Raw genomic sequence first — 57,042 nt, forward strand, 5'->3', positions numbered from 1 at the left:
GTTGCGGCATTTGCGATCTTGGTTAACCAGCACGAAGATATCAATTCACTGCTGTCTCAGTTCGATTCCGACTTGGCTTTCCATTCCGGTGGAAAAGCGCTCGAATTCTGTCCGACGATCTATGCGCGACAGGCTCCTAGAGGCCCTGCTCTGCGGGGCCGACCGGGACCTGGGCCGGCTTGAACACCAGCACGCAGCTGGCGTGCCAGAGCCCGTTGTGCCAGCGCTCGCAGCACTGGCGGCAGGCCAAGTTGCGGCGGCGGCGCTGGTAGCGGGCCTGCAGGCCGCAGTGGGGACAGTGGGCGATCCAGCGGGTCGCGGTGGTGGGGACCGGGAAGCTGTGGCGCAGGCTCACCACGAAGTCGTGCTGGCGGGCGTTGATCGTGGCCATGCGGGCGCGGAAGTGGGGGCCGTGCACCTCGCGCAGGTCGAGGATCCGGTCCACCCAGGCGTGGATCATCTCGTGGCAGAGCGTGCCCAAGGTGGCCTGGCGCGGCAGGGGTTCCAGCAGCGGGCGCGACAGCACGATCTCGCAGAGGTCGCTGCCATCGGCGCGGCGGCCGCGGCGGTAGAGGCCGGCGGTGCGCGACAGGCGGCCATCGCTCCAGCGCAGCGTCACCAGCGGCTGCCCGCCGGGCGCCAGGCTGCCGTCGAAATGCTCCCGGTCGAGGCGGTGGAACAGGGGCAGCAGGGGCTCCAGGGTCATGGGGGTGGTGGTCCCGCTTCGACAGTCTGACCGGCCCGTCCGTCAGACTCCGGTGCTCTCTACTGCAGCCGCGCGCACATGGACTGGGGATTGGCCCGCATGATCGGTAGCAAGGTCCTGCTGGCCGGAGCCGGCGCCCTGCTTCTGTACTGGACCATCAGCGCCGTGCGGCTGGTGATCAGCGCCAGGGGGATCAACCCGCTGATCAAGCAGTTCTTCACCCAGGTGGCCAGCGGCCAGGTGGATGGGGCCTATCTGCTCACCACCAAGAACTACCGCTCCCACGTGAACCGCCAGCAGTTCATCCGCTTCCTGGCAGGCCTGCAGCTCAACAAGTACCGCAACCTCAAGAGCGGCCGCCCCCGCATTCAGGACGGCCAGGTCATCCTCACGGTGAAGCTCAAATCGGAAGGCAACGACGAACTGCCGCTCGATTTCACCTTCGCGAAGGTGGATGAGGCCTGGCGGGTGGACCGCATCCAGCGGCTGGCCGCGGCCTGATCCGTGTCCGCCGCCACTGACTCCCCTCAGACCTGCCCGACCCCGCCTCCGCACCAGCGGGCCGAGGAGCTGCGGCGGCTGTTGCAGCGCGCCGCGCACGCCTATTACGTGCTCGACGCCCCCGAGATGGAGGACCCGGTCTATGACCGCCTCTATCGGGACCTGCTCGATCTCGAGGCAGCGGACCCACAGCTGATCACGCCGGACAGCCCGACCCAGCGCGTCGGTGGGGCCCCGGCCGAGGGGTTCGTGAGCGTGGCCCACCGCATCGGCCTGCTCAGCCTCGATAACGCCTTCTCGCTCGAGGAGCTGGAGGCCTGGTACGGGCGGCTGCTCAAGGTGCTCGACCGTCAGCCCCAGCCCGGCGCTCCCCTGCCGGCCCTGGCGATGGTGGGCGAGCTCAAGATCGATGGCAACGCCCTGGCCCTCAGCTACGAGCACGGCCTGCTGGTGCGGGCCGCCACCCGCGGCGACGGCGAGCGGGGCGAGGAGATCACCACCAACGTGCGCACGATCCAGAGCGTGCCGCTGCGGCTGCAGCTCGAGCAGCCCCCCGCCTGGCTGGAGGTGCGGGGGGAGGCCTTCATCCCGGAGGCCACCTTCGCCGCCATCAATGCCGAGCGGCAGGCCAGCGGCGAGGCCCTGTTCGCCAATCCCCGCAACGCCTGCGCCGGCACCCTGCGCCAGCTGGATCCGCGGGTGGTGGCGGCCCGCCGGCTCGATTTCTTCGCTTACACCCTGCATCTGCCGGACGACTGGCAGCCCGCCGCCGCCGATCCCCAGCGCCCCACCGGCCAGTGGGAGGCGCTGCAGTGGCTGCAGCGGGCCGGGTTCCGGGTGAATCCCAACGCGGCGCTGCTCCACGATCTGGCGGCGGTGGAGGCCTTCTTCGCCCAGTGGGAGGAGGGGCGCAGGCAGCTGCCGTATGCCACCGACGGCGTGGTGGTGAAGCTCAACGCTCTGCGCCTGCAGGCCGATGCCGGTTTCACGCAGAAGGCACCCCGCTGGGCGATCGCGCTCAAATACGCCGCCGAGGAGGCCCCCAGCCAGCTGCTGCGGCTGACCTGCCAGGTGGGCCGCACCGGGGTGGTGACGCCGGTGGCCGAGTTCGAGCCGGTGCCCCTGGCCGGCACCACTGTGGGCCGCGCCACCCTCCACAACGCCGACCGCCTGGCGGAGCTGGATCTCCATGCCGGCGACACGATCGTGGTGCGCAAGGCCGGCGAGATCATCCCGGAGGTGGTGCGGGTGCTGCCGGAACTGCGGCCAGCGGCGGCTCAGCGGCTGACCTTGCCCCAGACCTGCCCGGAATGTGGCTCGGAGCTGGTGCGGGAGGAGGGCGAGGCGGCCACCCGCTGCGTCAACAGCAGTTGTCCGGCGATCCTGCGGGGTGCCCTGCGCCACTGGGTCAGCAAGGGGGCCCTCGATGTGGACGGCCTCGGCGGCAAGCTGATCGAGCAGCTGGTGGATCGGGGCCTGGTGGCCTCGATCGCAGATCTCTATCGCCTCGATGCGGCCCTGCTGGCCAGCCTGGAGCGGATGGGGGAGAAGAGTGCCGCCAATCTGGTGGCGGCCCTGGCGGCCTCCAGAAGCCAGCCCTGGCCGCGGCAGCTGTACGGCCTCGGCATCCATCACGTGGGGGAGGTGAATGCCAAGGCCCTGGCCCGGGCCTTCCCCAGTGCAACTGATCTGGCCGCCGCCGCGGCCGACAGCCCCGAGCGGATCATCGCCGTGTACGGCATCGGCGGGGAGATTGCCCAGAGCCTGCAGCAGTGGTTCGGTACCCCGGCCAACCAGGCCCTGCTGGCGGACCTGGAGCAGCTCGGCTTCTCCCTGGCCTTCAGCGCGGCCGAGCAGGAGGCCCTTGCCGGTCCCAGCGAGGGGGCCGCGGGCCCAGAGGCGCCCCTGGCCGGCTCCACCTTCGTGCTCACCGGCACCCTGCCCAGCCTCAGCCGCCGCCAGGCCCAGGAGCGGATCGAGGCCGCCGGCGGCAAGGTGACCGGCTCGGTGAGCAAGAAGACCAGCTACGTGGTGGCCGGCGACGAGGCTGGCAGCAAGCTGGCCAAAGCGGAAAGCCTCGGGGTGGCGGTGCTGGATGAAGCGGGATTGCTGGATCTGCTCAATGCTCCACCCTCCCCCTGATCCCTAGAGAGTGGCGCGTGCCGGAATCGCAGATGCAATGGGATCGGTTGTCATCGGCTTCGCCCTTTCGTCGCCGTGTGCCGTGCGTACGGCAAGGGACCTGAAGGTGTTGCAGTATCCCAGGGTGAAGCTGCTTCCGAAGGCCATTCCTGATTTGTGCTGTATGCAAGGCGACAGGTGAATGTGGGCCCCTGAGCCGAGGGATGTCATGGCTGAGGGTCAGCCTTGGGGCCAAGCTTTGGCCCTTCTCCGTGACCATTTCCGCTTCCTCCTCCTCGGACCTCGGCGGAGCCGAGATCACGGCGTACGCCCCGGCTCACCAGGTGTCCCTGGTCATCACCGGTGGCAACCAGCTTGAGGTGGTGGATCTGCGGGATCCCACCAATCCCGTGCCTCTACCGGGTCAGACACAGACACTCCCCGGCAGTGCCCAGAGCGTGGATGTTGCCGGGAATCTGGCGGCGGTGGCGGTGGCGGGGGGTGGGCTGGACCCGCGTATCGAGCCCGGGCAGGTGGTGTTCTTCACCCTGGCAGGCAGCGGTGGCTCCGTGACCCTCACTGAGGCCGGCAGCGTGGGGGTGGGCTATCTCCCTGATTCCCTCGCCTTCAACACCGATGGCAGCAAGCTTGTGGTGGCCAATGAGGGGGAGCCAAGTATTTTCTATGGCACGGCTGAGGGTATCGATCCTCCCGGCAGCATCTCAGTGATCGATGTCAATGCCACCAGCCCTGCGGCATCCAGCGTCACCGAACTGGGCTTTGACGCCCAGCAGACCGCCTACCTCAGGGCCCGTGGGGTGCGGATCAGTGGAGTGCCGGACACAACGGCCGCCACCGGGATTGAACCGGAATACGTGAGTGTGAGTGGCAACACCGCCTACGTCACCCTGCAGGAGAACAACGCGGTGGCAGTGGTGGATCTCAGCACCAACACCATTCGAGACATTCGTAGCCTCGGCATCAAGGACTGGAGCCGTGGCATCCCCTCTGCCACAGATGTGCCGTTCGAGATTCCCTATCAGGCCAGTGGTGATCTGCCAATGGCAGACCCTAATTTTCCTGACCAGCAGGTCGTGGCGGGTGGTCTGTCAGGCCTCTTCTTTGATCCGACCGAAAATCTCTACTACACAATCACCGATCGCGGTCCCCAAGCGAACGATATTCCATCCAGCTATCCGATTGCTGCCTTCCAGGGAGAGAAGATCTTTCAGGATCCATCTTTCACACCCACCATCTATGCCCTTGCCGGTGATGTGAATGGCATCAGCCTGATAGATGTGCTACCTCTTCAGGTTCCCTACCTCGATGCTCAGGGTCAGCTGCAGTTCCGCAATGCCACCGGCATTGGTGAACTGTTCACGGTTGATGCCACCCCCGGTGTCGAGGCGGTCAGCGGGATCGATGATGCTGCCTTCATGCCGGATGGAAGCGGTTCTTATGTTCCGGTGTCTGCCGATGCCTTTGGATTGGATACCGAATCGGTGGTGCGTTTCAGCCGCCCCGATCTGAACGGCGGCAATCCGGTATTCGCTGTTTCGGACGAGTACCGGCCTCAGATTGCCCTCTTCGATGCTGCTACGGGCCAGTTGATTCAGCGCTTTGTTCCTGAAGGAACTGACTTCAGCGCCATCACCTATGAGCCGGGCCGTGGAGATGTCCCTGGCTACACGGCTGATACCTTGCCGACTGTTTATGCCAATCGCCAGTCCAACCGTGGTTTCGAAGGCATGGCCTACAGCAGCACGGATGGATTGCTCTATGCCTTTATTCAGAGTCCCCTGCAGCCGGATGGTTTCAACTCCAGCTCCACCCTTCGCCGGATCCTGGCAGTCGATCCGAACACTGGTTCTCCGCAAGCAGAGTATCTCTACATTCAGTTTGGTGCTGCTAATCAGGACAAAATTGGCGATGCGGTGTATGACGCTGAACGTGATGTCTTTTATGTGATTGACCGTGACAGCGGCACGGCACGCAATTCCAATAAGGCAGTTCTGGAGTTTGACCTGGCCGCCGCTTCCAATGTGCTTGGTTACGACTGGCTAGGTGCGCTTGGCGTGGCTCAACCCGAGCAGCTGGATGCCGTCACCCTTTCAAACGCTTTGGTGTCAGCCGGTGTGGCCCAGGTTCACCAGAATGAGCTGTTCAACCTTCCCTCGATCGGTGCCAATCCGGCCTTTGACAAGGCCGAGGGCCTGGCCCTGCTGCCCGATGGCAGCCTGGTGGTGGGTTACGACAATGATTTCCTGGCCCAGGCCGGCCGGCCGGATAACCAGCTCAGCTTTGTGACCTTCACACCCCAGCCGATCGACACGTCTGATCGGGATGGTGGCTTCAATCCTGCTGTGCGGGATTTTTACGGCCTCCGCATGGCGGATGCCATCGCCACCTTCACCTATGAAGGCGAAGTCTTTACGATCACGGCCAATGAGGGTGATGGCCGGGTTCGGCCCGACACCCTCAATTTCGAGGCCACCCTGCCCGATGGCAGCACCTACTGGTACGGCACCGTGGACCCAGGCGCCGGCGTTGAGATCCTCGCCTCACTCCCAGACCCTTCCGATCCGACTGGGGCCACCACTCTGTTTGTGACGGCGGCAGAACAGCCGGGATTCCAGATGTTCCAGGCTGATCTGGGGGATGAGTTCTTCCTGAGTTCCACTCAGGGTGCTGTGGCAGATGATGATTTCTTCAACGATGAGTTGCGGAAATCTCGCCTCAAGACGGTGTCAGATTTCAACACTCCTACACAGGACTATGGCTATGGCGGCCGCTCCTTCACGATTTTTGATTCCAAGGGAAATGTCGCTTTCGATTCGGGAAATCAGCTTGAGGCCATCGCCGTATCCCTTGGGGTCTACGACGATGGCCGTTCCGATGACAAGGGAACTGAGCCCGAAGGAGTGACGACGGCTGTGATCGAAGGCCGCACCTATGCCTTCGTGGGGCTGGAGCGAGCCACGAGCTCAACGGTTCTGGTGTATGACATCACGAATCCCTACCAGCCTGTCTATTCCAATGCCCTGGTGAATGAGGGCTCCCTCTCCCCTGAGGGTCTGGAGTACGTGCCCACCCAGCCGGATGGATCTGGGTTCCTGCAGGTGGCGAATGAGGTATCCGGAACCCTCGATACCTACAGCATTGGCAATGGCGATATCTTCACCCTTGAGCTGTTCCATCTCTCTGATCAGGAGGCACAGGCTGCCGCGATTGGCGATGCACCCCGTCTCTCCGCTGTGTACCGGGCACTTGCAGATCAGGATCTTGGCAACGATGGCTTCAGCGATAACAGCCTCTTTCTATCTTCGGGCGATCAGTACATTCCGGGAGTGTTTGCTGATGCCTCCAGGCAGCTGTTTGGCGCCCCTGGGGTGGCTGACATCCTGATCCAGAACGAACTCGGCATTCAGGCCAGCGCCTTCGGGAACCACGAGTTTGACTTCGGCACCGCCTTGGTGAAGGGTCTGATTGATGGCTCCGCTGCCAACTACGCCGCTGGTCTCGATCCGTTGATCCCTGCCTTCCGTGGCACGGACTTCCCCTACCTGTCCGGCAACCTGGATTTTTCCACCGATCCCAATCTTGCTCCTCTCGTGGTGGCGGATGCTTCCGCGCCCCAGGGCAATGTGATCTCCGGCTCCACCCAGTTCCTGGTGGGTGGGGAGTGGATTGGCGTTGTGGCTGCCACCACGCCGACCCTGCAGACGATTTCCTCCCCCGGAGGCGTGGGCGCCTCCCCCTCTCCCTTCTCCGGCACACCCACTCCCGAGCAGCTGGATGCTCTGGCAGCAGTGATCCAGGCTGATGTGGATGCGCTGTTGGCAGCCAATCCCGGGATGAACAAGGTGATTCTGCTGTCGCATATGCAGCAGCTTTCTATCGAAGAGCAGCTGGCCTCTCGGCTCACAGGCGTTGACATCATTGTGGCCGGTGGATCCAATACCCGCCTCTTCGATGAGAATGATGCCATCCGGGCGGGAGATAGTCAGCAGGGTGATTATCCTGTTGGCCGCGAAGGTGTTGCCGATACTTCCCTCCTCGCCGCCGCCGATGGAAGCCCTGTGGCATTGGTGAATACCGATGGTAGTTATAAATATCTTGGTCGACTGGTTCTTGACTTTGATGGCAATGGCCTTCTCCTGCCGGAAAGCTACGACCCTGCTGTGAGCGGTGCCTTCGCCACCGATGAAGCTGGGGTGGAAGCTGTTGGGGGCTCGGGTCTGGAGGATCCGGAGATCGTGGCCATCGTGGCGGAGATCGAGAAGGCGATCGTTGCCAAGGAGTCGAATGTGTATGGCATCAGCAGTGTCTTTCTCAACGGAGAACGTGCCGGCGCCGAGCCCGACGGGGTCCGGACCCAGGAGACCAACCTCGGAAATCTCAGTGCTGATGCCAATCTGGTCCTCGCCAATCAGATCGCTCAGGAGCTGGGGGAAACCAGTCCCGTGGTCTTCTCGATCAAGAATGGTGGAGGTATTCGCGCTTCCATCGGTCAGGTGATCGTTCCTCCGGGGGGTACCGCTGCGGAGCGGCTGCCGAATGAAGAGATTCCCGGAGTGAAGCCGGCTGGGGGCATCAGCGAAGCCGACATCACCAAGGCTTTGGCCTTCAACAATAATCTTGCTTTGCTCACTCTCACCCGTAGTGAGATTGTTGCCCTGCTTGAGCATGGTGTTTCGGCGTTACCGAATGCAGCCGGGCAGTTTCTTCAGATCAGTGGAGCCCGCTTCAGCTTTGATTCTTCCCGTCCGGCAGGGGATCGGCTCGTTAATGCCGGGCTCTTCGGAGAGAACAATGAACTCTTGGCAGAGCTGGTTCGGGATGGAGAGATCGTGGGCAGCAGTAATGAGCTGTTCCGGATCGTCACACTCGATTTTCTGGCACGCGGCGGGGATGGCTATCCGTTCCCGGATATCAATCTCGATCGGGTCGATTATGTGAATCTTGGCACTGTCGAAAGTGGCGGCGTTGATACCGGTGATGGGGAGGCCACGTTTGCTGAAGACGGTACTGAACAGGATGCCTTGGCGGAATACCTGCTGGATCGTCATGCCCCAGATTCCGGTACGCCCTTCGCGGCGATCGATACTGACAGGAGTGGTGATCTTCGAATTCAGAACCTTGAGTTCGCTGTTGATTCCGTGCTTCCTGCTGCCACGACGCCCACGCCGGCACCTGCTCCAAGCCCCAGCCCAAGCCCATCAAGGCCTCCCGCGGATTCTCCCCTCGCCGACTTCGCCTCTGTGGAGTTCCTCGGCAATGGCGACGATCAGGTGCAGGGGACCGGCGGCAATGACTTCGTGTCCGCCGGCGGTGGCAACGACGCTGTGAACGGTGGCGCCGGTGACGACGACCTGCGCGGCAACGGCGGCGACGATCGGCTCGAGGGTGGTGAGGGCAACGACTTCCAGCGCGGTGGCCAGGGGCGGGACAGCGTGAACGGCGGCTTTGGCAATGACCAGCTCCTCGGTGATCGTGGATCCGACTCTGTGACCGGGGGCGAGGGGAACGACATTCTCAACGGCAATGGCGGGGACGACATCCTCTTCGGGGGTGCTGGGGCCGATCAGTTCCGCCTCTCCCCGGGGAACGATGTGATCGCCGACTTCTCCTTCGCCGAGGGGGACACCCTGGCGATGATCGCGGGACAGTCCTTCTCCCTGGGGCAGGACGCCGGAGGCAACACCCTCGTCGTGCGCGACGGCTTCGGGACCACCACCCTGCTGGGAATCTCCCTGCTGGACTTCCAGGCGCTCAGCCCCAGCCCCCTGGTGTTCCTTTGAGGGCCGCCGGGCTGGCGAGCCCGGCTGGAAGGCATCAGGATCCCTATCAGTGCTCCAGCCCTTGATGGTGATGCCTTCCTCCCCAGGCTCCGGCCCGGCTCCCCCTCCCCCGGCCGTCTTCCGCTGGATCAAGACCGAGTGCGGCCGGGCCAGCTACCTGGAGCTCGCGTCTCGCCCCGGTCTGGTGGCGACGCTGCGGCGGGCCTGGTTCGTGCTGATCGCGGCGATCCGCGACTGGCCCCTGCCGGATCCGGACGCGCAGACCGGGCCCTGATCCCGCGCCTGGATCTTGGCGCAAGGGCCCCTCAGCGTTCATCCCCCTGCTCCAGCGCCCGCTGGGCCGCTCGTCCCACCAGCCACACAGACGCCACGGTGGCGAGCACTCCGATCGCCCGCAGGGCCCACGTGCTGGCGTCGGCCTCGCCGTGCAGCACCTCCCCGAAGCGGGCCACGTCCCCGGCCAGGGCGCCGAGGGCGCAGAACAGCACCGTGCCCGGCAGGATGCCGATCAGGCCGATCGAGTAATCACGCAGGCTCACCTCGCTGAGCCCGTAGGCCAGGTTCAGCAGGCTGAAGGGAAAGGCCGGCGAGAGGCGGGTGAGCAGCACCAGGCGCAGCCCCTCGCGGCTCACCGCCAGTTCGATCGCCTGCAGTTTCGGCACCGCCGCCAACCGCCGCCGGGCCCAGTCCCGCAGCCAGTGGCGGCCGAGCAGGAAGGCGGCCACCGCCCCGAGGCTGGCGCCCACGAACACCACCACGCTGCCCCACCAGGTGCCGTAGAGGGCGCCCGCCAGCATCGAGGCCCACACCCCGGGCAGCAGCAGCGTGACCCAGAGGGCATACAGCGGCACGAAGGCCACCGCGCCGGCGGGGGAGCGCAGGGCGGGAAGGATCTGCTCGAGCAGGCCGGAGGCATCCATGGCACGATCCTGAACTGGCAGCATTCTGGAGAGAGAGCCTCCCTCCCTAGGCTGGTTGCTCATCCGCTGGTCCTGTCATGGCAGCACCGATGTCGGCGGCTCCGTTGGTGTCGGATCCGGTGGTGTCGGCCCAGGATCTGATCACGGGTCTCCCCCTCGATGGCCGGGGCGGCTGGCGGGAGTGGACCAGCCCGATCACGCCGCGCCAGCAGTGGAACGCCAACTTCGGCTACTGCGGCGAGACCAGTCTGATCAGCGCTGGCCTGGCCTACGGGCAGTACACCTCCCAGTGGACGGCGCGGGCGTTGGCGTCGCCCGGGGTGCCCCAGTGGCGGGAGAGCAGCCAGCTGCTGCTGGGGGAGAACGATGGCGCCGCCGCCCGGCGCATGAAGCTGCAGGCCGAACCCTTCGACACCCAGCAGCAGCGCACCACACCGGAGTTCCTGGCCTGGTGCAAGCAGTGGGTGCAGCGGGGCGCCGTGGTGATTCTGGGGGTGTTCAACAACGTGCGTCGCCTCGGCGAGCCCCTGGCTGGCGACTCCGTCTACGACCACATCGTGCCGGTCGTGGCTGTGGGGTCAGGCTCCGATCGGCCCTATGCGCCCGACGACACGATCACGATCAGCGACAACGGCCTCTACACCGAGGGCGCCGAGGTTCCCTTCCTGTTCACAGAGTCTTTCGCGGCGTTCCAGGGGAATCGCCGTCAGGCGAACGCCCCCCGCGGCAGCCTCTATACGCTGCGCGATACGCCGCCCAACTACGGCCTCGCGGTGAGCGGCGTGCGGGATCCCAGCGGGGTGACCGTGCCGGTGCGGCTGAGCGCCAGCCTCGATGGGGAGGGGCTTCAGAACCAGGCCGAGCTGCGGCAGCCCCCCGAGCCCCTGCCGCTCAGCCTCACCGCCCGGGTGACGATCCCGGATCCCTCCCAGGCCTATGTGCTCTATCGCTACGACGACTTCGCCAGCGTGCCGGTGAGCGGTTTCAACGCCGCTGCGGATCAGGCGGTGCAGCGCTGGCTGATTCCGCCCTTCTCCGGCCTGAGCGCCGAGGTGAGCGTGACGGGGTGGTCGGATCAGACGGTGGTGTTCCGGGCGGTGCCGGCCACGGCGGCCTGATCAGGAGCCTGGCAACCCTTGCCACGGTTGCTGTTGCGGGGGTCAGAGCCCCGCAAACCACTCGTAGCCCTGGTCTTCCCAGGTGCCGCGGCGCTCGCCCAGGCTGGAGGCCACCCGCAGGCCCGTGACCCACTTGCTGAGCTTGTAGCCCAGTTTGATCGGGGTGGCGATCCGCACCGGTGCCCCGTTCGCCGCCGGCAGGGGCGCCCCGTTCATGCCCGTGGCCAGCAGGGTCTGGGGGTGGAGGGCCGAGGCCCGATCCCAGCTGGAGAAATACTGATCGGCCGAGCTGATCTCCACGTAGCCCCCCAGGGGTGAGATCCCCGCCAGGCTGAGCACATCGCCCAGGCGCACGCCCGACCAGGCCACGATCGCCGACCAGCCCTCCACACAGACGTGGCGCATGATCAAGGTGTGCTGGGGCAGGGCCGCCAGGGCGGCCAGATCCAGGCTCTGGGGGCGGCTCACCAGGCCATCGACCCGCAGCCGGTAGCTGTTGGGATCAAGCTTCGGCACGCCATTGAAGCTGTTGACCAGCAGGGCTGCCGGATCCACCTGATCGGGCCGGAACAGCGGCACCGGCCCGCGACCCTGCAGCAGGGCTTCGAGGCGTTCGTTGATCGGTTGGGTGGCTTCGCCCACCGACGCGCTGAGGTCATTCAACGCACAACCGCCCAGCAGCAGCGAGGAGCCACCGGAGACGCCAAGGCCCAGCAGCTGGCGGCGGTTGAGCAGGGGCGGGCGGGGCATGGCAGGGATCAGGCGAGCATTGAGATTCAGGCGGGCATCCACTCAAGCGAGCATGGAGCGCAGCAGCCGCATCCCGCCGATCCGCCACGACATCAGCACGTGGGCGATCAGCAACAGAGCGATGGAAGGAATCGTGGCGAAATGACAGACCCGCAGGGTCTGCCAGGCGGTGACACCGAAGGCCTCCCCGAAGGCAAACAAGCCCGAAAGCCACCAGAACTGAGCCGGCTTATACATCGCCAGGCCGGTGATCAGGCTGAAGCCCAGCAGGATCAGCATCAGGCTGTACACCAGCCGGTGGCTGGCCAGCTGGCGCTTGCCAGCGTTGCCGCTGCCCTTGAGGGTGCTCAGATCACCGGCCTGGGCCAGTCGCCGACGCCGCTGGACCAGCAGCAGGCCGATCCAGACGCCGAGGTTGAGGGCGTAGAGCCCCATGAAGCCGAAGTGCCAGTCGCGGCCGCCGGCCAGCCAGCCCCCCAGCGTGAACAGCTCCGGCATGGTGACCCCGTCCCGGCCGCCGAACACGGGATTGGCGTTGTAGATCTGCAGGCCACTGGCCGCCATCACCAGCAGCACCAGCAGGTTGAAGCCATGGAAGGCCCGGGTCCACCAGGGCGCGTGCCGGATGCGGGCGGGCTGGACCGGAACCTCGGGCATGGGTGATGGGGATCCTGAAGGGGATACCGGTGAGCCTGGCCGATGGATTGCTGGAGGCATGTCTCGGGTCGCCCATCACCGGTTCGCACACTCCGCTTCGCACGCGCCGATTCGTACCTCGCTGACCTGCACGTGCACACCGCTCAGATGGGTGCAATCGGTCTACAGGCCATCGCCGTCGATGGCGTCCTGATGGCTCAGTTCCCCTGACCAGTAGGTTATCTCGACTCCACCAGATGGTCCGCTGATGGCCCCGCGCCGCTCCAGTTTCCTTGGCGATTTCAAGGCCTTCATCAACAAGGGCAATGTGGTTGACCTTGCGGTGGCGGTGGTGATCGGCGGCGCCTTCGCCAAGGTGGTGGATGCAGTGGTGAGCCTGGTGATGACCAGCCTGCTGGAGCCCGCGCTCAAGGCTGCCCAGGTGGACTCGATCAACGCCTGGCCGGCAGGCGCCGTGATCGTGGCGTTGATCAACTTCCTCGTGATCGCCTTCGTGGTGTTCCTGATCGTCAAGGCGATCGAGGCCACCAAGCGGAAGGAGGAGGCGGTGGCACCCCCTGATACCCAGGCTCAGCTGGCTTCGGCGGTGACCCGGCTGGCCGAGGCACTGGACCGGAAGGGGCTGTAGGGGCGGCCGCAAGAGCCAACCCGCTCGATCTCCCTTCGAGATCACTGCGTGTGTAGGCGAGCTCAGCCGGGCTGGCCGCACCTCGGACACGCCTACGGTTACTGGGCTGAATCCGGGAGTCGAGCACCATCGCCCGCCGCGAGCGATCCACCGCCTCAGGAGCCAACCGAGGCTTTGCGTCCGGTCCACGAACCGTGAGCGCGCCACCGGGCGGACCGGAGGAGCAGCTGGTGGAAAAGCTGCGGCGGATCGAGGCTCTGTTCTCCAGGCCTGGCACAGACGGCGAGCGGGTGGCGGCCGAGCGGGCCCGCGAGCGCATCCAGGGCCGTCTGAAGGAGCTGGCGGCCGAGGAGCCCCCGGTGGAGTTCCGCTTTTCCCTCGCCGACCAGTGGTCGCGGCACCTGTTCGTGGCCCTGTTGCGGCGCTACGGCATCCAGCCCTACCGGTATCGCGGTCAGCGGCGCACCACGGTGATGGCGCGGTTGAGTCGCGCCTTCGTGAATGAAACGCTCTGGCCGGAATTCCAGGAGCTGCAGCAGACCCTCTCGGCCTACTTCGATGCCCTCACCGACCGGGTGATCGAGCAGGCCCTGGAGGTGAAGGCGGGCGAAGCGGAGGAGCGGGCCGAGCCAGCGCAATTGGAGCCGACGGACCATCAGGGGTCGTTGCTGTAGCAGAGCGCCCGAAACCGCCCCAGGGCTCAGCTTCAGGCCGCCCAGTTCTCCATCCACAGGCCTGGCCTTGCAGAACAGGTCGATGTGATCAAAGGTTCACGCGCCATGGCGTCAATCTGGGCAAGGCTGTCAACGGGAAACTTTCCCTGCAGTCTGCCGATCGATTCCTTGATGAAGTTCTGATGCCGCGTGTCTCGGCGTCCAGCGGTCTTCGCGGTGAGCGCCAGCATCGTGGCGCCGTTGGTTTTGATCATTAGCTGCCAACTCCAGGCTCCTGTTCGCTGAACGGTCCGAGGATTGGCCTGCCATCGCCTTCGCATCAGCCAGAGACGTCGGGCTCAGACCAGATCGGCCAGCCGCCCCCGCGCCAGCATCGCCTGGGCTTCGGCTTCGGCCAGGTTGGCGCGGCATTCCGCTACCACCTCCGCGGGCGCCTTGCCGGCGAAGTTGGGGTTGGCGAGGCGGCCAGCCAGGCCCTTGATCTCCTTCTCGGCTTTGGCGATGTCTTTCTCGAGGCGGCCGCGCAGGGCGTCGAGATCCACCAGGCCCTCGATCGGTAGCAGTACCTGCAGTTCGCCGCTCACCGCGGCGAGGCAGCGTTCGCTCCCCATCGCCGCCGTCGAGGCAGCCGGATCGTTCGCCGCAGCCTGGGTTGAGGCAGCTGGATCACGCACCTCCACGGAGGCGGCGCGGGTGAGGGCGGTGATGTCGCCGCTGGCTGCGTTCAGCACCGCCGCCAGCTCCGGTCGGCCGGTGACGAACACCACCGGTGCCGGTTGGGAGGGCTTGAGGCCCGCCACGGCCCGCAGGTTGCGCACTACTCGGATCGCTTCGATCAGTTCGGCGAACTGGGCTTCCAGGGGGGCGTCAAGGGCGGCCTCGTCCACTGCCGGCCAGGGCTGCAGGGCGAGGAAAGTGCCCTCGGGTGCGCCGGTGAGCCCGTGCCAGAGCTCCTCGCTGAGGTGGGGCATCAGCGGGTGCAGCAGCACCAGCAGCTCTGCCAGCACCTTGGCCAGCACCTGGCGGGCCACACGCTGATCGGCCAGGACTTCGGCGCTGAGCGGCTCGCCCGGGGTGTCGGCCTCGCTGGCAGGGCGGGGATTGAGCCGCCGCTTGAGCAGCTCGATCGTCCAGTCGCAGACCTCGTTCCAGGCGAACTCGTAAAGCCCCTTGGCGGCTTCCCCGAGGCCGTAGCAGCCGTAGCGCTCCGCCGTTTCGCGGTTCACCCGCCCCAGGCGCGAGAGGATCCAGCGGTCGGCCAGGGTCAGCGCCGCCGGATCGGGATCCCCGAGGCTGGCGGGGGTCTCACCCGCCAGGTTGATCAGGGCGAAGCGGGTGGCGTTCCAGAGCTTGTTGGCGAAGTTGCGGGCCGCCTCCACCGTGGCCGAGCTGCCGCTGCTGCGGTCGTAGTCGAGGCGGATGTCCTGGCCGGCGCCGGCCACCTCCCGCACCAGGGCGAAGCGCAGCGCATCGGCGCCGTAGCGCTCGATCAGCGGCAGCGGGTCGATGCCGTTGCCGGCGCTCTTGCTCATCTTGCGGTTGTTTTCATCCCGCACCAGGCCGTGGATCATCACGTCGCGGAAGGGGATCCAGGTGTCGCGACCGCCCACCGGCAGCTCGCCCTCCTGCAGGAAGGCGCCGGCCAGCATCGTCATCCGCGCCACCCAGAAAAAGATGATGTCGAAGCCGGTCACCAGCACGCTGGTGGGATACCAGGTGGTCAGGTCGGCGGCGTTCTCGTCGGGCCAGCCCAGGGTGGAGAAGGGCCAGAGGCCGCTGGAGAACCAGGTGTCGAGCACGTCGGGGTCCTGCTCCAGCTGCAGCTCCCGCCCGGCCGCCCGGCTGGCGTCACCGAACTGGGTTTCCGCCTTGGCCAGGGCTTCAGCCGCATCGCGGGCCACCACGTAAGGAGTGGCGTCGGTGATCACGCCGCCGGTCTCACTCACCACGAACCAGGCGGGGATGCGGTGGCCCCACCAGAGCTGGCGGCTGATGCACCAGTCGCGGATGTCGGTGAGCCAGTCGCGGTAGACCTTCTCCCAGCGCTGCGGCACGAAGCGGGGCTCGCCCCGATCGAGGGCCTCGCGGCAGCGGGCCGCCAGCGGCTCGGCTCGTGCGAACCACTGGGTGGAGAGCAGCGGCTCCACCGGCACCTTGCCCCGATCTGAAAACGGCACGCTATGGCGGTGGGGCTCCACCTTCACCAGGAAGCCCTCGGCCTCCATGGCCGCCACCACCGCTTGGCGTGCCTCGAAGCGATCCAGCCCGGCGAAGCGGCCGGCGGCGGCGTTCATCGTGCCGTCTTTCGCCATCACCGTGATCTGCGGCAGGCCATGGCGGGCGCCGATGGCGAAGTCGTTGGGGTCGTGGGCGGGGGTCACCTTGACGCAGCCGGTACCGAAGGCGGGATCGACGTGCTCATCGGCCACGATCGGAATCGTGCGGCCCACCAGCGGCAGGGTGATCGTCTGTCCCACCAGGGCGGCGTAGCGGGGGTCGCTGGGGTGCACCGCCACGCCGGTGTCACCCAGCAAGGTTTCGGGGCGGGTGGTGGCCACCACCAGATGGTCGACGGTTTCGGCACCGTTCTCGCTGCCATTGGCGGCTGAACTCTTGGCGCCAGCCGTGAGCGGATAGCGGAAGTGCCAGAGGTGCCCGTCGAGCTCCTTCATCTCCACCTCGAGATCGCTCACCGCCGATCCCGAGGCCGGGCACCAGTTCACCAGGTACTCGCCCCGGTAGATCAGGCCCTGCTCGTGCAGCCGCACGAAGGCTTCCACCACGGCTTTGTTGAGGCCGGGATCGAGGGTGAAGCGCTCCCGCTTCCAGTCCACTGAGTAGCCGAGCCGGCGCAGCTGACCCACGATCGTGCCGCCGCTATCGGCCTTCCAGCTCCAGGCGCGCTCGAGGAAGGCATCGCGGCCCAGGTCGTCCTTGCTGCCGCCCTCGGCCTTGATCTGTTTCTCCAGGATCGACTGCACTGCGATCGAGGCGTGGTCGGTGCCGGGCAGGCAGAGCACGTTTTTGCCCTGCAGGCGCTGAAAGCGCACGATCGTGTCGATCAGGGCCGTCTCGAAGCCATGGCCCATGTGCAGGCTGCCGGTCACGTTCGGCGGCGGGATCACCACCGAGAACGGCTCACCCGGCGCGTTCGGATCGGGGTGGAAGGCGCCGGCCGCTTCCCAGGCCGCCTGCCAGCGGGCTTCGGTGCCGGCCGGGTCGTAGGTCTTGGCAAGGGGCTCGGCAGGCACAGGGGGGGCACGGACGTGCGCCCATCGTCTCAAAACGACGAAGGCGGCTCCAAGGGACAGGCTTCAGCTCAGCAGCGCCAGCTCCTCCTGGAACGGGCTGCGCGCCAGCAGTTCCGCCAGGCCCAGCCGCTGCCGCCACAGGCTGATCGGCTCCTGCCAGCCCTCCTCCCAACGCATCGCCAGCAGCCGGTGACCCAGGGTCTCGGCCAGCTCGAGCCCGAAACGGATGCCCGCCCAGATGGCGCCATGATCCGCGCTCTCCTGCTGGCCATGGAGGATCCAGGCGGCGAGGATCGCCACCGATCCCGGCTGGTGCAGGGCCTGGGCGTAGTAGGTGGCGCCAGCCGCCTCGCCGGCCAGGGTGATCGGCAGCCCCAGCACCGCGTGATGCAGGTCGTGGGTGGAGCGCAGTCGCTGCAGCAGGTAGGCCCCGTCCCCTTCCAGGGACGTGAGCTGAGGTGCCGGCGTTGGCTGCAGCCCCAGCCGCTGCAGGCGCTCCTGGTGGAGGCGGCCCAGGCTGCCGGTGGGCATCGCCGCCAGCGCGTCGGCGTCGGGCCAGGGGCCCCGGTAGCGCTCCCGGGCCAGCGCCAGCAGCAGGGGATCCTCAAGCAACCGGGCTCGTCCGGCTTCCCCCAGGCCTGAGTTGCTGATCACGTCCAGCATCGGGAGCGCATGCTCCAGGGTGTGGTCGGGATCGCGGGCTGTCTCGAGCAGACCCACCGTCGCCCGGAGGGCCCGGCGGCGCAGCTGGGGATCGATTCTCATCAGGACGTCGTCAAGGGGAATGGGACTGCTCAGCCCTCCGCCAGCCTCGCCAGGTAATCCTCCAGCCGGCCGGCATTGATCCAGCCGGTGGCGATCGTTTTGGTGTGGGTTGGACTCACCCGACCCCGGTGGATGTGGGACAGCCCGGCCGGAAAGATCACGAGCTTGCCCCGCTCGGCCTCCTCGTGGTGCTCCTGCCAGTGGAACTCGGTGCCCCCCTCCGGCAGGCTGTTGCCGTAGAGGATCCAGGCGAGCACGCGGCGATTCGGCTCGGTGGCCTCCTCGCTCAGGGTCCAGTCGCAGTGCCAGCTCCTGAAGCCCTCGCCGGGGGCGTAGCGCTGCAGGTTGAAGATCGGGTTGACGAACAGGGCCTGTTCCGGGCAGCACTGTCGCAGCAGTGGCCGCTGCTTCAGGTACTGGTTCAGGCCGGCGCTCACACCGCGCACGATCACCTCGGCCAGGGCGAAGGATTCCGGATCGTTGCGGTCGATCGCCACCAGGCTGATGTCGGTGGAGATCTTGTCGGGCTCCTGGTCCTGGTCGCCGCCGCTGGAGAAGGCCACACCCCGGCGCTGCAGGTCGGGGCGGCGATCGAAGAAGGCGATCACGCCATCGGCAAGGGCCTCGTAGCCGGCATTGCGGTAGGAGCCGATCAGGCGCATGGACCCTCTCCAGGCATGGCATCGTTGCCGCCGCCGTCGACCCAGGGCACCGCCAGCAGGGCTTCCAGGGCCTGCCACCGCTCCGGCGCCACCACCCGCTCACTCAGGCCCAGCTGCTCCAGGGCCGCTGCCGCCGCCTGTCGATCCACCGGCCCCTCGCCCGTCAGGGGCAGCACCAGCACCTGCTGCTCGGCCGGATCCGCCATCACCTGCAGGCCCAGATCCTCCAGGTCCCGCTCGAAGAACAGGCGCCGCATCCGGCGGGTGAGCACCGGCCCCAGGGCCGCGGCGAAGGCCTCCAGGTCGTCACGGTCGCGGCCGGCGCCGCAGTTGAGCGCCAGCCAGATCAGCAGCTTCGCCCAGCTGTCGCGGGTCCACAGGGGCGCAAAGCTCTGGCGGTGCTGCCGCACCAGTTCGGCGATGGCGAAGTCGAACAGGGTGGCCTGCAGCGCCGCAGCAGAAGCCGCAGCAGAGGGCGGGGAATCGGCCGCGACATTGGCCTGGGAATCGGAAGCCATCGGGTCATCCTCCCGCCAAGATCGGGTCATCCTCCCGCCAAGGTCGCCGCCAGCGGGCAAACTGCAGAGGCAACGTCCCTGGAGACGCCTGATGCCCCTGGATCTCAACGACCCGGAGCTCGAGTTCGCCGATCTGGTGACTGCCTACCAGAGCTGGGTGATGGCCGTCATCAACGACGAGAAGCTCGGTGGTGAGCCCCTGCTCACCGAGGACATCGCCGACGATGCCCTCAATGCGATGCGCTTCCTGCCCGATGTGGTGACCAGCGCCATCGAAACCACCCTGGCCCGCGTCTACGACGTCGATCCCGACGAACTGGCCTCGCTGCTCTACCCCGAGGACTGACCCGCGTGGCCTCAGGCGCCTACGTGCTCGGAACCGAGCCACCCGAGCGGGAGCGGCTGCGCCTGCAGCATGAGGTCTGGTTGCCCCTGGCCCAGGCGGCCTGGGAGCGGGCCCAGCTGGCCCCGGGTCAGCGGGTACTCGATCTGGGGGCTGGACCGGGCTTCTGCAGTGTGGAGCTGGCCCGGGCGGTGGGGGCGAAGGGCCGGGTGCTGGCGCTGGAGCACAGCGACACCTACGTGGAGCACGCCCGTGCGGCGGGTGCTGCCGCCAACCTTGCTCAGCTGGAGGTGCGCCACCACGATCTCGCCGGTGATGGGCCGCTCGACTGGGGGCGGGAGGCCGGCAGCTTCGATCTGGCCTGGTGCCGCTGGCTGGCCATGTTTCTCTCCCGGCTGGATCCCTTCGTGGCACTGCTGGGGCAGGGGCTCAAGCCGGGCGGCCGCTTTGTGGCGCATGAATACATGCATTGGGGCACCTTCGCCCTGCATCCCTATGGCGAGGCCGTGGCCCGCTTCGGCAGGGCCGTGCGGGCCAGCTTCCGCGAGGCCGGTGGCGATGAGGATGTCAACCGGCGCCTGCCGGCCCTGTTGGTGAGCCGTGGCTTCCGCATCGACGATCTGCGGCCGCTGCCGGTGCTGGGACGTGGCGGCGATGGCTGGTCTCAATGGATGGAGCGGTTCGTGAGCCTCTACGGCGAGGAGCTGATCCGCCAGGGCCGCTGGAGCGAGGCGGATGCCGAGGAGGCAGCGGCGGAAATGGCGGCGGCACGCTCCGATCCCGGCAGCTACTGGGTGGGGCCCACGGTGCTCGAACTGCGGGCCACGCGGGTGGGCAGCTGACGGATGGCTGAGCGCCCCCCCAGGATGTCGCTGCCGTCTTGGGGGCGGCTCCGGCGCCACTTCCCGGCCGCCCTGCCCCTGGCCGTGCTGTTGCTGGTGATCGTGGCCTGGTCGCTGAGGAGCGCGGTGCAGTGGCTCGGCCGTGATGCCGATCCCGCCACCCCTGGACTGCGTTCCCAGCTCCGCGCCACCTCTCTCGAGGGTCTGGAGCCGGTCTCCGGTCCGCAGTTGAGGGGCACCTTCTACATGGGAATCGTGCTCGACCAGGATCAGATCGTCAATGCCCAAACCTACGCGGATCTGAACAAGCGGGTGGACAGTCTCACCCAGATGTTCCGCACCATTTATCCCGATGTGACGGTGCAGGTGCAGTTGTTCCACAGTGAGACTCTGATCCCGCAACTGACGGCCAGGGTTCGCAGTGGCCTCGGCCCTGACCTGCTGCTGGCCAGTGGACTGATTGCCGGCGATCTCTATGCGCTGGGTCTCTCGGAGTCTGTGTTGATGACGGCCCAGGAGCAGCAGCAATTCAACCCGGGAGCTCTCGAGCGCCTGCGATTGCCGGATGGGCGGCTGAGCGGTGTGCCGCTGTTGTTCCATCCGGAGGTGATCTGCTTCAACCGCAGCAAGATCAAGACCAGTCCAGCCACGCTGGAGGAGCTGCTGCAGGCCAGTTCCGAGGGGCTGAGGGTGGGCCTGTCCGTCAACCCGATCAAGATCTACTGGACGGCCGGTGCCCTCGGTGCCGATCAGTCCCTCGTGAGGGTGATGCAGGGCGAAACCCTCTCGCCGGAACTGCGCCAGCGCCTGCTGGGCTGGCTGAGTTGGTTGCAGTCCGCCAGCCTGCAGCAGCGGGTCACCATCTATGCCGATCAGGGGCAGGTGCTGGACGACTTCCTCAACGACCGGCTCGACTGGATCAGCTGCAGCAGCATCAACATCCCGACCCTGCGGCGCAAGCTGGGTCCGCGGCTGGGGGTGGCGACCATGCCGTCCGGCCCCGGCGGTGAGCCCACCCCGATCTCCCGGGAGCGGGTGATGGTGTTCGGCAGGAGCTCAAGCCCGGATCAGCGCCGGATCGCCAAGGCGATGGCGAGCTTTTCGATCAACCCCCTGATCCAGCGCAGCATGACCATCGGCACCTTCTCCCTGCTGCCGGTGAATCGGTTCGTGCCTCCACCGGTGAGCAGCTCCTCGACCCTGAGGGCGCTGGTGGAATCCCAGCGCCAGTCCAATGCCACCGAGCCGTTGCTGGATCTGCTCCGCCCTGGGGATCCCCGCCTGGTGGCGCTGGACCAGACCCTGGTGCAGCTGGTGTTCGGTGCCCTCAGCCCTGAGGAGGCCACCGAGGCCCTGATCCGCGACCTGCAGCCTCAGCCCTCCCTCCCGTCCGGCCGATGATGCATTTGGTGCAGGAAGCCCTCGGTTGGTTCGGCTATCTCGAGCGGGGCTCCGTGCAGGCGCAGCTGCTGCTGGTGGTTCTGCCCCTGCTGGGGCTGCATCTGCTCAGACGGCGGTGGCGCAGCCGCCCGCCACTGGCTCACCTGCTGCTGCCCCTCACCCTGGCTCTGATCGGTCTGGGAATCGGCCTGCTGGCCTGGGCGGGTCAGCCCTACGGCCTGGCCTTGTTTCTGCTGCAGCTCCGTTCAGCCTGGTATGGGCTGGATCTGCTGCAGCTCCTGCTGGCGCGGCTGCTTCCACCCGCACCCCTGCATCAGCTGCAGAGTCGCCTGATTCGCCCGGCCTTTCTGGTGCTGGCGGCGATGGCCCTGATCAACCAGCTCGACAGCCTCGCCGATCTGGCGCTGATCTCGATCGGCACCTGGTTCGGAGTGCAGCTGGATCTGGGCCAGCTGTTTCTGTCGCTGGTGATCCTCTATCTGGTGGTGGTGGGCTCAGGTCCGCCGGCGGCGGCCCTGGCCCTGTTGTTCAAGCAGGTGCTCGATATCGATGAGGGCAGTCGCCGTGCCGTGCAGCTGCTGTTCCGCTACCTCGTGGTGGCGCTCGGCGTGGTGTGGGTCTGCAGCCATCTCGGCCTCAATGCCACCGCGATCCTGGCGATCGCCGGCGGGCTCTCGGTGGGGCTGGGGTTCGGCATCAAGGAGGTGTTCTCCAATTTTGTCAGCGGCCTCTGGTTGCTGTTCGAGGGCTCGGTGCGGCCCGGCGAAGTGCTGTTCATCGATGGGGATCCCTGCGAGGTGCGCAGCCTGGGCCTGCGGGCGGCGGTGCTCTGGCGCGACCGCGACAACGCCGAGCTGGTGATCCCCAACCAGACCTTCTTCACCAGCACCACCACGACCTACACCGGCAGCGATCGCATGCGGCGCTCCCAGGTCAGTGTGGGGGCGGCCTATCGCCATGATCCCGAGCAGGTGGTGGCGCTGCTGGAGGCCACGGCCCGCGCCCAGACCCGCGTGTTGCCCTTTCCGCCGCCCAAGGCTCTGGTGCTGGGTTATGGCGAATCGTCGATCAATTACGCCCTGCGCTTCTGGATCGCCAATCCGATGGACAACGTCTCGATCTGCAGCGAAGTGAATATGGCGGTGTGGAAGGCCTTTGATGCTGCGGGCATCGAGATTCCCTTCCCCCAGATGGTCGTTAAGACCATCGAGCCGGCCAGTCCCGTTTCCGTTCCCCCCTCAGCGCCTGATCAATAGGGTTCGGGCACCTGCTGGATCCCGATGAGCACGCTGCCGTCCGCTCCTTCGGGACGCCAGATCCAACCGGCAGACGCCCTGGCTGATCCCCATGCCCGCGCCGGCCCGGAGCTCCTGGCCAGCCTCGGCAGTGATCCCGCCGCTGGCCTCAATGCCACTGAGGCGGAGGCGCGGCTGCGGCGCCAGGGCCCCAACACGCTCACCAGCCGCAGCGGGCCGCCGGCCTGGTTGCGCTTCCTCGGCCAGTTCCACGATCCGCTGCTCTACACCCTGCTGGCGGTGGGGGCGATCAAGGCGCTGATCGGTGATCCGCGGGAAGCCCTGGTGATCTGGAGCGTCACCCTGATCAATGCCGTGATCGGCTACGTGCAGGAGAACCGGGCCGAAACCGCCATCGCCGCCCTGGCCCGCTCGGTGCGCACGGAGGTGACCGTGATCCGCGGCGGCCAGCCCCGGCGTCTGCCCTCCGAGCAGCTGGTGGCCGGTGACCTGGTGCAGCTCGAAGCCGGTGACAAGGTACCGGCCGACCTGCGCCTGCTGCAGGCCCGTTCGTTGCAGGTGGATGAATCCGCCCTCACCGGCGAATCCCAGCCTGTGGCCAAGGGCACGGCCGCCGCGCCCCTGAACACCCCCCTGGCGGAGCGCAGCGGTATGACCTTTGCCGGCAGTTTCATCACCGCTGGCCAGGGCCAGGGCCTGGTGGTGGCCACGGCCGATGCCACCGAGGTGGGACGCATCTCCACCTCGCTGCAGGAACAGGTGAACCTGAGCACGCCGCTCACCCGGCAGTTCGCCCGCTTCAGCACCACGATCCTGTGGATCATCCTGGTGCTGGCCCTGCTCACCTTCCTGGTGGGATTGCTGCGGGGCCGTGCTCCGGCCGAGATGTTCGACGGCGCTGTGGCCCTGGCGGTGGGGGCGATTCCTGAAGAACTGCCGGCGATCGTGACCATCACCCTGGCGATCGGGGTGAACCGGATGGCACGCCGCAACGCGATCATCCGCAAGCTTCCGGCGGTGGAAGCCCTGGGCAGCACCACGGTGATCTGCTCCGACAAGACCGGCACCCTCACCCAGAACCGGATGACGGTGCGGGAGGTGTACGCCGGTGGGGTGGTGCTGCGCCTGGAGGATCTCTGGCCCGAAGCCCCCGCAGCGGCCCCCGAACCCCAGGCCCCCGAACCCGATGCCGCCGATCCCTTCGCGGCCGATCCTCTTGCTGACAACGTGGCCCTGCGCGAAACCCTGCTGGCGGGCCTGCTGTGCAACGACGCCCGCCCCAGCCAGGACGAGACCCTGCTGGGGGATCCCACCGAAACCGCCCTGCTGGTGGCGGCGCAGTCTGCTGGATTGGATCGGGACCGCTCCCTCGATCGCCACCCGCGCCGCGATGCCATCCCCTTTGCGGCGGAGCAGCAGTTCATGGCGACCCTGCACGGCAACGCGCGCATCCTGGTGAAGGGATCGGTGGAAACCGTGCTGGCCCGCTGCAGCCACCAGCTTGGGGCCGATGGCCGCGAGCAACCCCTGGTGGCGCCCACGATCGAGGCGGTGGTGACCGCCATGGCCGGCCGCGGTCAGCGGGTGCTGGCCTTTGCGGTGGGGCGGGCTGAACCGCGTCAGACGCGGCTCGAACCCGACGACGTGGCCGCTGATCTGGTGTTTCTGGGGCTGCAGGGCATGCTCGATCCGCCCCGTCCGGAGGCGATCCAGGCGGTGGCGGCCTGCCAGGCCGCCGGCATCACCGTGAAGATGATCACGGGGGATCACCTCGAAACCGCCCGTTCGATCGCCCGTCAGATCGGCCTGGGCCGGCCCGCTGCGGCGGGACAGGGGCGTGAGGTGCGGGCCCTGGAGGGTAGGGAGCTGGAGGCGATGAGCCCCGACCAGCTGGCGGCCTGCGTGGGCGAGACCGATGTCTTCGCCCGGGTGGCCCCGATCCAGAAGCTGGCCCTGGTGCGGGCCCTGCAGGCCGGTGGTGCCGTGGTGGCGATGACTGGCGATGGCGTCAACGATGCCCCTGCCCTCAAGCAGGCCGATATCGGCATCGCCATGGGCCGCGGCGGCACCGAGGTGGCCCGCGAGGCCGCCGACATGCTGCTCACCGACGACAACTTCGCCTCGATCGAGGCGGCGGTGGAGGAGGGGCGCGCCATCGCCCTGAATCTGCGCAAGACCCTGGCCTTCGTGCTGCCGGTGAATGGGGGCGCCTCGATGACGATCCTGTTTGCGGCCCTGTTCGGCCTGGAGCTACCGGTCACGGCGCTGCAGGTGCTCTGGTTGAACATGATCAATGCCCTGCTGATGTCGGTGCCGCTGGCCTTCGAGCCCAAGGCGCCCCTGCTGATGCAGCAGCCCCCCCGGCCGCCGGGCCAGCCGCTGCTCACCCCCGCCCTGATCCAGCGGGTGCTGCTGATCTCCCTGTTCAACTGGGCGCTGATCTTCTCTCTCTTTTCCTGGGGACAGGCTCAGGGCGGCTCTCTGGAGCTGTCGCGCACCATGGCGATCCAGGGATTGGTGCTGTCTCAGGTGGTGTATCTGCTGAGCATCTCCCAGATCGGCAAGCAACCGCTGCGCTGGATCCGTCGCGGCTGGCAACAGTTCACCCAGGCGCCGGTGTTGATGCTGGGTCTGGGTCTGGCGTTGCTGTTGCAGGTGGTGTTCAGTCAGCTCGGCTGGATGAACGCCTTCTTCGCAACGGCGCCGTTGGGCATGACGCAGTGGTGGATCTGTGCATTGCCGATGCTGCCGATGATTCCGCTGGCCGTTCTGGCGGAGTGGATCGATCCCACCACGGGTCGGCATGAACGCTCTGCCAGGTGATCGGTCGCATCGTGTAGGACCTCCGTGGCTGCCTGAATGACCACGACCCGCTATGTTCGGTGTGTTCATCACATCGACCCAATGCTCACGGGATCCGATCTACTCGCCAAGGTCAAGGAACTGGGCGATGTCTCCAAATCCGAACTGGTCCGCAGCTGCGGCTACGTCAGCACCAAAAAAGACGGCAGCGAGCGGCTGAACTTCACCGCTTTCTACGAAGCTCTGCTCGAAGCCAAGGGCGTCAGCCTCGGCGACGGCGGCAGCAAAGGCGTTGGCAAAGGCGGCCGCAAGCTGAGCTACATCACCAAGGTGCAGTTCAACGGCAACCTCCTGGTCGGCAAGGCCTACACCGCCATGCTCGGCCTGCAGCCCGGCGAAGAGTTTGAAATCAAGCTCGGCCGCAAGCAGATTCGTCTCGTGCCGGTCGGCGGCATCGACGACGAGGAGTGAGCTCTACGGGGGCCTGAGGGCTCCCTGAAGGTTCCGTGTGATGGGTCGCTGTGGCACCTGCGCCATGGCGGCCCATCCGCGACGTTGCTGTTGTGGCCATCACTCCAGCTGCAGCGTGCCACGGGTGCGTTGGCGGCGCTCGAAGTCCTGAGCGTCATAGCGGGCCATGCAGTCTCCCTGGGGGACCAGCAGGCAGCTGACGTAATCCGAGGCTTCCACGAGGGCTGCGCGGATCGCTTTCGCCGCCGGTGTGCGTTGCGTTTCGCTGCTGTTGTTGCCGAAATTCAGGGTGCCGGCCGCGCCTGTGAGGGCCTGGCCGGTGCGCCCCATATTCGGTGCCAGAAAGAGGGCCAGTCCGGCTGCTGGCAAGAGGCTTCCTCCCGATTCTCGCGCCGCGCTCACATTGCTCGCCCGACCTTCAACAGTGCGATGGCCCACCACCTCGCCGCTGCTGCTGTCGACCACCCGCACGTCGATGGCCACATAGTCTTTGGTTTCGAGCTGCTCCTTGCGGGTGCCGAAGCCCATCAGGCCGAAATTGCTGCCTGAGCTCTTGCTATCCACCGTGGAGTCGTAGGAGGTCACGGTACCGAGCACGAAGTAGCGGGCTCCGGTCATCTGGCCTTTCTGTGCCGCATTGGCGCCCTTGCGCACGATGCCCAGTTCGGCCAGTTCCTGCTCCGACAGCACCTCCTGCAATTGCTGCCGCTCCACCACCTGCAGGGTGCCGGTGGCTTGCAATTCGTTGGCCAGTGCCGCTGCCAGATCCGTGGCCACAGGACCCTGCCACCACCAGGCTGGCTGGGTCACGGTGTTCTTGAAGTTCGGCACCGAAACAGTGGGTTTTCCACCACGGATCACTTGCTGCGCCTGCGCCGCCGGCGACCCCAGCAGCAGGGGCAGCAGGGGCAACGCGAGGGCCAGCCGAATCCAGGACGCCGCCATGGGTTGTGTGCTCATCTGGAGGGTTGGACTGTGCGAAATCTTGCCGTGCTGGCCCTCAGGGACTCTGCGCTTCATGGCTGGGTTCCACAACGACCACTCCGCAGTCTGCGAGCCCTTCTCCCCCGGTTGCCGTGGTTGGCGCGTCAGCTGATGGGCTGGTGTCAATGCCCGAACTGGACGAGGCCGGGCGGCATTCCGTAGTGACGCCCACGGTTCAGGGGGCCACTGGTTCGGTTCACTGGTAGTACTCAGCCGCCGATCCGTCTGATGCGGATCTCCTGTCATGACCGCCACCCCCCTCTCCGCGGCAGCCCATCCCTCCCCTCTGCCCCTGCAGCAGGAGAGTGAACGATCCGTGCCGCGGCCGGCACCGATGTTCGAGATGGTGCCCTATGAGCGCTTCCGCGATACGCCGGCGGTGCGCTTCTACGACATCACCGTGCCCACCTCCAACGCCCGCGACCTGGTGGTGCACAGCGGCCCGGCGATCAGCCCTCCGGATGATCCCGAGACCGGCGCCTGGCAGTTCTATCTGCATCCCCACCAGGAGGACAACCTGCTCGCCCTGCACGGCGGCCGCACCTTCTACCTGGTCAACCTGGGCTGGAACTACCCGTTCCACATCGTGCGCCTGCAGACCGGCGGCGACATCCTGCGCATCCCCCCCGGCACCTTCCACCGCTCCGTCTCCGACCCGAATGGCTCGGTGGTGATCAACCAGGCCGTGCGCGCCGAGGGGGCCAGTGTGGTGCGCGAGTTCCGGGTGTACAACAGCCATCGCATCCCCCGGCTGTTCGCCACCACCTCCCGCACCGCTCCCCTGCCGAAGCTGCACGGCGTGCGCTGGTAGGCGGAGCTGTTGAAGTAACGCCGTTGAAGCGCTGCCGTTTAAGCGGCAATGAGAGCAGTGGCGCGCTGCAGTTTGCTGGCGAACTGGTCCTGGGGTAGGGGGCGATCGAACAGGTACCCCTGGAACAGATCGCAGCCCAGCTCCAGCAGCAGCTGCCACTGCTTCTCGGTTTCCACGCCTTCGGCCAGGGTGCGCAGCCCCAGTTCCCGCGCCATGCTGATGGTGGCGCGCACGATCGCCTGATCGGCGGAGGTCTGCTCGAGGCGATCCACGAAGCAGCGATCAATCTTGAGTTTGCTCAGATTCAGGGAATGCAGCGTCGCCAGGGAGGAGTAGCCGGTGCCGAAGTCGTCGATCGCCAGGTGGAAGCCCATCGTGGTCAGGGCGTTCAGCTGCTCGGCCGCTTGCTTGGGATAGGCCATCAGGGCCGTTTCGGTGATTTCCAGCTCCACCTGACTGGCTTCCAGGCCATTCCGCTGCATGGCTGCGGTGATCGCATCCGGCAAGGAGGGCAGGCGGGGCTCGAGTTGCACGGCCGACACGTTCACGGCGATCGGTGGCACGATCAGTCCCTGGCTCCGCCAGGTCAGGATCTGGGCAAAGGCGGTTTCAATCACCCAGGCGCCGATCCCATGGATCTGACCGGTCTGTTCCGCCAGGGGAATGAATTGGTCGGGAGGAATGGTCACCCCTAGGTGGTTGGTCCAGCGCACCAGGGCTTCGGCGCCCACGATCATGCCGTTCCCATCCACCTGGGGTTGGTAGACCAGGCGCAGCTGCTCCCGTTCCACGGCGTAGTCGAGCTGAGTTTCCATCTCGAGCCGGTCCCGTAGCCGCTGGCTCACACTGGTGGAATAGCTCTGTAGCTGGTTGCGGCCGCGGCGCTTGGCTTCCATCAGGGCTGAATTGGCGCACTGCAGCAGCGTGCGGGCATCACTGCCATGCTCGGGGCAACAGCTCACGCCCACGCAGGCGGTGGGTTGCACCGGCAGGGTCTGTCCCACGAGCCTGCCTGAACCAAGCTTGCTCTGCAGCCAGCGGCCCAGCTCAATCGCCGCGCCCTGCGAGCCGATGCCGCGATGGCGGATCACCAGGAATTCGTCGCTGCCCAGCCTGGCCACCCAATCGTCTGGCTGGAGCAGGTTGCGCAGCGTCAGGGCGGTGGAGCAGAGCACCCGGTTGCCGGTCTCGGGCCCGAAGGTCTCGTTGACCGAATCGAACTGATCGAGATCCAGATTGATCAGCGCGATGCAGTCGTTGTAAGTCCTGCTCTGCAGGATCTGCTCCAGATGGCGCTGCGTGGCCGCCTTGTTGGGCAGATCGGTGAGCGGGTCGCGGTAGGCGGCATGCTCCAGCTGGGTCTCGAGTTCGTGCATGGTGGTCACGTCCTGCACGGTGCCGATCGTGATCAGCGGAAATCCCTGGTTGTCGTAGCTGGTCTTGCCCCGCTCCAGCACGTGCTTCTCGCGTCCATCGGCGAAGAGCAGGCGATGCTGGATCCGATAGCCATTGCCGCTCAGCAGCGCCTTCTGATACGCGGCGTCCACGGCGCTGCGGTCGCCGGGGTGGACCAGATCCAGGAAGTTGTTGTAGCTGGTGGGCGGTTCCTCGGGATCCACTTCGAAGATCCGGTAGGTCTCGTCTGACCAGCTCAGGTGACCGGTGGCATGCACCAGCTCCCAGCTGCCGATGTGGCTGAGTTCTTCGGCTTCATTGAGCTGCCGGTACATCCGGGAGAGCTTCCAGAGGGCCTCCCCCTCTTCGGTCTGATCCAGAAAGGCCTGCAGGATGACCGGTTGCTCGCCCACCTGCACCCGCAGGAAGCGCACGGTCACCTTGTGGATCAGGCCGTTGCGGCTGCGGTGGTATGTCGGAAAGCTGCCATGTCCCTCCTGCAGCATCCGAGCAGCCAGTTTGGCGAGCCAGACGCAGGACTCGCTGGCATCGGCCTGAATTTTGGCGGGATCGAGCGCGAGAAAGTCTTCCCGGCCGTATTCGAGCCGCGCGTGGGCGGAGCGATTGCAGTCGAGGAAGCGGAGCCCCACCGGATCGAACAGCACGTAATCGTCGCCGCTGACCTCCGGGGCGTAGCGGAACACCTCAGCCAGGCTGACGGCGCAGGGGATGGCGTTGTCCGCCGGTTCGTCAGACTGGCCTTGTGAACTCTGGCCCTGTGAACTCTGGGTCTGTGCAATCTGGTCCTGGGAAGACGCGTCTTCAGACGCCTGGCTGTCCAACGCCTGCTCCGCTGACGCGTGGCGCCTGCTGCTCCTGACCAAGGGGATTCTGGCGCGTAGAGGGTCGTTCAGATTCGACGACGCTTGAGACCCCAGCGTGGTCACCCAGTGCCAGCCTCACTTGCTCCAATACAACCCATGCTAGTCAGGCGCAGCCTTGAACCCAGTGCCACCTCGACACGTGACACAGCTTGGTATGTCCCGGAGCATTTCTTTTAAGGCTGCCCGCCTTTCAGGTCGAGCTGGTGGGCTTCTCAGGCTGAGCTGGTGCGGGGCTCGCCCAGGCGTTGCGCGAAGGCCTCGGCCGTGAGGGGGCGATCAAAGAAATAGCCCTGGAAGCTGGCGCAGCCCAGCTGCTTGAGCAGCTGCCATTGCTGAGCCGTTTCCACGCCTTCGGCCAGGGTCTCCAGCCCCAGCTCCCGCGCCATCGACAACGTGGCGCGCACGATCACCTGGTCGGTGAGGTCGGTCTCGAGGGTGTTGATGAAACAGCGATCGATCTTGAGCTTGTTGAGCGCAAGAGCGTGCAGGGTCTCCAGGGAGGAGAAGCCGGTGCCGAAGTCGTCGATGGCCAGGCGGAAACCCCGATGAGCCAGCTGCTGCAGCTGCTGGCGCGCTTGCTGGGGATTGCTGATCAGGGCGGTTTCGGTGATCTCCAGCTCGATCCGTTGCGGCGGAATGGCATGGCGTGCCAGGGCCGCCGCCAGGGACGCCTCCAGGGGTGGGTCCTGCGGCTCCAGCTGCACAGCGGACACATTCACGGCCAGCAGCGGCAGGCTCAGGCCTTGGAGGTCCCACTGCCGCAGCTGCCGGCAGGCTTCCTCCATCACCCAGGCGCCGATCGTGTGGATCTGGCCCGAGCGCTCCGCCAGGGGGATGAACAGATCGGGGGGCACGCAGGTCGCCGGTGTCTTGAACCAGCGCAGCAGGGCCTCGGCGCCGATCAGCCGCCCCTCGCCATCCACCTGGGGCTGATACACCAGCCGCAGCTGCTGGCGCTCCACGGCATGGCTGAGCTGCATCTCCAGATCCAGCTGTTCGCGGATGCGGGTGCTGAGGCTGGTCGAATAGGCATGCAGCTGGTTTCTGCCCCGGCGCTTGGCCTCCATCAGGGCGGTGTTGGCGGCCTGCAGCAGCAGGTGGGGGTCGATGCCGTGCTCCGGGCAGGTGCTCACCCCGAAGCAGGCGCTGGGTTGCATCGGCAGCTGCGGGGCCAGCTGCGCCGTCTGGATCAACGACTGCTGCAGCTCCTTGGCCAGGGCCACCGCATCGCCCGGGGAGTGGGTGCCGTGGCCGCGGATCACCAGGAATTCATCGCTGCCCAGTCGGGCGATCCAGTCGTCGGGCTCCAGCCGGTTGCGCAGCCACATCGCCATGGCGGAGAGCAGGCGGTTGCCGGCCTCCGGTCCAAAACTGTCGTTGATCGACTGGAAGCTGTCGAGATCGAGGTTGATCAGGCCGATGCACTGGTTGTAGGGCCGCCCCTGCAGCAGCTGCTCGAGATGGCGCAGGCTGGCGGCCTTGTTCGGCAGTCCGGTGAGCGGATCGGTGTAGGCGGCCTGTTCGAGCTGCTCCTGCAGGGCGTTGATCTCGGTGATGTCCTGCAGGGTGCCGACCGTGTTCAGCGGCTCGCCGTTGGCGGCATAGTCGATCTCGCCCTGCTGCCGCAGGGTCCTGCGGGGTCCATGGGGCAGCTGCAGGTGGTACTCCACCTGGAACGGATCGCCGGTCTGGCTGGCTCGCTCATAGGTCTGTAGCAGCCTGGTCTGATCGTCGGGGTCGAGCCGGGCCAGCAGGCTGGAGAAGCGCAGGGGCTGATCGCCGCTGTCGGGCAGTCCCCAGATCCGGCGGGCCTCCCTGGAGCAGACCAGCGCATCGGTGGCGTGCACGTGCTCCCAGCTGCCGATCTTGGATTGCCGTTCGGCCTCGTTCAACAGATCGTTCAGGTGTTGCAGCTGCCCTGCCCCAGGAGAATCCTGCGGCTCCAGGGGCGGATGCAGCACCAGCAACAAAGCCTCCAGGGAGCCGCTGTCGCTCTCCAGGGCCAGCAGCCGATAGGTGAGTTCCACAGGGCGGCCTGGATCCATGGCCGTCCACAGGGCCGTGGCGCGGCCCATGGGTTGCTGCCGCAGCTGGCTCAGGGGCGGCAGCTGAGCCAGCAGAGCGGACAGCACCGCAGGATCCGCCTGGCTGGCCGGATCGGGACCGCTGCCTGGCCTGCCCGATCCCCCTTCCAGCAACCGCTGGGCGGCGGGATTGGCCTCGATCAAGGCGCCGCTGGCCGCCTCGATCAGCAGGATGGCGTCGTGGACCAGCTCCAGGCTGGCGACAGCCAGGTCCTTGAGGCTGGCCAGGGCGCCTGCTTTCTCGGCATCACCCCCCTCTGCATCACCGCCATTGGATTTCGGCGTTGACAACGGCATCGACACGTCTTGCAGGGCCCTGGATCTGCGCCGTACGGCCTGGTCTGGGTGGATTCAATGTAGTGGCTGCAGTGGAACGCTTTATTGAGCGTTCCGGCCCGCCCCTGGCTGGGGTGAGCACACTGAAACCGGGTCTCCCCTTGCCGGCACAACCACGTTTCCGCAGGCCCCGTTGTTTCCAACCCGGCGAGCTTCGTCAGCTGCATGGCCACCCTGTTCCCCCAGCCCTACACCAGCCTGGACGTCTGCCAGCCCCTGGAGAAGCGTCTGGCTGCGTTGCACGGGCAGATTCGCAGGCAGGTGCCGGCTGTGGAGCGGCTGGCCTTCGCGCTCTATGAGCCCCGCAATGATCTGCTCAGCACCTATGCGAGCCACAGCTGCGTCGCCCCCAACCTCACCTTCTACGACCATCGGCTCGCCACCATCCCCAGCCTGGGTCGGCTGGCCGAGTCGCGCCAGTGCAGGGTGATCGACGACATGATGGCGGAGCTGCCACCGATCTCCCCCCACACCCGCTGGCTGCTCCAGCAGGGCTGGCGCAGCTCCTACACCGTGCCGCTTCATTGCGGCGATGAGCTGCTCGGTTTTCTCTTCCTCAATGCGATTGAGCCGGGTCTGTTCACGGCCGATCTGTTGGAGCGTCTGCAGCCCTGGGTGGAACTCAGCGCCAGCTTGATCGTGCAGGAGATGGGCCTGGTCCACAGCCTGCGGCAGTCGGTGCAGCTCGCCCTGCAGCTGTCTGATCTGCCCGACGGTGGCAGTGCCGATCATGTGGAGCGGGTGGCGCTCTACAGCCGTCTGATCGCCATGGAACTGGGGCACCGACGACCGCTCGCCCCAGACTTTGCCGCCGATCTCTATGGCTTCGCCTCCCTTGGCGATGTGGGCAGCCAGCTCACCTCCGTCGCCCTGGTCAGCAAGCCCGGTCGTCTCAGCGTGGAGGAGCGCCGCAGTCTGGAGGCCCAGGTGCTGCGTGGCGTGGAGCTGGTCGACGCCCTGATCGCGGGGCTGCGCCTGGTGGCCAGCCCCAAGGCGCAGATGCTGCATCGCATGCTGGCGGGCCGCCACGAGATGCTGGATGGCAGCGGCTATCCCTTCGGCCTCGAGGCAGGGTCCATTGCCCTGGAGGCCCGCATCGTGGCAGTGGCGGACATCTACGACGCTCTCCCCGCTGAGCTGGCCGAGGCGACCCTGCTGCAGATGGCTGTCGCCGGCAAGCTCGATCGTGCCTGTGTCGACGCCCTGCTCGGGGCCAGGGAGCAGCGCCATGCCATCGCCGCCGCCTATCGGGATCCCTGATCGGCGAACTGCCTCTACGGTTGGGCGTTCCTCTACCGCCTGCGGACTACCGCCAGCGGTCTTCCGGCGTTTGCAGCAGCGCCTCGCTTCCCCGCCATGTCCCTGCAGCTCTCCCAGCAGACCTGTGCCAACTGCCGTTTCGCGCGGCGTTCGGCGGCGTTCGATGCCGATGGCCTGCTCTCCTGTCGCAATCTGCCGCCCCAGCCGAGCCGGGACAACAACTGGCGGATCGTGCCCGAGAACTTCTGGTGCGGCTCCTGGGACTGGGGGCCGCCCGATCCGCTGGTGGGACCACGGCCGCCCAGCCCGCCCGAGTACTGACCAACTCGCCTGAGCCCTGAGCGGACGCGGGCGGGTCGGTTCAGGGCAGCCGCAGATCCACCGTGCAGAGGTCATCTGCGGGCAGGGTCCAGGGGGGCGCGTCGCCTTCGCCGACCCAGCCGCTGCGGATGATCGGCTTGAAGCTGGTGGCGTCGTCGTTGAGGCAGAAGCGGGCCACCGTGTTCAGGTTGCCTTCGGCGTTCGGGCTGTGCTGCTCGATGCTCAGCTCCAGCGGCATGTGGGGCTCGATCGCCGGATGCATGCAGGGGTAGAGCCTGTGGTGGCGATAGCGCACCGCCAGCGGTGGTTCCTCACCCCCCGCCGCCAGCGGTGCCAGCGGCAGGAGGCGGCCATTGAGGCGGAGGTGGTGGTGATCGCGGAAGCTGCCGCTGGCTCGGATTTCCAGGCGGCGCAGGGAAGCATCCACGAAGCGGCTGGTGAAGCCCCCTTCCACCGGGGTGTCGCAGATCAGCGGCCAGGGTTCCAGGGCTGGACGGATCTCCAGCCAGGCGGCGCCGTCCTGCCAGTCGAGCAGGGAGGGGAAACGCCACTCCCATAACTCCTGGAAGGGGGTGGGATTGAGCCCAAGGCCGTCATCCGCCAGGGCCGCCAGCACCGCGTCCAGATCAGCCCACAGCTGGCTGGGCAGCAGCAGGCGGTCGTGCAGTTCCGGGCCCCAGGGGCGCAGCTGCTCCGGCCGGTGGCGTGGCTCGAGCAGGTGGGCTGCCAGGGAGCTCCAGAGCAGGGCGATGGCGCTGCTCCACTCCACCCGAGGCAGGGATTCCAGCGCCCGGAATTCGATCAGTCCCAGGCAGCCCGCTGGCGCGCCAGGATTCCAGAACTTGTCGAAGCTGATCTCGCTGCGGTGGTTGTTGCCGCTGCGATCGGCATGGAGGTGGCGCAGGGTTTCGCCGATCAGGCTGCGGCGATCGGCGCTGGCGTCGGGCTGGCCATCGGTGTTGCCCGCATCCGACTGCTCGATGCAGCTATAGGCCAGTTCCAGGTCGAACAGGGAGCCGATCGCTTCATCCGGCCGTGGCGCCTGGGAGGCCGGCCCCACGCAGGTGCCGCTGAACAGGTAGCCCAGGCTGGGATGGTGTTGCCAGTAGCGCAGGATGCCGCTCAACCAGGCCGGCCGGCCGAAGAACGGGTTCTGCTCCAGGCTGGCGCCACCCCAGAGCAGATGGTTGCCACCGCCGGTGCTCTCCTGGCGCCCGCCGGCGGCGCTTTTCCAGCTGCGCAGGCCCACCGTGGCGCACGCCTTCTCCAGCCGCCGCAACCAGCCGTCGTACTCAGCCCAGCTGTGGCAGACGGGCAGGTTGATCTCCAGCACGCCCGGATCGGCGGTGAGACCGAGCACCTGCCAGCGCCCTGGTCCATCACTCGGCAGCACACCGCTCAGGGCCGGGGCCGCCAGGGGGGCGCCCTGCACCGAATCCGCCAGGCCATCGGCCACCGCCTGCAGCAGCAGCTCCAGGGGATCGCTCAGCAAGGGGGGAAGAAACAGATCCCAGCTGCCGGTCTCCTCCACCCCATCCGGCTCCACCACCTCCAGGGTGAGCACCTGGCGGGGGGCGTGGTCGGGAAAGTGTTCTAGCGGCAGGCGCAGACCGGCGGGCCCGGGGGCACCGCTGAGCTGGCGGTGCTCCTCGGCCAGGGGCCAGGGCACCGCCAGCCAGGCGGGTTGTGCGGGATCACGGTCCTCCGGTGGGCTCGCGTCATCGATGGTGAGCGGCACGGCCCACACCCGCCGGAGTGGATCCAGCGGATCGCTGAGTTCGACCGGATGCAGCTCCACCCCCAGCCGCGTTCCCAGATCCGCCAGCCAGGCGGTTGCCTGGGCGGCGGTGAGGGGGTTGCCCAGTTCACCCGGCTGGCAGGGTTCGGGCCAGCGCACTGGCGGTGGACTGCCATCGAGGCCGGTGATCAGCCTCAGGGCCCAGCGGGGATTCACCTCCCCCTCGTAGCGCTTGCCGGGGCAATACAGCAGGGTGCTGCCCGGCCACACCTGCTGCTGCAGCTCCCGCGCCAGGCGCTGGGCGATCGGCAGCTTGGTGGGGCCATCGGCGCAGACGCTCCATTCGGCCCCCTCCGGCTCGAGCGGCACGTAGGTGGGCTCGCCGCCGAGGGTGAGGTGGATGCCGGCGGCCCTCAGCCGGGCCTCGGCCACGGCAGCTGCCGCCGGTGGCCGGGGCTGCGTTCCAGCGGCGTCGGCGGCGTGAACGGAGGAGAGGTGGTGGACCGGAGGCTGGGACAATGGTGGCGCTGAAGAAGGACGGAACCCGGGGGGGTGGGACGGACAGCGACCGACCGTTGCCGGCCTGCCTCAGGAGTGGCGTCCGTCGCCGGTGCCCCCCACCACATTGCAGGCTCGCACCGGCGCCGGCTCCACCTGCCAGATCCGCTCGGCATACTCGCGGATGGAGCGGTCACTGCTGAAGAATCCGCAGCGGGCCGTGTTCAGGACCGACATGGTGCCCCAGCGGCTCGGATCACTCCAGGCCGCGTCGACGGCATTGTGGGCACGGCGGTAATCGCCGATGTCCGCCATCACCCGGAAGGGGTCGCTGCTGCAGAGATTAGCCAGCAGCGGATGGAACAGGTCGCGGTCCCCCTCGCTGAAGTGACCGGAACCGATCAGGTCGATCGCTTCGCGGGTCACGGGGTCGTTCTCCAGCCAGGGCATCGGGTGGTAGCCGTTGTGGTTGATCACCGCCAGTTCCTCGGCCGTGTGGCCGAACAGGAAGAAGTTGTCTTCGCCCACCCGCTCGCGGATCTCGATGTTGGCGCCATCGAGGGTGCCGATCGTGAGAGCGCCGTTCAGGGCCATCTTCATGTTGCCGGTGCCGGAGGCCTCCTTGCCGGCGGTGGAGATCTGCTCGGAGAGATCGACCGCCGGGTAGATGCGCTGGGCCAGCTTGACGTTGAAGTTGGGCAGGAACACCACCCGCAGGCGCCCGTCCATGGCCGGATCGATGTTGACGATCTCGGCGATGCCCACGATCAGGCGGATGATCAGCTTGGCCATGGCATAGCCCGGCGCCGCCTTGCCCCCGAAGATGAAGGTGCGGGGCGGCAGCTGCTCGCCATTGCGGATGCGTAGATAGCGCTCCACGATCTGCAGGGCGGCCAGGTGCTGGCGCTTGTATTCGTGGATCCGCTTCACCTGCACGTCGAACAGGGAGGTGGTGTCCACCAGCACCCCCGCCTCCTGACGGATCGCCTGGGCCAGGCGCTGCTTGGCCTGCTCGCGCACACCCTGCCAGCGCTCCAGGAAGGCGGCGTCGCTGGCGAGGGGCTCGAGCCGTTCGAGCTGATCGAGATCCCGTCGCCAGCCCGAGCCGATCGCCTCATCCAGCAGGGCCGCCAGCGGCCGGTTCGACACCGCCAGCCAGCGCCGTGGTGTGACGCCATTGGTGATGTTGCAGAACCGCTCCGGCCAGAGGGCGGCGAAGTCGTGGAACAACTGCTCCTTCACCAGCTGGCTGTGCAGTTCCGCCACCCCATTGATGTGGTGGCTGCCCACCACGGCGAGGTGGGCCATGCGCACCCGGCGTTGCTCGCCCTCCTCGATCAGGGAGAGCCGCTCCAGCAGATGGGGCTGGCCGGGATGGCGCAGCCGCACCATGCGCAGGAAGCGGGAGTTGATTTCGTAGATGATCGCCAGCTGCCGCGGCAGCAACTGCTCGAACAGCTCCACCCCCCAGGTCTCCAGCGCCTCCGGCAACAGGGTGTGGTTGGTGTAGCTGATCGAGGCGGTGGTGATCGTCCAGGCGGTGTCCCAGTCAACGCCGTGCTCATCGATCAGCAGGCGCATCAGCTCCGCCACCGCGATCGCCGGATGGGTGTCGTTGAGCTGAACGGCGAACTTCTTGTGGAAATCGGTCACCGCCAGGCCCTGCCCCTGCAGGATGCGGAACATGTCCTGCAGGGAGCAGCTCACGAAGAAGATTTGCTGGCTGAGCCGCAGGCGTTTGCCCTGCTCCATCTCATCGTTGGGATAGAGCACCTTCGAGAGGGTCTCCGACTGGGTCTTGCGCAGCACCGCCTTGGGGTAGTCGCCGGCGTTGAAGGAGGCGAAGTCGAAGTCGTCGGGTGCCTGGGCCGACCACAGCCGCAGGGTGTTGGCGGTGTGCACGCCGTAGCCGAGGATGGGCGTGTCGTAGGCCACGCCCATCACGATCTGGCCGCCGATCTCGACCGGGTAGCTCCACTCCGGCCGGATCACCTCCCAGGGGTTGCCGCGGCTCAGCCAGGGGTCGGTGCTCTCCACCTGGCCCGTGGGGCCGATCCCCTGGCGGAAGATGCCGAACTCGTAGCGGATGCCGTAGCCGATCGCCGGCAGCTCCAGGCTGGCCATCGACTCCTGGAAGCAGGCCGCCAGTCGTCCGAGGCCGCCGTTGCCCAGGCCCGGTTCCGGCTCCTCGGCGATCAGTTCCTCAAGATCCAGGCCCAGTTCCTCACAGGCGGCCTCGGCCTCATCCCGCAGGTCCAGGTTGACCAGGTTGTTTTCCAGGTGGGGGCCCAGCAGATACTCGGCCGAGAGGTAGATGGCCGTGCGCACCCCCTGCTCGGTGTAGGACTCGGCCGTGTCCACCCAGCTCTGCAGCAGCCGGTCGCGCACCGCCAGGGCCAGGCTGCGGTAGTGGTCGTGGCTGGTGGCCAGCGACGGAGCCTTTGCCTGGCTGAAGAACAGGTGCCGGCGCATCGCCTCGGCAAGGCCATGGCTGGACTCGGTGCCCGAGGGATGGGGGGAAAGAACCATGGCGGGGGCGCGGCACTGTGCCGCATCTGGATCAAAGGGTGGTCCCTTCATGCTCCCCGCTGGGGTGGCGATGCTGCACCAATCGCTACCGATGATGGGGGTTTCGGCATCTTTTCGGCTTCGTCAGACGGCCGCCAACGCCTCGGTCATGGCCAGTTCTTCGGCCTCGATGCTCCACTCCAGCTCACTGGTCACCTTGGGGGGACCGGAGAAGCTGCCGGTCACGGCGGCGGTGAGTTCCGGCTTCGAGGAGGTGGCCACCGGGATGTAGCGGTCGTCGATGGCGCCCATGCCACTGGGATCAAAGGCCCGCCAGCCGGCCCCCGGCAGATACACCTCTGCCCAGGCATGCAGGTCGTAGCGTTTCGGCCTCGGCTCCACTAGGTGATAGCCGCTCACGAAGCGGGCCGGCAGGCCCACACAGCGGCAGGTCTCGATCATCAGCATCGCCAGGTCACGGCACGACCCCACCCGCTCCTTGAGCGTGCGGCCGGCCGGCCAGGCCGGGCCGATGTGGCGCTGGGTGTATTTCACCCGGTCCTGGATGATCTCCACCAGCTGATTCAGGAACATCAGCGCCCGCTGGTCGGAGCCCATCAGCGCCTCCTGGGCCAGGTCCACCGCTGCCGGATCGTGCTGGCCATTCGGTAACCAGCCTTGGAGACTTCCCAGCAGATCGCTGTTGAGATGGCCCATCGGATAGGGCAGCAGCGGTTCGTTCTCCTCCAGGCAAATGGTCAGGGGTGCCGGCACTAGGGTGTCCACCACACTGATGGCCTTCACCTCAAACACCTCGGTGGCGTCGAGGAAGCGGGCCCGCAGGATCTCATCACCGCTGGCGGCGATCAACGGATAGAGGCGGCTGGGTTCGGGGGTGATGCTCAGCCCAAAGGAGCGCAGGTGTTGAAAACCGTGGCCGCGGGGCCTCAGGCAGAAGCGGTGCGGACCGAGCAGCACCGGTGCGCTGTAGCGATACGTGAGGGTGTGGGTGACGCGGGCGCGCATGCCGGTGGAGTGGAGCCGCTGGATGGGGAGATCAGGCGTCGGAGCTGTCGCTGCTGTCCGAGCTGGCGGGGATGGCCACCTCGAAGTAACGGGCCTCGATCAGATCGTGGATGGCGTTGAGATCGCTCTGAAAGGCGTCGATCGCCTCGTGCAGACCGGTGGCGATCAGATCGTCGATGCGGGTGTAACTCCAGCGGGCCAGGGTGAGGCCACTCAGGCATTCGAGTGCATCGGGAGCACCGGGTACGGAGCGGCCCTGCACGATCCTGAGGGTGTCGTGAATGCGCTCCAGGCAGTAACGCACCGAACGGGGAAACACCGGATCCAGCAGCAGGAAGGCGGCCACGGCCTTGGGTTCGATCGCCCGCTGGCTCGACTGGCGGAACATCTGATAGGCCCCGGCCGAACGCAGCAGGGAAATCCACTGCAGTTCGTCGAGCACACCACCCACCTCCTCCGGGCTCGGCAACAGCAGGAAGTACTTCACATCGAGGATACGGGTGGTCTTGTCGGCCCGCTCGATCAGGCGACCCAGCCGGCTGAACTGCCAGGAGAGATCGCGGCTGAGGGTGGCATCGGTGATGCCATAGAACAATTGGCAGCCCCGCCGGATCTCATGCAGTTGCTCCTGGGGAGGCTTTCGCCAGAACGCCTCATTTTCCTGCAGGGTCCAGTAGAGATCGTTCATGTGCTCCCACATCTCTGTGGTGATCACTTCGCGGATCTGGCGAGCGTTCTCGCGGGCGACGGCGATGCAATTGACGATGCTGTTGGGGTTCTCGGCTTCGTGCACCAGAAACTGCACCACGTCGGTGGGCGAGCCCGCTGGGCAGAGCTTGTCGAACAGCTCGCGATCCCCACTGGCGTCGATCAGGGGCAGCCAGGGTTCAGCGCTGCCGGGCGGGCAGTCGAGCGCCATGGCTTCACTGACCTCCACGAAGCGGGAGATGTTCTCGGCCCGCTCCACATAGCGGTTGATCCAGTAGAGCGATTCAGCGACGCGGCTCAGCATGCGCCCGCCTCCTCGCTCTGGCGTTCGTCCACGATCCAGGTGTCCTTGCAGCCGCCCCCCTGGGAGGAGTTCACCACCAGGGAACCCCGCCGCAGGGCCACGCGGGTCAGTCCTCCCGGGCTGACCCAGGCCCCCTTGCCGCGCAGCACGTAGGGCCGCAGATCGACATGGCAGGGGAAGAGTTCGCCTTCGCTGAGGGAGGGAACGGTGGAGAGATCCAGGGTGGGCTGGGCAATGTAATTGCGGGGATTGGCCTTGATCTTGTCGGCGAATTCGCTGATCTCAGCGGCGCTGGCATGGGGGCCGATCAGCATGCCGTAACCACCGGCCTCGGCCACGGCCTTGACCACCAGTTCGCCGAGATGGGCCAGCACGTAGGCCTGATCCTCGTCTCGTGAGCAGAGGTAGGTGGGCACGTTCTCGATGATCGGTTCCTCGCTGAGGTAGTAGCGGATCATCTCCGGCACATAGGCATAGATCAACTTGTCGTCTGCCACGCCGGTGCCGGGGGCGTTGGCGATCGCGACGCGGCCGGCGCGGTAGGCGGCCATCAGGCCGCGCACGCCCAGCATCGAGTCGCTGCGGAACACCGCCGGATCGAGGAAGTCGTCGTCAATGCGGCGATAGATCACATCCACCGCCTCGAGCCCGCTGGTGCTGCGCATCCAGACCCGGTCGTCCTGGCAGATCAGATCGCGCCCCTCGACCAGCTGAATGCCCATCTGCTGGGCGAGATAGCTGTGCTCGAAATAGGCACTGTTGAACACACCGGGCGTCAGCAGCACCACCTTCGGCGTTTCGGTCCAGGGGGCGAGTTCCCGCAGGGTCTGCAGCAGGTGGGAGGGGTAGTCGTCGATCGGCTGGACGGTGCGGCCCTGGAAGAGGCTGGGGAACATGCGCTTCATCACGCGCCGGTTCTCCAGGAAGTAGGCCACCCCGGACGGGCAGCGGAGGTTGTCCTCCAGCACGCGCCAGGTGCCTTGGCCGTCGCGGACCAGATCCAGGCCGGAAACGTGGCACCAGCGGCCCAGCGGCAGCTCGAAGCCCTGCATCTGGGGCCGCCAGCCCTGGGAGCTCTCGACGTCGGCGCGGGGGATGACCCCGTCGTTGAGGATCTTCTGATCGCCGTAGACATCGGCCAGGAAGTGGTCGATCGCTTCGAGGCGCTGGATCAGGCCCAGTTCCAGCCTCTGCCATTCCCCGACGGCGATCAGCCGCGGCAGAGGATCAAAGGGCAGGATCCGTTCGACGCCGCGGTTGCCGGAATCATTGAGGCGGAAGGTCGCCCCGAGGCGCTTGAGCAGCATGCCGGCGGCGGCATGGTTGCGGTTGAGTTCCTCAAGCCCCAGGTTGCCGAGCGAGGAGAGCAGGGGCCGCAGTGCCGCCCGGGGTTCATCGGTGGAGCTGAAGTACTCGTCGTAGCCGCGGTTGGGTTTGTACTCGGTAAACATGTCCCGGCTCCGGCTGACCTTGCCGGATCATGCTGAGCGCCGGGGGCACCTCTGAGTATGAACGGCTACGGAATGGCTGCTTGGCGTCTGGAGCTTCATGCCATCTTTCGCTGTTTTTCTGCCAGGTGGTCCGTTTCGAACAGTGTGGATGGCTGAAACCGGTTAGGGGGCGTCGGAAGCCGGCTTTGTACTGAGGCTACGGCCCTGGCCCAGCTCCGTGGCTGTCGCCTTGGCCCCGCTCTGCTCCTGAGGTTTCGTGGGAGGCAGGTCGCGTGGAGCCGGGGGCTGCTGGTTGCCTGAATGGCTTCCTGATCCGTTGTGAAGGTGACAGGTTTTTCAAAGCGCTGCGCCTACAATGGTGAGATCGTATGGATGAATGTTGATTGAGTTTGTTCAGGGCTCAAGCCTGGGCAAGCGTCAGGGTCGTTGACGCGACCCATCGCGACCCATCGCATCAGAGGCAGTGTGCCGATCCGGCACTTTCATCGTAATTTCGCCGCCACCGCTTCTCCTGGAAACGCCTTTTCCTGCAGAAGCACTGTTGATCGGAAACCCTGCGGATTCAACACACCCCCGACCCGCAACAACTCCCGACACGCACCAGCGCCGCGCCATCTGGTCAACTCTCGTTCTGCACCCCCCCTGTCATGACCTCCCTGGGCCACTACCTCCCGTTCAGCGATGCTGATGGCGGACTAGCCCTGGAGTACTCGGGCAGCTTCTTCGCCGGCACCTCTCTGCAGCCGTCGATCGGCCCCAGCGACGATCAGGAGACCCGCCGCCATCTCCGCAATCCGGTGGAGGCCTGCCGCCCGATCGCCGTGCAGGTGCTGGATGAGGACGGCCAACCGGCCTCCGCCTGGTATCTCGCCGACATCCTCGATGTGAGCGTGGGCGGCTTCTGTCTGCTGATCACGGAGGATCAGCCCATGCCTCTGGCCCAGCTCCTGCGGGTGCGGCTGGATCTGCGGCCCCACCCCTCCTTCGGCGTGGATGTGATGCCGGCTGAGCTGCGCTGGTTCGTGCGCGCTGGCTTCATCGTCACCCTTGGAGTGGGATTCGAGAAGCCCCTGGAGACCCTGCCGCCCCTGCTGCCCTGCCGCCGCTCCACCAAGCGCGAAATCGCTGCATGAACAGGTTTCAGCACAAGGTTTCAGGTTTCAGTGCAACCCCACTGCACACTGGAGACTCGATCAGGCCAAAGCGCAGGTCTCAGCGCCGGACAAGTTGCAAGCGTCAGAGGCTGCAAGCCTCAGAGCAGGAAATAGCGCTGCGCCATCGGCAGCACCTCGGCGGGCTCGCAGGTGAGCAGCTCGCCATCGGCGTAGACCTCATAGGTCTGGGGGTCGACCTCCATTTTTGGTAGGGCCGTGTTGTTGCGCATCGTCTCCTTGTCGATGCCGCCGCGGGTGTTCACCACCGGAACGCAGGGCCGGCTCAGCCCCAGGCGCCGCGGCAGGTCGTCGTCCAAGGCGGCCTGGCTCACGAAGGTGAGGCAGCTGGGGGCCAGGGCCTTGCCGTAGGCGGCGAACATCGGCCGGCCGTGCACCGGGCCCGGGGTGGGGATCGAGGCGTTGGCATCACCCATCTGGGCCCAGACGATCGAGCCTCCCTTGATCACCAGCTCCGGCTTGACGCCGAAGAAGCCAGGTTTCCACAGCACCAGATCGGCCAGCTTGCCCACCTCCACCGAACCGATCTGGCTGTCGAGGCCGTGGGCGATGGCCGGGTTGATCGTCACCTTGGCGATATAGCGCTTCAGGCGGCAGTTGTCGTTGCGGCCGCCGCCGGGGCCCGCCGCATCGTCCGGCAGGGGGCCGCGCTGCAGCTTCATCTTGTGGGCGGTCTGGAAGGTGCGGATGATCACCTCCCCGACCCGGCCCATCGCCTGGGAATCGCTGGCGATGATGCTGAAGGCGCCGAGATCGTGGAGGATGTCTTCGGCGGCGATCGTCTCGCGGCGGATGCGCGACTCGGCGAAGGCCACGTCTTCCGGGATGCGCGGATCGAGGTGGTGGCACACCATCAGCATGTCGAGGTGCTCCTCCAGGGTGTTGCGCGTATATGGGCGCGTTGGATTGGTGGAGCTGGGCAGGACGTTGGCTTCGCCGCAGATCTTGATGATGTCCGGCGCGTGACCGCCGCCGGCCCCCTCGGTGTGGAAGGTGTGGATGGTGCGGCCGCCGATGGCGCGGATCGTGTCTTCCACGAAGCCGGCTTCGTTGAGGGTGTCGGTGTGGATGCAGACCTGCACATCCATCCGATCCGCCACCGAGAGGCAGCAGTCGATCGCGGCCGGGGTGGTGCCCCAGTCTTCATGCAGCTTCAGGGCGCAGGCACCGGCCCGGACCTGCTCCTCCAGAGCCTCCGGCGTGCTGGCGTTGCCCTTGCCGAAGAAGCCCAGGTTGACCGGCAGGCCTTCGGCGGCTTGCAGCATGCGGGCCAGGTGAAAGGCGCCGGGCGTGCAGGTGGTGGCATTGGTGCCGGTGGCCGGGCCGGTGCCGCCGCCCAGCAGGGTCGTCACCCCGCTGGCGAGGGCGGTTTCGATCTGCTGCGGGCAGATGAAGTGGATGTGGGTGTCGATCGCGCCGGCGGTCAGGATGTGCCCCTCGCCGGCGATCGCTTCGGTGCCCGGGCCGATCACGATGTCGACGCCATCGCTGATGTCGGGGTTGCCCGCCTTGCCGATCGCCACGATCCGGCCATCGCGCAGGCCGATGTCGGCCTTGACGATCCCCCACCAGTCGAGGATCAGGGCGTTGGTGATCACCGTGTCCACCGCCCCGGCGGCACGGGTGGTCTGGGCCTGGCCCATGCCGTCGCGGATCACCTTGCCGCCGCCGAACTTCACCTCATCGCCATAGGTGGTGCAGTCGCGCTCCACCTCCAGGATCAGCTCGGTATCCGCCAGCCGCAGGCGGTCGCCGGTGGTGGGGCCGTAGGTCTGGGCGTAGGAGCGGCGATCGATGCGGTAGGGCATGGCCGGAGCTTTGGGGGGGACCGGCCAGGGCCGGGAGGCGGAGGAAGTGGAACGGGTGTGGTGGCGGATTGGGTGCCAGGGCTGTCAGCCCAGCGGGGGGAGTCAGTCCAGCGGTCCGTTCACCAGGCCGTTGAAGCCGAACACCTGGCGCTCTCCGGCGAACGGCACCAGCTGCACCTCGCGGCTGTCGCCCGGCTCGAAGCGGATGGCGGTGCCGGCCGGGATGTCGAGCCGCAGGCCCCGGGCGGCGTCGCGGTCGAACTTGAGGGCACTGTTGGCCTCGTGGAAATGGAAGTGCGACCCCACCTGAATCGGCCGGTCGCCGCTGTTGGCCACCAGCAGGGTGGTGACCGGACGCCCGGCGTTGAGTTCAAGCGTGCCGGGTTCGCTCAGCAGTTCGCCAGGAATCAGGGGGGCCATGGTGGGCAGCGGCTGCGGGGGGACAGGAAACGGCTGGGGATCAGTGGATCGGGATCAGCGGATCGGATCGTGCAGGGTGACCAGCTTGGTGCCATCGGGAAACACGGCCTCGATCTGCACCTCGTCGATCAGTTCAGGTATCCCTTCCATCACCTGGTCGCGGTTCAGCCAGGTGCTTCCTTCGGCCATCAGCTCGGCCACGGTTCTGCCATCGCGGGCACCTTCGAGCACCTGGAAGCTGAGCCAGGCCACGGCTTCCGGGTGGTTGAGCCTGAGGCCGCGGCCCAGGCGCCGCTCCGCCAGCAGAGCGGCGGTCACGATCAGGAGCTTGTCCTTCTCCTGGGGGGTCAGGTGCATGGCGCCTGGGAGGGTGCGGCGAGCGGGTCTGGATCCATGCACTCTGACAGCGGTAGGTCGCTCTGGACCGTTCAGGGAGAACGGGCGGGCGGAGGTGGTCGGTGGCCCCGGCTTCTACAAGGCCACCTCTCGGGTGGTCTTGAAGAACATCGATTTGGGGTCGAAGGCTTTCACCTGCCTGGTCAGGGCGTCCAGGCTGATGGGGAGGCAGTCCTGGGAGGGGTTGCGGGGGCAGAGGTTGGGCACCAGTTCCGCACCGGCTGCGGCTTGCGAGTTGTAGGACCAGCGCAGGCTGCGCCCCCCGAACAGCCTCTGTTGTGGTGCCCGGGTGAGGGCGGGAATGAGCAGATCGAAGCTGGCGGCCTGGTAGCGCCCAGCAGGCAGGCGCAGCAGCAGGTTGCGGCTCAGCTTCTCGCCGGGGTGGATCACGTCGTCCAGGAACAGCCAGCCGGTGGAGAGGGTGCGGCCGGGCTCGGCGGGTGCGAAGCGCTCGGCCCGGTCCTGGGGCCCCAGCAGATAGAGCACCTCGGTGGCCCGATCGGCGAATCCAGGATCCTCGCCATGCTGCTGGAGACGGATCCCCTTGAGCTGCCACACGCTGGGGAGCAGGTAGAGGTTGCGGCTGCTGGAGTTGGAGGCGGTGATCTCCAGCTCCAGCTCCAGGTTGGGCCGGCCCGCCACCTGGGTGGGCCGCAGCCTGCGGCTGGGGCTCACGTTGATCTGCAGGCTGAGGCTCGCCGGGGCCATCTCCGGCACCAGGATCTCCTTCCAGATGAAGGTGTAGGCGCCCCAGGTGGCCGCCACCACGATGCCGATCGACTGGATCCAGTTGTGCAGGTGATTGGAGCGTGCCCAGGAGGGCACCGGGTCCTTGGTCACTGCCGCCCCGTCAGTCGTCGCCCCAGTCGGTGCAGGCGCGGTGGCGGGCGTCGTCGGGTCGGGCTCGGCCATCGCTCAGGGACGGGAGGCCGCGAACACCTCACCGACCCGGCGGGGGCAGCGCAGGGGTTTGCGGCAGGTGGCCGTCAGGGCGTCGCTGACACTGGTGAGGGCCCGGTTGCCCGGATCGACGCCCACCTCGCTCAGAAGCTTCGGATCGCTGACGCGGTCCGCCGCCAGGCCGTTCATGGCCGCGGCGGTGCAGGGGGAGGCGGTGGCGCCGAACCCGCTGAGCAGGGCATAGGCCCGCTGGCTGCGGGTGCCCTGGAGGGCCGCGTCAGGGCTGGCGTAGGCCGTGCGCGCCGGCGAGAGCTTGTGGGCCGGGAGGCTGGGCTTGAGCCCCGGGCTGGAATCCAGCAGGACACCCGCCAGGCAGACGGCCTGCAGGTTGGCGGCCGCCCCCGGGCTGGCGGTACCGCTGCTCTGACGGGCGAGGAACGCCTGGCCGAGGCCGGTGGCGATCCAGTAGGCGATCCCCCAGGTGCCGTAGCGCTCCCGTTCGCCCCTGAGGGACTTGGCATCGAGCAGCAGTTCGCCGCTGTCGGGGCAGTAGAGGGCGCTGGTGTCGGCACTGGCGCCTCGGGCTCCGGGGCAGCCGGCCGCAACGGTGCCGCCGGCGCTCACCAGCCGCAGCCTGGGCCAGGACAGGGGGGCGGTGGCTGGATCCCCCTTCCAGGCTTGCTGCAGGGAGCGGCTGGCGGCCTGCACCGCGGTCTCCAGGTCAGCCGCTGGATTCGGGGCGGCAGCGGCTGCTGGGGCCAGGGCGGCGCCGGTGCTGGCAGCCAGCAGCAGGCTCGCCATCAGCAACCCGGGGGTCGAGGTCTGGGACACGACGGCAGGTGGGTGGGGTTGGTTCAGTGTGTTCAACCCTCATAGGCCCGGCAAGGGAGCGGTGTCGCCGGTGAGCTGCCAGGCGGCCCAGTATTTGTGGTCCTTCCACTCCTTGTGCCTGGGGTTGGTGCGGAACTCCTCCTGGACCTGGACGAGAGCGCCCTGCCTGCCTTGGCCGGCCTTGAGCAAGGTGTAGTAGCGCTGCATGAACACGGCGGTGGCCTCGTCATCCACCTTCCAGAGCGAGAGCAGGGTGGTGCGGGCGCCGGCCACGGTGAGCGCTCGTTGCAGGCCGTACACCCCCTCCCCGCTCTGGCTGACGCCCGTGGCGGTGTCGCAGGCGGAGAGCACCACCAGTTCGGTGCCTTCCAGCTGCAAGCGGGAGGCTTCCTTGGCGGTGAGGTAGCCGTCGTCGTCTCCATCGCGGGGGGAGGCGGCCAGGGCTTGCGCGGAGGCGCCCTGGACCGGCCGCCGATGGCGGTTGGCGCCGCTCAGCACAATGCCGCTGTTCAACAGGGGGTCACCGGTGCTGGCTGGAGGGCCCGAGAAGGCGGCACTCCGGCTCCTCGGGCCCTGGTTGACGGGGGAGGGCTGGGGATCCGAGAAAAAGCCATGGCTGGCGACATGGAGCACCCTGGGCCCTTTGATGCGTTGCAGGGCGGGCGCGGTGGCCTGCGATCCCGTGAGCAGGGTGGCCTTGAGCTGAGCCGCGATCTCCTGCCCTTCGTTCTTGGTCGCCCGCAGGGAAGCCCAGGGGGTGCCAGGGGCCCCGAACTCTGGATCGGCGATCACCAGGGCCTGACCAGCTTGCACCTGGGTCGTTCGAGGCTTTGGGAGCAGATCGCGGCCGCTTGTGATCAGCCGCAGCCGCACCACCTCGGCCAGCCAGCGGGGGCCTTGCCCAGGGCCCAGGGACTCCGGTGCGGGCAGGGCCGCAAAGGGAATGCGGCTGAGTTCGCCATCGGGGGAGAGGAACCACTGGTTGCGGTCCTTGAGCTGGCTCAGGAGCGCAGGGGGGAACACCTTGTCCCTCACCTGCACCCAGGCGTCGTTGGGGGATTGCTCCCCCCTCTCGGAGATCTTCAGGGCGTTGCGGATGAGCGGCTCAATCCCGGAGGCCAGGCCGAGATCGTGGCTGGTGATGCGGCCATCGGGGAACAGCCGCAAGGCTAGATAGCGCGGCTCCCCCCAGCGCTTGTCAATGGGCTGGCGGCCGTCATAGGGCCGATACCTCTGGAACTCCACCAGCACCCCGTCGGCAGGGAGAACGCGGGCGACCTCCCCGGGTTCCACCAGATGGGGCTGCAGAGCGGGCAGCAGGCGATAGAGCTGCTTCTCCAGATCACCCACTTGCTGCTGGAGCGTCTGCCGCTGGGGGGGGCTGAGGTTCACATCCGCCAGGCGACTGGTGAGGCCGGCAATCTGCTGGCTGAGCTCCTGCTGGGGGCCCGGCGAGCGGGCGAGCAGTGCCAGACGCTGTTCGATCTCCTGGAGCAGCCCCTGGCGGTTCAGCCGGGTGAACAGGGCCAGGGAGGTGCCGTCGGGGGAGAGGCCGGCGAAGGTGTACGCGAATTCCCAGGCTTGGTCAAGCACGTCAATCTGGGCTCGCCGCTGGGCCTCCGGCAGTAAAGGCACTTCTCGTTGCAGAAACAGTGTTTGGATACGGATGCCACGACGCAGGAAGGGCTCTGCTTTCGCATAGGCGCCCTGGTTCACGTAAAGGAATGCGAGGTTGTTGAGGCTGGTGGCTGTATCGGGATGATCGGCCCCCAGCGCCTTCTCGTAGATCGACAGGGCGCGGATGGAGAAGGGTTCGGCCTGGGCGTAGGCGCCCTGACGGCTGTAAAGCGCTGCGAGGTTGTTGAGGCTTTTGGCAGTATCGCGGTGATCGGACCCAAGGACCTTCTCCTTAATCGCCAAAGCGCGAAGGTGGAGGAGCTCGGCCTTGGTGTAGGCGCCCTGGCTGTCGTACAGCGCTGCCAGGTTGTTGAGGCTGGTGGCGGTCTCGGGGTGATCAGGCCCCAGCACCTTCTCGTTGATTGCCAGGGTGCGGATGTAGAGGGGCTCGGCCTTGGAATAGGCGCCTTGCTCCCAGTAGAGCAGGGCGAGGTCATTGAGGCTGGTGGAGGTATCGGGGTGATCGGGCCCCAGAGCCTTCTCCTGGATCGCCAGCGCCCGAAGGTAGAGCGGCTCGGCCTTGGCGTAAGCGCCCTGGAGTTGGTAAAGATTTGCGAGGTTGTTTAAGCCGATGGCGGTACCAGGGTGATCGGGGCCCAGAGCCTTTTCCCTGATCGCCAAGGAGCGGCGGTAGAGAGGCTCGGCCTTGGCGTAAGCACCCAGACTGTCGTAAAGCGTTGCGAGGTTGTTGAGTCTGATTGCGGTATCGGGGTGATCGGGCCCCAGCGCCTTCTCACTGATCGCCAGGGCGCGGATGTAGAGGGGCTCAGCCTTGGCATAGGCGCCCTGGTTGAGGAAGAGCAGTGCGAGGTTGCTGAGGCTTTGAGCTGTCCCGGGGTGATCAGGCCCTAGCGCCTTCTCGTTGATTGCCAGGGCGCGGATGTAGAGGGGCTCGGCCTTGGCGTAGTTGCCCTGGTTGTCATACAACTCCGCGAGGTTATTGAGGCTGTTGGCGGTCTCGGGGTGATCGGGCCCCAGCGTCTTCTCTCTGATGGCCAAGGCGCGAAGGTGGAGGGGCTCAGCCTTGGCGTAAGCTCCCTGTTCATTGTGTAACTGCGCGAGGTTGTTGAGGCCTCTGGCTGTGCCGGGGTGATCTGGCCCCAGGAGTTGTTCCATCAAGGCTAGAACCTTTACCTGTATCTGCGTCGCCTCGTGATACTTGCCTTGCTGATAAAGGGCCGTCACCTGGCGATTCAACTCAACAACTTCTGATAGCAAGGTGTTGCTGCTCTCTCCATTGGCCTGGGTCACTACTGCAGGCCGATCAGGGGCCACCGAGGTCACCTTCGCTGATGCCTGGGCGAGAACCCCGATGCCAGTGAAAAGCAGCAGGCCTGTGCTGAGGCTGCAGATGGGTCGCAGGAGTGGGGTGGTCATTGCATCAGTGGCCGATCAGATTGAATTTGAAAAAGGCCACGGATGTCTTGAATTGGAGTGGCAATGAGGGTCACTTGAGGAAGGTAGTTTAGTTATTGACAGAACTTCGGCAAGAGTCTTTGGGCAACGGAAGAGCCTAGCGAAGCAGATTTCTTCGTATCCTCACAGGCTCCAAGCATGTCGCCAAGTTGTGACTTGGCGAGTCCACGATAACCCCAGGCGATTGCGAGTCTAGGATTGGTAGTAATGGCTAGCGTGAAGTCAGTAATCGCTCCCTTGGCATCGCCTAATTGTGACTTTGCGACTCCGCGGCCGGTGTAGGCGTATGCATACTTAGGATTGATGGCAACCGCTTGGTTGAAGTCAGCAATCGCTCCCTTGATATCGCCCAATTGTGACTTTGCGGTTCCGCGGGCGTGGTAGGCGTATGCATAATTAGGATTGATGGCAATCGCTTGGTTGAAATCGGCAATCGCCCCTTGCGTGTCGTTTAAATCCGACTTGAAACTACCGCGGTTGAAGAAAGTGTCGGCGCATTGCGGATTGATGGCAATTGCTTGGGTTAAATCGGCAATCGCCCCTTGGTGATCGCCTAAAAAATTCCGGGCAACAGCACGGTTGTTGTAGGCTAATACATTATGTGGATTGCTGGAAATGGCCTGGGTTGAATCTGCAATTGCTCCTTGGTAGTCGCCCGAATTGACCTTGGTGGCGCCACGGATTATGTATGGGTCTTCGTTTTTCGAATTGCTTAGACTACAGTTGCTCTTGTTGAGGATGATTTGATCTTTGCTCTGTGCTTGAGCGGGTGCCTGCGATAGGAGTAGTGCTCCAGCGGGCACCGCTATGATGACTAGGAGAATCTGGGCGGCAGGCCGCGGCTTGGCGGAGGCTTGGGCAAGTATGCGCGACATCGTGATTGGATTGGAGCAATATTATTGGTGAGCCTAAAGCACCCGTAAGAGCTGGTCACCTGATTGGTTCGCCAACATCAGGCAGCCCAGGGAGTCAGGCAATTTGACAGTCATTCAGGGGTGGAGTGGCGGGGTGCTGATGGGCGCAACTCCGGGGTCGGCTTGTGATGGTGTGCCCTCCTTCGATGTGATCAGGAGGTCATCGCTCGCTTGGGCCACTGCCGGCCTGGACGGCTGAACTGAGTCAAGACTTGTAGGTAGGTCCCCAGTCCTCAACCAGATGTTGCAGCACGGCTCTCTCCGGTGCCGACCGACAGTGCTGGCTGGATGGCGCAGTCGGTGGAGCGTTACTGAGGCGCGATTGTCCCCAAGGGTGGCGCTAGGGGACCAGCCGCCTCGGCACGGTCGGGGTCCGGGGTTTGGTGGTGCAATGACGCCGCTTCGGGGCGATGCTGCTCGCTCCTCTGTTCGGGTTGCCGCTCCCGCGGCTGGGTGCCTGTCCTGCCTTTGACGGCGTGCTGGTGGCCAAGGCGGTGCAGATGGAAGCCCTGCTGGATGAGGCTCTGGTTGCCACTGCCGGCGGCCGCCCTGAGCGGCTCGATCGGGAGCGAACCTGTGGCTTGATGACCATGCTTCGCTTCGCGGTGCACCCCACCCCGCCGCTTCGCCCCCCTGGCTCCTGTCGCTACGGAGTAGGGGATGGTCCTGGCGTCCCGGGGGGAACCCATGAGGGGCTGCGCATGGCCAGGATCTCGCGCAGCTGATCGCTCAGCTTGCTGCGGGGGCTCCGGGCTGGAGCACCTTCGTGGGGCGGATAGGTGATGTCGGCGATGCGCCAGCGGCCGCCCGTGGCCTGCACCAGCACCTGGATGGTCTGCGTGCTGGAGAATGCCTTGGATCGCCCCACGAGCACCGGGACCGTCACGAAGGCCCGATCCGGTGCCGTCAGCTGACAACCGGCGAGGCGGAACCCGAGGATGCCCACCTGGGTGCCCTGGAAGGGATTGGAATCCAGAACGCCACTGCCGTCGTTGCGGGGCGACTGGAAGGGCCTGATCGCTTCGCTGAGCTTGGCGTAGAGCCCTGGGTCGAACCGCTCCTTCTGGCCCTGCAGCGATCGGGTCCAGGTGTTCTGGTTGGTGAGATACCAGCTGTAGACCTCGCTCACCACGGCGCTGGCCTGGGGAGGGCAGGCGGCCATGGCCAGCAGCAGAAGGGCTTGCATCAGAGCCTGAGGATCACAGAAAAATACCGCTGCCCTTCTGGCGAGGAAGTGGCCGCGTAGGCGCCAAGCACCGCAGTGGTTGGTACGTTCTAATCTTCCTAGCCTGGATTCATCCTGTAGAACCCAGGCCTGGTCCAGTTGCGTCTCCGCAGGCGGAACCACCTTGGAGAGAGGCGGCTCGGGCGGGACGACGCTTTGGACCATCCCCAACCTCCTCTCCTTCTACCGGCTGGTGGCGGCGCCGATGGTGCTGGTGCTGGTGGATCTTGATCGACAGTGCCTGTTCGCGTCGCTGTTCCTGGTGAGCCTGATCAGCGACATCCTCGATGGCCTGAACGCCCGCCTGTTTCACCTCCAGACCCCCCTTCGGCGCCCGGCTCGATTCCTGGGCCGACACGGCCACCTCCTGGGTGGGCCTGGTGCATGGGCTCTACCGCTGCCCACGCTGCTTCTGGCGGGGTTCTGAGCCTCGCCCCTCAGGCCGCCATCCCCGCCAGGGGATCCTCCTGGAACGGCCAGACCCGCGGCAGGGCCGGCGGTTCCAGGCCGCGCACGGCGCGGGTGCGGGCCCAGAGGCGCGTGAACCAGAAGCGTGCCGCCTGGGTGGAGGTGCCCCGATAGCGGGCCACCAGACCCTGGGGAAGCGGTCCGCAGGCCATCTCCCCCTCCAGCCCCGCGCGGTCGCTGCGGCAGGCGGCCAACAGCTCGGCCAGGTGGCCGGCCTCAAGTGGTTCGGGTGCCGCCCATACCAGGCTGCCGAACACCGGCTGGCCCGCCATGCCGTGCTCCTGATCCACCCCCTCGCCCCCCAGCTCCAGCCGGTCCACCAGCTCCCAGCGGCTGCCATCGCTTCCCTGGCGCTGGATCTCCAGCTGAGAGCGCCAGCGGCCCGGGCCCAGGTCCTCGCCGGCGGCGCTCAGCCCCAACCGCACCACCTCGGCGCCGAGGAAGCCGGCCCCGGGCGCCAGTTCCACCCGGGTGCGCTGCTCGAACAGGCCACCGCCGTAGAGCACCAGCTCCTGGGGCAGCCACTCCAGGTCGGCCCCGGCGGCCAGTCGCAGCTCCAGCTCCTGCTGGGCCCAGCTGCCCCCAGGTGCGCGGCGCGAACGCCCCACGGAGCCGTAGACCTTCTGGGCCGCCACGCTGGTGAGCAGGGCCCGGCTGCCGGGCGCCAGCTCGGCCTCGAGCCACAGCTGGTCGCCGCCCACCAGGCCGCCGGCGGTGTGCAGCAGCGGCAGTTCGCAGCGGCCATCGCCGTGGTGCATGGCCCGCTGCAGCTTCAGCGGCGCCGTGGCCCCGCCCTGGTGCACGGTGCGGCCGCCGTCGCCCGGGGCGAAGCGCAGCCGGGCCTCGCCGCGCCAGGGGGCGGGGGGCGGCATGGAGGCGGGATCGGCCTGGGGGCTTGTGGGAGCTGGGACCTGTCCGTTCATGGGGTCATGCTGGGGTCGTGGCAGCCCCGCTCCAGTAACAACGGGCACAGGGGTGTGATGCCCCAGGCCGCCAGGGTGCCGTGGCTACCCCCCCCCAGTCCGGCTGGCCGTCCCTGGTGCCCGCCGCCCCGTCCGCCCGCCCCGCCCCCGTGTCGTCCGCCCTGCCCTCCGCGTCATTCCCCGCCGGCAGCCCGGAATCGGCTCACCAGGCCCCCGAAGCCCAGGAGCCGCTGCTGCTGGAGCAGCGCCTGGGCCGCGATCCCCAGGCCGCCGCCGCCGCCGCCCCGCTGCTGTTGCCGCTCACGGCCCAGGAGCGCACCAGCCTGCGGGGGCGCCGCTGCAGTGCCTGCGGCCGGGCGCTGCTGTTGCAGCTGCCCCGGGGGGCGGCCCTGGAGCCGGGCGAGTGGCTGGGCGGCCCCGGAGCCGCCCGGGTGCGGGTGGAGGCGGCGCCGGAACCGCTGTTGCAGGTGAGGGCTGCTGACCCCCTGGCGCTGCTGCAGGCGGCCTATCACCTCGGTAACCGCCATGTGGCGCTGGAGATCCAGCCCGGCGAACTGCGGCTGTTGCAGGATCCGGTGCTGGCCCATCTGCTGGAGCACCGAGGCCTGATGCTGCAGACGATCGTGGCCCCCTTCCTGCCGGAGAGCGGGGCCTACGGCCACGCCGATGGACACGGCCACGTTGTTGGCCAAAGTCATGTTGCTGGGCACAGCCATTTTGCTGGGCACAGCCACGCCGATGGGCATCGCCACGCTCCTGGCCACAGCCATGACGGCTGATCCAGCCGCCGCCGCCCTGGCCCGGCTGCGGCTGCACCAGTTGGTCAGTCCGGCCTTGCCGGTGGGTGCCTTCAGCTACTCGGAAGGCCTTGAGGTTCTGGTCCAGCAGGGCGCCCTGGCTGAGGCTGCCGCCGTGCGGACCTGGCTGGAGGCCGAGCTGCGCTTCGGCACGGTGCGCCTGGAGGCGGCAGCTCTGTCCAGGCTGATGCAGATGGAGGATGCCGCCGCCCTGCTCCGGCTCGATGGCTGGCTGCTGGCGATGCGGGAGGCCCGGGAGCTGCGGGCCCAGCAGCGCCAGATGGGTCAGTCGCTGCTGCAGCTGCTGCGGGCGCTCGGATTCCTGGTGCCCGCTGAGGATCTCGCCTGGCCCGCCGCCTTCGCCCAGGCCGGCCGGGTGCTGGAGATCGGAGCTGCGGAGCTCACGGAGGCCTATCTGTACGGCTGGGTCGCCAACCAGCTCAGTGCCGCGGTGCGGCTGGTGCCCCTGGGCTCCACCGACGCCCAGCGGCTGCAGCTGGCCCTGGCACCCCTGATCGCCTCAGAGGCCGCCAGGCTCGCCGAAGCGGATCCCCAGACCCTCTGGAGTGGCGGGGTGGGCGCTGCCCTGGCCCAGTTGCGCCATGCTGAGCTCTACTCGAGGCTGTTCCGGAGCTGATGAGCAAGCTGCGGGTTGGGGTGGCTGGCCCGGTGGGATCGGGCAAGACGGCGCTGGTCGAGGTGCTCTGCCGCCGCCTGCGCCAACGGCTGGAACTGGCGGTGGTGACCAACGACATCTATACCCAGGAGGACGCCCAGTTCCTCACCCAGGCGGGGGCCTTGCCGCCGGAACGGATCCGGGGGGTCGAAACGGGAGGTTGTCCCCACACCGCCATCCGGGAAGACTGTTCGATCAACCGGGCGGCGGTGCAGGAGCTGGAGCAGCGCTTCCCCGACCTCGATCTGGTGCTGGTGGAGAGCGGCGGCGACAATCTGGCTGCCAGTTTCAGTCCGGAGCTGGTGGATCTGTGCATCTACGTGATTGATGTGGCCGCTGGCGACAAGATTCCACGCAAAGGCGGACCCGGCATTACCCGCTCCGATCTGCTGGTGATCAACAAGATTGATCTGGCTCCCCACGTGGGGGCCAGTCTGGCGGTGATGGAGCGCGACACGCTGCGCATGCGCGGGGAGCGGCCCTGGTGTTTCACCAACCTCCACAGCGGTGAGGGCGTCGATCGGGTCGAAGGATTTCTGCTGCAGCAGCTGCCCGGCCTGGCTTGAGACGAGCCAGACAGTTGACAGCTGGTTGATGGGCGGTTGAACAAACTGTAGCGGCGGCTACAAAGCTTGGAATGCCTGGCTACCTACCGTCCGCGAACCGCTGCGAGGCGGACAACAACAAGCGCATTTTTTCCGGAGAGCCCTCTATGAAGCCATTCGCGATGCAGAAATCGTCCCTGCGTCTGATTGGTGGCGCCACCGCACTGGCCACTGCCTTCAGCCTGGCAGCTTGCGGCGGTGGCGGCGGCGGTGAGACCGCCTCCGGCGATTTTGACGGGGAAGTGAAGGTCGGAATCCTCCATTCCCGCTCCGGCACCATGGCCATCTCCGAGAACACGGTGGCCGAAGCCGAGTTGAT

At 66.8% G+C, this 57,042-nt stretch carries 49 protein-coding genes (1 of these 49 only partly in view); 23 read left to right on the plus strand and 26 right to left on the minus strand.

All coding sequences use genetic code 11. The features are described from left to right. Positions 1-136: 136 nt before the first annotated feature. The gene (locus KQ310_RS00835; RefSeq protein ID WP_259719907.1) at positions 137-706 is read right to left on the minus strand and encodes a SprT family zinc-dependent metalloprotease; all 570 of its coding nucleotides are present in this window, start codon (positions 704-706) and stop codon (positions 137-139) included. A gap of 78 nt (positions 707-784) precedes the next feature. On the opposite strand from KQ310_RS00835, the gene KQ310_RS00840 reads away from it, so the two are divergent. From KQ310_RS00840 to KQ310_RS00855, 4 genes are all read left to right on the plus strand, one after another. Then, a complete protein-coding gene (locus KQ310_RS00840) occupies positions 785-1,207 on the plus strand; it encodes a hypothetical protein (RefSeq protein ID WP_259719908.1) in 423 nt (140 codons plus the stop codon). A 3-nt stretch (positions 1,208-1,210) separates the two neighbouring features. Next, a complete protein-coding gene (ligA, locus tag KQ310_RS00845; protein WP_259719909.1) occupies positions 1,211-3,349 on the plus strand; it encodes an NAD-dependent DNA ligase LigA in 2,139 nt (712 codons plus the stop codon). A gap of 251 nt (positions 3,350-3,600) precedes the next feature. Further along, positions 3,601-9,129: a choice-of-anchor I domain-containing protein gene (locus tag KQ310_RS00850; RefSeq protein ID WP_259719910.1), complete on the plus strand. Its 5,529-nt coding sequence runs from the start codon at positions 3,601-3,603 to the stop codon at positions 9,127-9,129. A 70-nt stretch (positions 9,130-9,199) separates the two neighbouring features. Next, positions 9,200-9,403, plus strand: coding sequence for a hypothetical protein (locus KQ310_RS00855; RefSeq protein ID WP_259719911.1), 204 nt, complete (start codon positions 9,200-9,202; stop codon positions 9,401-9,403). 31 nt (positions 9,404-9,434) lie between these two features. Here the strand turns inward: KQ310_RS00855 and KQ310_RS00860 are convergent, their stop codons facing one another. Further along, the gene (locus tag KQ310_RS00860; protein WP_259719912.1) at positions 9,435-10,049 is read right to left on the minus strand and encodes a TVP38/TMEM64 family protein; all 615 of its coding nucleotides are present in this window, start codon (positions 10,047-10,049) and stop codon (positions 9,435-9,437) included. Positions 10,050-10,126: 77 nt separating this feature from the next. On the opposite strand from KQ310_RS00860, the gene KQ310_RS00865 reads away from it, so the two are divergent. Next, positions 10,127-11,167 carry a hypothetical protein gene (locus KQ310_RS00865; protein WP_259719913.1) on the plus strand — a complete coding sequence of 347 codons (1,041 nt, stop codon included), beginning with the start codon at positions 10,127-10,129 and terminating at the stop codon, positions 11,165-11,167. Positions 11,168-11,209: 42 nt separating this feature from the next. On the opposite strand, the gene KQ310_RS00870 is transcribed toward KQ310_RS00865, so the two are convergent. After that, the gene (locus KQ310_RS00870; protein WP_259719914.1) at positions 11,210-11,917 is read right to left on the minus strand and encodes a molybdopterin-dependent oxidoreductase; all 708 of its coding nucleotides are present in this window, start codon (positions 11,915-11,917) and stop codon (positions 11,210-11,212) included. Between the two features lie 42 nt (positions 11,918-11,959). Then, the gene (locus KQ310_RS00875; protein ID WP_259719915.1) at positions 11,960-12,574 is read right to left on the minus strand and encodes a cytochrome b/b6 domain-containing protein; all 615 of its coding nucleotides are present in this window, start codon (positions 12,572-12,574) and stop codon (positions 11,960-11,962) included. 247 nt (positions 12,575-12,821) lie between these two features. Between KQ310_RS00875 and mscL the strand changes: the two genes are divergently transcribed. Together mscL and KQ310_RS00885 are read left to right on the plus strand one after the other, a co-directional pair. Continuing rightward, positions 12,822-13,202: a large conductance mechanosensitive channel protein MscL gene (gene mscL / locus KQ310_RS00880; RefSeq protein WP_259719916.1), complete on the plus strand. Its 381-nt coding sequence runs from the start codon at positions 12,822-12,824 to the stop codon at positions 13,200-13,202. 194 nt (positions 13,203-13,396) lie between these two features. Continuing rightward, positions 13,397-13,876: a hypothetical protein gene (locus tag KQ310_RS00885; protein WP_259719917.1), complete on the plus strand. Its 480-nt coding sequence runs from the start codon at positions 13,397-13,399 to the stop codon at positions 13,874-13,876. A gap of 32 nt (positions 13,877-13,908) precedes the next feature. On the opposite strand, the gene KQ310_RS00890 is transcribed toward KQ310_RS00885, so the two are convergent. From KQ310_RS00890 to KQ310_RS00910, 5 genes are all read right to left on the minus strand, one after another. Then, on the minus strand, positions 13,909-14,130 hold the full coding sequence (locus KQ310_RS00890; protein ID WP_259719918.1) for a hypothetical protein: 222 nt from the start codon (positions 14,128-14,130) through the stop codon (positions 13,909-13,911). A gap of 84 nt (positions 14,131-14,214) precedes the next feature. After that, on the minus strand, positions 14,215-17,127 hold the full coding sequence (locus KQ310_RS00895; protein ID WP_259719919.1) for a valine--tRNA ligase: 2,913 nt from the start codon (positions 17,125-17,127) through the stop codon (positions 14,215-14,217). 63 nt (positions 17,128-17,190) lie between these two features. Then, positions 17,191-17,892: a Coq4 family protein gene (locus KQ310_RS00900; protein WP_259719920.1), complete on the minus strand. Its 702-nt coding sequence runs from the start codon at positions 17,890-17,892 to the stop codon at positions 17,191-17,193. A 29-nt stretch (positions 17,893-17,921) separates the two neighbouring features. Continuing rightward, positions 17,922-18,554, minus strand: coding sequence for a 2OG-Fe(II) oxygenase (locus tag KQ310_RS00905; RefSeq protein ID WP_259719921.1), 633 nt, complete (start codon positions 18,552-18,554; stop codon positions 17,922-17,924). Next, positions 18,545-19,072, minus strand: coding sequence for a protein phosphatase (locus KQ310_RS00910; RefSeq protein ID WP_259719922.1), 528 nt, complete (start codon positions 19,070-19,072; stop codon positions 18,545-18,547). Before KQ310_RS00910 ends, KQ310_RS00905 begins: the two co-directional genes overlap by 10 nt. A 91-nt stretch (positions 19,073-19,163) precedes the next feature. On the opposite strand from KQ310_RS00910, the gene KQ310_RS00915 reads away from it, so the two are divergent. The 6 genes from KQ310_RS00915 to KQ310_RS00940 all read left to right on the plus strand — a co-directional run bounded on the left by KQ310_RS00915 (position 19,164) and on the right by KQ310_RS00940 (position 26,187). After that, positions 19,164-19,418, plus strand: coding sequence for a hypothetical protein (locus KQ310_RS00915; protein WP_197158187.1), 255 nt, complete (start codon positions 19,164-19,166; stop codon positions 19,416-19,418). Positions 19,419-19,423: 5 nt separating this feature from the next. Continuing rightward, the gene (locus KQ310_RS00920; protein ID WP_259719923.1) at positions 19,424-20,257 is read left to right on the plus strand and encodes a methyltransferase domain-containing protein; all 834 of its coding nucleotides are present in this window, start codon (positions 19,424-19,426) and stop codon (positions 20,255-20,257) included. A 24-nt stretch (positions 20,258-20,281) separates the two neighbouring features. Further along, a complete protein-coding gene (locus KQ310_RS00925; RefSeq protein ID WP_259719924.1) occupies positions 20,282-21,658 on the plus strand; it encodes an extracellular solute-binding protein in 1,377 nt (458 codons plus the stop codon). Continuing rightward, entirely contained in the window at positions 21,658-22,914 is a 1,257-nt protein-coding gene (locus KQ310_RS00930; protein ID WP_259719981.1) for a mechanosensitive ion channel family protein, read from the plus strand. The genes KQ310_RS00925 and KQ310_RS00930 overlap by 1 nt, the downstream gene beginning before the upstream one ends. A 24-nt stretch (positions 22,915-22,938) precedes the next feature. Further along, the gene (locus tag KQ310_RS00935) at positions 22,939-25,737 is read left to right on the plus strand and encodes an HAD-IC family P-type ATPase (RefSeq protein WP_259719925.1); all 2,799 of its coding nucleotides are present in this window, start codon (positions 22,939-22,941) and stop codon (positions 25,735-25,737) included. A gap of 81 nt (positions 25,738-25,818) precedes the next feature. After that, positions 25,819-26,187, plus strand: coding sequence for an AbrB family transcriptional regulator (locus KQ310_RS00940; RefSeq protein ID WP_259719982.1), 369 nt, complete (start codon positions 25,819-25,821; stop codon positions 26,185-26,187). Positions 26,188-26,286: 99 nt separating this feature from the next. Here KQ310_RS00940 and KQ310_RS00945 read toward each other — a convergent pair whose 3' ends face one another. Beyond that, positions 26,287-27,147, minus strand: coding sequence for a CsgG/HfaB family protein (locus KQ310_RS00945; RefSeq protein WP_259719926.1), 861 nt, complete (start codon positions 27,145-27,147; stop codon positions 26,287-26,289). A 358-nt stretch (positions 27,148-27,505) separates the two neighbouring features. Here KQ310_RS00945 and KQ310_RS00950 point away from each other — a divergent pair, with 358 nt between their 5' ends. Continuing rightward, on the plus strand, positions 27,506-27,982 hold the full coding sequence (locus KQ310_RS00950; protein WP_259719983.1) for a redox protein: 477 nt from the start codon (positions 27,506-27,508) through the stop codon (positions 27,980-27,982). Positions 27,983-28,020: 38 nt separating this feature from the next. Here KQ310_RS00950 and KQ310_RS00955 read toward each other — a convergent pair whose 3' ends face one another. Both KQ310_RS00955 and KQ310_RS00960 read right to left on the minus strand, forming a co-directional pair. Beyond that, the gene (locus KQ310_RS00955; RefSeq protein ID WP_259719927.1) at positions 28,021-30,081 is read right to left on the minus strand and encodes a bifunctional diguanylate cyclase/phosphodiesterase; all 2,061 of its coding nucleotides are present in this window, start codon (positions 30,079-30,081) and stop codon (positions 28,021-28,023) included. Positions 30,082-30,473: 392 nt separating this feature from the next. Beyond that, on the minus strand, positions 30,474-32,642 hold the full coding sequence (locus KQ310_RS00960; RefSeq protein ID WP_259719928.1) for a bifunctional diguanylate cyclase/phosphodiesterase: 2,169 nt from the start codon (positions 32,640-32,642) through the stop codon (positions 30,474-30,476). A gap of 204 nt (positions 32,643-32,846) precedes the next feature. Between KQ310_RS00960 and KQ310_RS00965 the strand changes: the two genes are divergently transcribed. After that, positions 32,847-33,941: an HD-GYP domain-containing protein gene (locus KQ310_RS00965; RefSeq protein WP_259719929.1), complete on the plus strand. Its 1,095-nt coding sequence runs from the start codon at positions 32,847-32,849 to the stop codon at positions 33,939-33,941. 96 nt (positions 33,942-34,037) lie between these two features. Next, positions 34,038-34,262 (plus strand): hypothetical protein, encoded by a 225-nt coding sequence (locus KQ310_RS00970; protein ID WP_259719930.1) that lies wholly within the window; start codon positions 34,038-34,040, stop codon positions 34,260-34,262. Between the two features lie 40 nt (positions 34,263-34,302). Here KQ310_RS00970 and KQ310_RS00975 read toward each other — a convergent pair whose 3' ends face one another. The 5 genes from KQ310_RS00975 to KQ310_RS00995 all read right to left on the minus strand — a co-directional run bounded on the left by KQ310_RS00975 (position 34,303) and on the right by KQ310_RS00995 (position 42,495). Further along, positions 34,303-36,519: a transglutaminase family protein gene (locus KQ310_RS00975; RefSeq protein ID WP_259719931.1), complete on the minus strand. Its 2,217-nt coding sequence runs from the start codon at positions 36,517-36,519 to the stop codon at positions 34,303-34,305. Positions 36,520-36,588: 69 nt separating this feature from the next. Next, positions 36,589-39,027, minus strand: a complete 2,439-nt coding sequence (locus KQ310_RS00980; RefSeq protein WP_259719932.1) for a glycogen/starch/alpha-glucan phosphorylase — start codon at positions 39,025-39,027, stop codon at positions 36,589-36,591. Between the two features lie 123 nt (positions 39,028-39,150). Further along, complete coding sequence (locus tag KQ310_RS00985) at positions 39,151-40,032, minus strand: transglutaminase family protein (protein WP_259719933.1); 882 nt, start codon at positions 40,030-40,032, stop codon at positions 39,151-39,153. Positions 40,033-40,063: 31 nt separating this feature from the next. Beyond that, on the minus strand, positions 40,064-41,044 hold the full coding sequence (locus tag KQ310_RS00990) for an alpha-E domain-containing protein (RefSeq protein ID WP_259719934.1): 981 nt from the start codon (positions 41,042-41,044) through the stop codon (positions 40,064-40,066). Continuing rightward, positions 41,038-42,495 carry a circularly permuted type 2 ATP-grasp protein gene (locus KQ310_RS00995; RefSeq protein WP_259719935.1) on the minus strand — a complete coding sequence of 486 codons (1,458 nt, stop codon included), beginning with the start codon at positions 42,493-42,495 and terminating at the stop codon, positions 41,038-41,040. Before KQ310_RS00995 ends, KQ310_RS00990 begins: the two co-directional genes overlap by 7 nt. Positions 42,496-43,142: 647 nt before the next feature. On the opposite strand from KQ310_RS00995, the gene KQ310_RS01000 reads away from it, so the two are divergent. Then, entirely contained in the window at positions 43,143-43,628 is a 486-nt protein-coding gene (locus KQ310_RS01000; RefSeq protein ID WP_259719936.1) for a PilZ domain-containing protein, read from the plus strand. A 119-nt stretch (positions 43,629-43,747) separates the two neighbouring features. Here KQ310_RS01000 and ureC read toward each other — a convergent pair whose 3' ends face one another. The 7 genes from ureC to KQ310_RS01035 form a co-directional block, all read right to left on the minus strand. Continuing rightward, positions 43,748-45,475: an urease subunit alpha gene (ureC, locus tag KQ310_RS01005; protein WP_259719937.1), complete on the minus strand. Its 1,728-nt coding sequence runs from the start codon at positions 45,473-45,475 to the stop codon at positions 43,748-43,750. Between the two features lie 102 nt (positions 45,476-45,577). Further along, complete coding sequence (locus tag KQ310_RS01010) at positions 45,578-45,895, minus strand: urease subunit beta (RefSeq protein ID WP_259719938.1); 318 nt, start codon at positions 45,893-45,895, stop codon at positions 45,578-45,580. Between the two features lie 54 nt (positions 45,896-45,949). Next, positions 45,950-46,252: an urease subunit gamma gene (locus KQ310_RS01015; RefSeq protein WP_259719939.1), complete on the minus strand. Its 303-nt coding sequence runs from the start codon at positions 46,250-46,252 to the stop codon at positions 45,950-45,952. A gap of 114 nt (positions 46,253-46,366) precedes the next feature. After that, positions 46,367-47,203, minus strand: coding sequence for a hypothetical protein (locus KQ310_RS01020; protein ID WP_259719940.1), 837 nt, complete (start codon positions 47,201-47,203; stop codon positions 46,367-46,369). Between the two features lie 3 nt (positions 47,204-47,206). Then, positions 47,207-48,022 (minus strand): hypothetical protein, encoded by an 816-nt coding sequence (locus tag KQ310_RS01025; RefSeq protein ID WP_259719941.1) that lies wholly within the window; start codon positions 48,020-48,022, stop codon positions 47,207-47,209. A 39-nt stretch (positions 48,023-48,061) separates the two neighbouring features. Continuing rightward, positions 48,062-51,076 (minus strand): CHAT domain-containing tetratricopeptide repeat protein, encoded by a 3,015-nt coding sequence (locus tag KQ310_RS01030; RefSeq protein WP_259719942.1) that lies wholly within the window; start codon positions 51,074-51,076, stop codon positions 48,062-48,064. Between the two features lie 92 nt (positions 51,077-51,168). Next, on the minus strand, positions 51,169-51,990 hold the full coding sequence (locus KQ310_RS01035; protein WP_259719943.1) for a tetratricopeptide repeat protein: 822 nt from the start codon (positions 51,988-51,990) through the stop codon (positions 51,169-51,171). Between the two features lie 449 nt (positions 51,991-52,439). Here KQ310_RS01035 and KQ310_RS01040 point away from each other — a divergent pair, with 449 nt between their 5' ends. Continuing rightward, complete coding sequence (locus tag KQ310_RS01040; RefSeq protein WP_259719944.1) at positions 52,440-52,754, plus strand: hypothetical protein; 315 nt, start codon at positions 52,440-52,442, stop codon at positions 52,752-52,754. Here the strand turns inward: KQ310_RS01040 and KQ310_RS01045 are convergent. Then, positions 52,676-53,215 carry a DUF3828 domain-containing protein gene (locus KQ310_RS01045; protein ID WP_259719945.1) on the minus strand — a complete coding sequence of 180 codons (540 nt, stop codon included), beginning with the start codon at positions 53,213-53,215 and terminating at the stop codon, positions 52,676-52,678. The two genes, KQ310_RS01040 and KQ310_RS01045, sit on opposite strands and share 79 nt — an antisense overlap. Positions 53,216-53,378: 163 nt before the next feature. Here KQ310_RS01045 and KQ310_RS01050 point away from each other — a divergent pair, with 163 nt between their 5' ends. After that, positions 53,379-53,681, plus strand: coding sequence for a CDP-alcohol phosphatidyltransferase family protein (locus KQ310_RS01050; RefSeq protein ID WP_259719946.1), 303 nt, complete (start codon positions 53,379-53,381; stop codon positions 53,679-53,681). A gap of 10 nt (positions 53,682-53,691) precedes the next feature. Here KQ310_RS01050 and KQ310_RS01055 read toward each other — a convergent pair whose 3' ends face one another. Further along, on the minus strand, positions 53,692-54,594 hold the full coding sequence (locus KQ310_RS01055) for an urease accessory protein UreD (protein ID WP_259719947.1): 903 nt from the start codon (positions 54,592-54,594) through the stop codon (positions 53,692-53,694). Positions 54,595-54,725: 131 nt separating this feature from the next. Here KQ310_RS01055 and ureE point away from each other — a divergent pair, with 131 nt between their 5' ends. The 4 genes from ureE to urtA all read left to right on the plus strand — a co-directional run. Further along, complete coding sequence (gene ureE, locus KQ310_RS01060) at positions 54,726-55,424, plus strand: urease accessory protein UreE (RefSeq protein WP_311134678.1); 699 nt, start codon at positions 54,726-54,728, stop codon at positions 55,422-55,424. After that, positions 55,414-56,079 carry an urease accessory protein UreF gene (locus KQ310_RS01065; RefSeq protein ID WP_259719948.1) on the plus strand — a complete coding sequence of 222 codons (666 nt, stop codon included), beginning with the start codon at positions 55,414-55,416 and terminating at the stop codon, positions 56,077-56,079. Before ureE ends, KQ310_RS01065 begins: the two co-directional genes overlap by 11 nt. Further along, positions 56,076-56,684, plus strand: a complete 609-nt coding sequence (gene ureG, locus KQ310_RS01070; RefSeq protein ID WP_197159016.1) for an urease accessory protein UreG — start codon at positions 56,076-56,078, stop codon at positions 56,682-56,684. The genes KQ310_RS01065 and ureG overlap by 4 nt, the downstream gene beginning before the upstream one ends. Before the next feature lie 161 nt (positions 56,685-56,845). Beyond that, on the plus strand, positions 56,846-57,042 hold the start of the coding sequence (gene urtA / locus KQ310_RS01075) for an urea ABC transporter substrate-binding protein (protein ID WP_259719949.1). Its footprint extends 1,093 nt past the window's final position; only the first 197 of its 1,290 coding nucleotides appear in the window; its start codon is at positions 56,846-56,848; the stop codon falls past the right edge of the window.

This window comes from Synechococcus sp. CS-1328 (assembly GCF_025128095.1).
Lineage (GTDB): Bacteria > Cyanobacteriota > Cyanobacteriia > PCC-6307 > Cyanobiaceae > CBW1002.

Bases quoted from the DNA above. Each gene is read 5' to 3' on its own strand.
- KQ310_RS00835 (WP_259719907.1), bottom strand. From the start codon at position 706: ATGACCCTGGAGCCCCTGCTGCCCCTGTTCCACCGCCTCGACCGGGAG.
- KQ310_RS00840 (WP_259719908.1), top strand. From the start codon at position 785: ATGGACTGGGGATTGGCCCGCATGATCGGTAGCAAGGTCCTGCTGGCC.
- KQ310_RS00855 (WP_259719911.1), top strand. From the start codon at position 9,200: ATGCCTTCCTCCCCAGGCTCCGGCCCGGCTCCCCCTCCCCCGGCCGTC.
- KQ310_RS00860 (WP_259719912.1), bottom strand. From the start codon at position 10,049: ATGGATGCCTCCGGCCTGCTCGAGCAGATCCTTCCCGCCCTGCGCTCC.
- KQ310_RS00865 (WP_259719913.1), top strand. From the start codon at position 10,127: ATGGCAGCACCGATGTCGGCGGCTCCGTTGGTGTCGGATCCGGTGGTG.
- KQ310_RS00870 (WP_259719914.1), bottom strand. From the start codon at position 11,917: ATGCCCCGCCCGCCCCTGCTCAACCGCCGCCAGCTGCTGGGCCTTGGC.
- KQ310_RS00875 (WP_259719915.1), bottom strand. From the start codon at position 12,574: ATGCCCGAGGTTCCGGTCCAGCCCGCCCGCATCCGGCACGCGCCCTGG.
- mscL (WP_259719916.1), top strand. From the start codon at position 12,822: ATGGCCCCGCGCCGCTCCAGTTTCCTTGGCGATTTCAAGGCCTTCATC.
- KQ310_RS00890 (WP_259719918.1), bottom strand. From the start codon at position 14,130: ATGATCAAAACCAACGGCGCCACGATGCTGGCGCTCACCGCGAAGACC.
- KQ310_RS00900 (WP_259719920.1), bottom strand. From the start codon at position 17,892: ATGAGAATCGATCCCCAGCTGCGCCGCCGGGCCCTCCGGGCGACGGTG.
- KQ310_RS00905 (WP_259719921.1), bottom strand. From the start codon at position 18,554: ATGCGCCTGATCGGCTCCTACCGCAATGCCGGCTACGAGGCCCTTGCC.
- KQ310_RS00910 (WP_259719922.1), bottom strand. From the start codon at position 19,072: ATGGCTTCCGATTCCCAGGCCAATGTCGCGGCCGATTCCCCGCCCTCT.
- KQ310_RS00915 (WP_197158187.1), top strand. From the start codon at position 19,164: ATGCCCCTGGATCTCAACGACCCGGAGCTCGAGTTCGCCGATCTGGTG.
- KQ310_RS00925 (WP_259719924.1), top strand. From the start codon at position 20,282: ATGTCGCTGCCGTCTTGGGGGCGGCTCCGGCGCCACTTCCCGGCCGCC.
- KQ310_RS00930 (WP_259719981.1), top strand. From the start codon at position 21,658: ATGCATTTGGTGCAGGAAGCCCTCGGTTGGTTCGGCTATCTCGAGCGG.
- KQ310_RS00935 (WP_259719925.1), top strand. From the start codon at position 22,939: ATGAGCACGCTGCCGTCCGCTCCTTCGGGACGCCAGATCCAACCGGCA.
- KQ310_RS00940 (WP_259719982.1), top strand. From the start codon at position 25,819: ATGCTCACGGGATCCGATCTACTCGCCAAGGTCAAGGAACTGGGCGAT.
- KQ310_RS00945 (WP_259719926.1), bottom strand. From the start codon at position 27,147: ATGAGCACACAACCCATGGCGGCGTCCTGGATTCGGCTGGCCCTCGCG.
- KQ310_RS00950 (WP_259719983.1), top strand. From the start codon at position 27,506: ATGTTCGAGATGGTGCCCTATGAGCGCTTCCGCGATACGCCGGCGGTG.
- KQ310_RS00960 (WP_259719928.1), bottom strand. From the start codon at position 32,642: ATGCCGTTGTCAACGCCGAAATCCAATGGCGGTGATGCAGAGGGGGGT.
- KQ310_RS00965 (WP_259719929.1), top strand. From the start codon at position 32,847: ATGGCCACCCTGTTCCCCCAGCCCTACACCAGCCTGGACGTCTGCCAG.
- KQ310_RS00970 (WP_259719930.1), top strand. From the start codon at position 34,038: ATGTCCCTGCAGCTCTCCCAGCAGACCTGTGCCAACTGCCGTTTCGCG.
- KQ310_RS00980 (WP_259719932.1), bottom strand. From the start codon at position 39,027: ATGGTTCTTTCCCCCCATCCCTCGGGCACCGAGTCCAGCCATGGCCTT.
- KQ310_RS00985 (WP_259719933.1), bottom strand. From the start codon at position 40,032: ATGCGCGCCCGCGTCACCCACACCCTCACGTATCGCTACAGCGCACCG.
- KQ310_RS00990 (WP_259719934.1), bottom strand. From the start codon at position 41,044: ATGCTGAGCCGCGTCGCTGAATCGCTCTACTGGATCAACCGCTATGTG.
- KQ310_RS00995 (WP_259719935.1), bottom strand. From the start codon at position 42,495: ATGTTTACCGAGTACAAACCCAACCGCGGCTACGACGAGTACTTCAGC.
- KQ310_RS01000 (WP_259719936.1), top strand. From the start codon at position 43,143: ATGACCTCCCTGGGCCACTACCTCCCGTTCAGCGATGCTGATGGCGGA.
- ureC (WP_259719937.1), bottom strand. From the start codon at position 45,475: ATGCCCTACCGCATCGATCGCCGCTCCTACGCCCAGACCTACGGCCCC.
- KQ310_RS01010 (WP_259719938.1), bottom strand. From the start codon at position 45,895: ATGGCCCCCCTGATTCCTGGCGAACTGCTGAGCGAACCCGGCACGCTT.
- KQ310_RS01015 (WP_259719939.1), bottom strand. From the start codon at position 46,252: ATGCACCTGACCCCCCAGGAGAAGGACAAGCTCCTGATCGTGACCGCC.
- KQ310_RS01020 (WP_259719940.1), bottom strand. From the start codon at position 47,203: ATGGCCGAGCCCGACCCGACGACGCCCGCCACCGCGCCTGCACCGACT.
- KQ310_RS01030 (WP_259719942.1), bottom strand. From the start codon at position 51,076: ATGACCACCCCACTCCTGCGACCCATCTGCAGCCTCAGCACAGGCCTG.
- KQ310_RS01035 (WP_259719943.1), bottom strand. From the start codon at position 51,990: ATGTCGCGCATACTTGCCCAAGCCTCCGCCAAGCCGCGGCCTGCCGCC.
- KQ310_RS01040 (WP_259719944.1), top strand. From the start codon at position 52,440: ATGCTGCTCGCTCCTCTGTTCGGGTTGCCGCTCCCGCGGCTGGGTGCC.
- KQ310_RS01045 (WP_259719945.1), bottom strand. From the start codon at position 53,215: ATGCAAGCCCTTCTGCTGCTGGCCATGGCCGCCTGCCCTCCCCAGGCC.
- KQ310_RS01055 (WP_259719947.1), bottom strand. From the start codon at position 54,594: ATGCCGCCCCCCGCCCCCTGGCGCGGCGAGGCCCGGCTGCGCTTCGCC.
- KQ310_RS01065 (WP_259719948.1), top strand. From the start codon at position 55,414: ATGACGGCTGATCCAGCCGCCGCCGCCCTGGCCCGGCTGCGGCTGCAC.